The sequence below is a fragment of the Oceanobacter kriegii DSM 6294 genome (assembly GCF_000422845.1).
Taxonomy (GTDB): Bacteria; Pseudomonadota; Gammaproteobacteria; order Pseudomonadales; family Oceanobacteraceae; genus Oceanobacter; species Oceanobacter kriegii.
The window spans coordinates 1-57546 of sequence record NZ_KE383934.1 but is presented as its reverse complement, the minus strand read 5'-3'; the positions used below and the strand labels follow the sequence as shown (position 1 = coordinate 57546).

Sequence of the window (57546 nt, the reverse complement as noted above, 5' to 3'; positions counted from 1 at the left end):
CAGTGGAATGGTCAGATCAACGTCGTTGAGGTTGTTGCCTTTGGCACCCTTCAGCTTCAACTCCTTGCCTTTCGGGTACGGCGTGCGCTTGTCTGGCAGCTCGATGGCGCGAGCACCGGACAGGTATTTACCGGTTTCGGAGTTCGGATCGTTGGCGACTTCTTCCGGCGTACCCTTGGCAATCACCTGACCGCCATGCACACCGGCACCCGGGCCGATATCGATCAGATAATCGGCGCTGCGGATGGCGTCTTCGTCGTGCTCCACCACCAGGACGGTATTGCCGAGATCACGCAGGTGGAACAGGGTTTTCAACAGGCGATCGTTGTCACGCTGGTGCAGACCAATCGACGGCTCATCGAGGATATACATTACCCCGACCAGACCGGCACCGATTTGTGACGCCAGACGAATACGCTGGGCTTCACCACCAGACAATGTGTCGGAACTGCGATTCAGGGTCAGGTATTCCAGCCCCACGTTGACCAAAAAGCTCAGGCGCTCACGAATTTCCTTGAGGATTTTCTCGGCAATTTCGCCCTTGTGACCGCTCAGTTTGAGGTCAGTAAAGTAGTTGTGAGCGTCTTCCACCGCCATACCGGTACAGGCATGAATGGTCTTGTCTTCAATAAAGACGTTGCGGGCTTCCTTGCGCAAACGTGAGCCTTCACAAGCCGGGCATGGCTGCACGCTCAGGTACTTGGACAGCTCGTCGCGTACCGTCTGGGACTCGGTTTCGTGGTATCGACGATCCAGGTTCGGCAGCACACCTTCAAACGCGTGGTTCTTGGAAATCTTGTCACCACGGGAATTGACGTAGCTGAACTCGATTTCTTCGCCTTCGGAACCGTACAGCAACTTGCTGACGGCAAATTCAGACATCTCTTCAAATGGCACGTCGAGCGGAAATTTGTAGTGCTCGGCAACGGCACACAGCATCTGGAAGTAATAGACGCTGCGACGATCCCAGCCACGAATCGCCCCTTCACTGATCGACAGACTGGCATCCACCACCACCCGATCCGGGTCGAAGTACTGCTTCACGCCCAAACCGTCACAGCTGGTGCAGGCACCGGCCGGGTTGTTGAACGAGAACAAACGCGGTTCCAGTTCGGACAGGCTGTAGCCACAATGCGGGCAGGAGAACTGCGACGAGAACAGCATCGGCTCGGCGTCGTCATCGTCCATCCAAGTGGCCAGCGCCAGACCGCCGCTCAGTTCAAGACAGGTTTCCAGCGACTCTGACAAACGCTGTTCAATGCCTTCTTTTACCTTGAAGCGATCGACCACCACTTCAATCGAGTGCTTGCGACGCTTGTCGAGATCCGGCAGGTCATCCAGATCATAAATACGGCCATCAACGCGCACCCGCACATAACCCTGAGCGCGCAGACTGTCGAACACACCCGCGTGCTCGCCCTTACGGTCACGAATCACCGGGGCCAGAATCATGTATTTGGCGCCTTCCGGCAGCTCCATGATGCTGTCGACCATCTGGCTGACGGTCTGGGCTTCCAGCGCGACATCGTGATCCGGGCAACGTGGCGTGCCAACTCGTGCAAACAGCAAACGCAGGTAGTCGTAAATTTCAGTGACGGTGCCCACGGTGGAACGCGGGTTGTGAGAGGTGGACTTCTGCTCGATGGAAATGGCCGGAGACAGACCTTCAATCAGGTCGACATCGGGCTTTTCCATCACGCTCAAAAACTGGCGGGCGTAAGTCGACAGCGATTCCACATAGCGACGCTGTCCCTCGGCGTAGAGCGTATCGAACGCCAATGACGATTTGCCCGATCCACTCAAGCCAGTGATCACCACCAGCTTGTCACGAGGAATGTCCAAATCGACGTTTTTGAGGTTGTGAGTACGGGCACCTCTGACCAGAATCTTGTCCATGCGGCTCAGCTCTACACCTGAATTGAAAATCAAAAGCGACATTGTAAATCATGCAGCCAGCGGATGCAGAGCTAGTCTTCTAACCGGACGATAAAAGACGAGAATTGACGATTCCGCCAGCAGGTTCATCAATTCGATGCGATTCCGAACGCCCAGCTTGCGGTACAAACTGGAAACATGAGTTTTCACCGTGTGTTCGCTCAGTTGCAGGTCATCGGCAATGCGCAGGTTGCTGTTGCCAGCCTGCACCAGCCGGAACACCTCTTGCTCACGACGGGTCAGTTTGCGGTTACCCAACCGCGCCGGACGAGAACGCAGCTGTTGCAACACCCGATACAGCAGACAGTCAGGTAAACAGCACTGCCTTTGCAGCAGTCGGTTAACCCCGTCCAGTAACTGCGCCGGCGTGCAATCGGACTCAAAGCAGCCGAACACCGGCTGCCACAACACCAGCTGATTGAGATCCGCCGGCGCAGCAACATCAAAAAAGCCCACCGCGCCGCGAAATTCCTGCTGCATCAGATGATCGAGCCACTGCTCGTATTGCTCCTCACGACCGTAAGGCAACTGACACAGAACCAACGCTACCGAGTGGTAATCCAGCTGCATCAGGGCGTCAAAATCGTCCAGATGCTGGCATGCCCGACCGGTTTGGGTTTGCAGGTATTGCTGTAACAGCGGCTGTTGCACGCTGGCACTGGAAAAGAGCAGCAGAGAGCCTGAGCTGTGGTTGCCTGTCGCCATAAAAACATCCTTGTTGTTATTGGTCGGGCATCTACCCGCGGCCGCGGGCTTTGTGATTTCTGATTATTAGGTCTGAAGCCAGGGGCCCAGACCATTGAGTGCAGCAACCGGCGTCCTGCTGTTGCTGTCGCTCGTTTGATGGTTCGCATTATTCAGAGCAACTATTTATAGCGGTTTTGGCACCCGGCCGGTAGTTGCCAGAGCGGGGTTGCCAGGACTGAACAGATTGTCAAAAACCTCCAGAGTGGCTGAAATTTCAGGTCGAGTCCTGTTAAACTAGCGCGCTTTTTCGCGGTACCCGTTTCACCAGTCACGTTCAGCGGAAGCCCGGGATGGCTCCCCTATCTGGAATTTACATGATCGCCATACCCAACTCGGTTCAACAGCGCGCCGTTGCCTCGCTCGCTGCTTTATACGCCCTGCGCATGCTGGGCCTGTTTATGGTGCTGCCGGTCCTGATGATCGACGGCCTGACACTGGAAGATGCCACACCGGAATTGCTCGGCCTTGCGATGGGCGTTTACGGCCTGACCCAGGCAGTGCTGCAAATTCCTGCTGGCGCCCTGTCCGACAAAATTGGCCGCAAGCCCGTCATTATTGGTGGTCTGCTGATTTTTGCCCTCGGCAGTCTGATTGCGGCTCAAGCAGACAGCGTCTACGGCCTGATTATTGGCCGTGCCATGCAAGGCGGCGGTGCCATTGCCAGCGCGATCATGGCGCTGGTGACCGACCTGACCAACGAAAATAACCGCATGAAGGCGATGGCCTTTATCGGCGCCAGCATTGGCTTGTCGTTTTCGGTGGCACTGGTGCTGGGGCCATGGCTATCGGCGCTGGGCGGTCTGCATCTGATTTTCACCGCCACCGGTGTTCTGGCGCTGGGTGGTGTATTGGTAACCCTGCTGCTGATTCCGTCGCCGCCCAAGGTGCGTCACCGGGACTCGGTAGCGGTGCTCAGCGAAGTCAAACGCCAACTGGGCAACAAGGTGCTGTGGCCCCTGAACATTGGCGTTTTTGTATTACACGCCTTGATGGTCGCGGTGTTCGTCGCCATTCCGCTGCAATTAACCCAGTTGGGCTTTGCCGCTGAAAACCACAGCCATCTGTATTTGCCGATTTTGATTGCTGCCTTTGTACTAATGGTGCCCTTCATCATCATTGCCGAAAAGCGCCAGCAAATGAAAAATATCGTGCTGCTGGCCGGCGGTTTTATCCTGCTGGCTCTGTTGCTGATGACCCAGGCTCACGCCGTTTGGCACTGGGGCGCATTGCTGCTGCTGTACTTCGTAGGTTTTAACCTGATGGAAGCCAGCCTGCCGTCCTGGCTCAGCAAAGTGGCACCGGCTGGTTCCAAGGGCAGCGCCATGGGCATCTACTCCAGCATGCAGTTCCTGGGGGCCTTTGTGGGCGGCAGTATGGGCGGCTGGTTGATGGCAACCTTTGGTGTGAACTCGGTATTTGCCATCTTCGCGCTGGCTGTGTTGTTATGGGGAATCCTGATGTTTTTCTCCGCCGCACCGCGCCATTTAACCAGTGTGCGACTGGACATTTCCCAACCTCTGAACAGCCAGCAGCAACAAGCCTTGCTGGCCTTGTCCGGGGTTGCAGAGCTGGCAGAAATGCCGGAAGAAAACGCTATTTATCTGAAAGTAACTGCCCGTGACTTCGACAAGTCGCAGGCCAACCAAATTATCGAATCTACAGGAGACACTCATGGGTCGCAGCGTTAACAAAGTGACACTGATTGGTACTCTGGGCCGTGACCCGGAAGTCCGCTACATGCCCAACGGCAATGCCGTTGCCAACCTGACCATGGCGACCGATGAAAGCTACAACGACAAACAGACTGGCCAGAAAGTTGAACAAACCGAATGGCACCGTCTGGTTGTTTACGGAAAGCTTGCCGAAATCGTTCAGCAATACCTGAAGAAAGGCTCCAAAGCCTACTTCGAAGGCAAACTGAAAACCCGCGAATGGGAAAAAGACGGCATCAAGCGCTACACCACTGAAATCGTCTGTAACGACATGATGATGCTGGACGGCCGCAACAGCGGTGATTCCATGGGTGGCGGTATGGGTTCCGGCATGGGCGGCTACCAGCAGCCTGCCGGTGGTGCAGCGGGTATGATGAACCAGCCTCAAGGCGGTATGAACCCGGGCATGGGTGGTCAGGGCTACGGTCAGCCAGCACCGCAAAGCCAGCCACAACAGCCAATGGGCAACCAGGGTGGCTATCAGCAAGCACCGCAGCAAGCCCCACAACAGGCTCCGCAGCAGCCAGCTCAACAGCCTTACCAACAGGCTCCACAAGCGGCTCCACAGCAGCGTCCACAGCAACCAGCCCAACCACAGGGTGGTTATCAGCAAGCGCCACAACAGGCACCTGCCGCTGCACCACAGCCAAGCAACAACTTCGACGATTTCGACGACGACATCCCGTTCTGATTACGGCTGCCGTAACGTCAACATCCCCAGCGGGCCGGTTTTACCGGCCCGTTTTGTATCCAGCCGGAGTTTTTCTGAATGAAACTGCTACTCGCCTCTTCTTCCCGCTACCGTCGCCAGCAGCTGGCACAGCTGGGCATTCCGTTTGAAAGCGCCAGCCCGGATATTGATGAAACCCCTCAAGCCGGGGAATCCATAGACGCCTATGTTGAACGGCTGGCGATAGAAAAAGCCCGCGCCCTGAGCGACAGTCATCCGGACCACTGGATCATCGGCAGCGACCAGTCGTGCAGTGTGAATGGCGAGATCGTTGGCAAGCCCCATGGCTTCGACAAGGCCTTTACCCAGCTGAAAGCCTGCGTTGGTAAATCCGTGCGCTTTTCCACCGGCATTGCGCTGTGGTATCAGGGTCAGGTGTGGTCCCGTTGTGAACACTTCGACGTCGCGTTTCGCCAGCTCGATGATGACGAAATCCGTCGCTATCTGGAACTGGAACAGCCATACGATTGCGCTGGCAGCTTCAAGGTTGAGGGGCTGGGGATTCATTTGTTTGAGGGCCTGCATGGCAATGACATCAACAGCCTGATTGGCTTGCCGTTGATCAGCTTGCTGAACCTGATGCGCGACGCTGGGCTGCAGCCCTTGTCACTGGTGGCGAACAAGCCAGCAACCTAGTGTCTGCTTGCTGGCGACATAACAGCCCTACCAACAACTACAACAAACACCCAACAAAAAACGGCCCGCAGGCCGTTTTTTGTTGCTGCCTTAACTGAAGGCAGCTGAAGAATCGCAGCGACTTATTCGCCATCACGCCCCGGCAGACCCTGGAACATTTTCTCCATTTCGGTATCCAGGCTGTCTACACCAATTTCCTTCGACAGGCTGAACTCCCAAATACCCTTGAACTTCTTGTCGGTCACTTGCTTGGCCACGTCACCGGTATTAACGATGGTTGGACGCAAGAACACCATCAGGTTGCTCTTGGTGTGCTGACTGCTGGTTGAGCGGAACAGCCAGCCAATCAGCGGGATATCACCCAGCAGCGGCACCTTGCTTTCGCTTTCGATCACATCGTCACGGATCAGACCACCCAGCACCACGGTTTCTTCGTTGGCAGTCAGGATCATGGTTTTGATCGAGCGCTTGTTGGTGATCAGGTCAGCACTGCCGTCGACGGTGGTGGACGATACCGACTCGGCCGCCGCTTCCACTTCCAAACGAATGTCCGAACCATCGTGAATATGAGGAATCACTTTCAGGGTCACACCAACGTCTTCACGGGTAATGGTGGTGAACGGGTTGGAGTTACTGGAGGACGCCGTTGAGCCGGTGCGGAACGGCACATTCTGACCAACAATGATCTCGGCTTCCTGGTTATCCATGGTCAGAATGCTTGGGGTCGACAGCAGGTTGGTGTGGCTGTTGCTCTGCAACGCCTGCATGATCACACCAAAGCTGAAGTTGCCGTTCAGCTCGCTGTAGCCACCCAGCGTCAGGCCACTGCCCACAGCGCTGGCGTAGTCGCCGGATGCCACACTGGTGGCAATGGAGCTGATCGATGGACCGGCATCGCTGAAGTTGGTGACGCCCACCGGGTTATCCAGATCGCCGGTTGCCCACTGCACGCCCAGTGCGTCGTCAACACTGCCGGTCACTTCCACAATGGCCGATTCGATCAATACCTGGGCACGACGGACATCCAGCTCGCTGACCAGCTCCTGGATTTCTTTCATCAGGGATGGCTCTGCACGCACCACCAGCGCGTTCAGCTCTTCATCGGCATGAATGCCCACGTCACCCTTGGCTTTGGCCGCACCCTTGTCGTCACTGGTGACTTCGCCCATCAGGTTTTTCAGCAAGTCCGCCAGCTTGGTGGCATCGGCGTATTGCAGACGAATCACACGGGCGCTGCCAGAGAAGTAGGACGGCTGGTCCAGCTGTTCAATCAGTTTGCGAATGCGCTCACGGGCGGTCTTTTCACCCTTGATGATCAGCCGGTTGCTGCGCTCATCGGCAACCACACGGATGCTGCCCGCGGTGTTATTGGCTTCGCCATTGCCCTGACTGACCTTGGACGGGTCGAGGCTTTGCAGCATGGTCACTACGTTACCAACCCAGGCTTCTTTCAATTGCACCACTTCCAGTTCTTCCGAGCCGGAGCGGTCGAGGCGATCAATGATCTGCTCAATCCGGTCGATGTTGGCAGCGTGGTCGGAAATGATCAGCGCGTTGGCGGATTTCACCCCGGCCAAGTGACCGTACTTGGCGACCAGCGGACGCAGAATCGGCACCAGATCCAGCGCTGGGGTGTTTTTGATCATGATGACTTTGGTCAGCAGTTCCTGGCTACCGTCTCCCGCGGTGGTATTCAGATCACGGCCAACCTGCTTCACTTCGTTCTGCTGCACGATCAACACCACGTCGCCCGCTGGCACTGCGGCATAGCCGTGCAGTTGCAGCACCGACAGGAACAGTTCGTAAACGCCTTCCGCATCCATCGGATCGCTCGACAGCACGTTCACCTTGCCCTTGACCCGAGGGTCAATCACAAAGCTCTTGCCGGTGATGTCAGCCACCTGACTGATAAAGGCACCAATGTCGGCTTCCTTCAGATTGATCTGCCAGTTGTCCTGTGCGGTAGCACTCAGGCTCAGGAACAACATGGCAATCATTGCCCAGTGTTTGATAGCACCCATTAACATTAATCCAGTCTGTGGTTGACGTTGAAACGACTATTGCCGCGCTGTACTTCAATGCGTACTTCGTCAGCATTCGGGAGGTCGGCCAGCAAGCTCTGATCGCTGGCAGGATCGCCAAGAGACTGGCTGTTGATCGACAGCACGATATCTCCCGGACGGAGTTTGAATTGCATCAGTGGCGAACCCGGTTTAACCCGGTAGCCGGAACCGGCGCCCTGAGGCTCGAGCCCCATTTTATTCAGCGCCGCCAGCGGGTCATCGGCAATTTCACTGGTGGCTACGCCTACAAATTCGGTGGCGTTACGAACCTTGCGGAACCGTTGGGTCAACGAGCCTTGGGTCAGGCGTTCTGGCAAGTCTTCGGCCCGACTTGGGGCAGGCACACTGCGAACGTCAGAGCCGCGGTTAGGTTCGTCGTCAAATTTGAGGGTTTCGAGTTTGCCGGAGGTATCCAGCATGACCTTGTGCGGATACACCCCCACCAGCCGGGTGCGGCCTTGTACGGTGTCGCCAAGGCGGAAAAAGTCACCGGCGCGGCCGGATACCGCAATGATGGCACTGGAGTTTTCTTCCGGGTTGGCAGCGTTGACACCCAGCAAGGTGAGCTTGAGACGGGTTTCCGGTGCATCCACAGGCTGGGCGATCACCGGCGCTGGCAGCTCGGAGGCTTCGCCAAACAGGTGGTACTGCGCAGTGCCTTCGGCACGGGCCACGGTGCTGCCGTCACCCTTGGTGGGTGCCATCAGGATCAGGGGCTGCGGTGCAACAATGGCCCAGATCAGCTGCGACAGCTGCCAACTGATCAACAGCGTCAGCAACAGCTTGCCACTTATCAGAGTCAATTTTTGCCAGCGTGGCAGTTCTACCGCTTTCATTTCCAATGTACGTCGCTCCGTGTCGGCGGCAAAGGTTATAGAATCTTGTGGGACACTTCAAAAATCACCGTGTCCGCGTCGGCTTTCTGCGGCCACTGCTGACCCAGTGTATCGATAAAGCGACGACGTACCGCTACCCCGGCCCAGCCGTCCGGTTGCAGAAAGCCCTGCGCCAGCGCTTCTGAATCGGTGTTTTCAATATTGACGACTGCTTTGTCGCCTTCCATCGACAAGTTGCCGATGATCATTGGAATCTCTGCACTCACCGGCTTGCCCTGCACCGGGAACTCCGCTGAGCCGCCCTGATAAATAATCCGACCCGACACCTCGGCTACTTGCAGGGTATTGGCGTTCAGTGTGGCAGCGACCTTGCTGGCTTCAATATCGCCATCAAACGACACCCGTTGACGACGCAGCATTGGCGCCAGCAGCAGTGGGTCGAAGTAGCCATCCAACTCACTGATTTGCACTTCACCATTGGCAGAGGCTTGCAGGTTGGCGGTCACGCGCAGCGAATCGCTGTTGACTGTCACATCGGCCACAGCACTGCCGCTCAGCAGAGACAGTGGCTGCAATTGCCATTCACCATTCAATACGCCCAGTTGGCGCTCACGAATCTGGAAACGGCCGTCCCAGACAGTGCCCGATACGGAATTGACCTGCACCGGTAAACGCCCCAGATTCGGCTCCAGAGTTTGCCAAACCAGATTCAGGGGAACAGTCACCGCGAGAAAAACCAGCAAAGACAGCAACCCTAGTAGCAGATACCAACGGGCTGCCCAAACGGCAGAGAGCATGTGTGCAAAATCCATATCGTTCAAAAAACGGCTGTCATTGTACTGACAGGGGCTGGCAGTCTAAAGCCCGGTTATGACATCCGTGTAACAATTCTCATATCATTTCGTCTTTGTTTGGTCAGATTTGACGCTTGCAGCCGTTGTCACCGTATCCGCAGCCGACTTATTGGCGACGGTATCCGCCAATTGCTGCATCAAGCGGTTACTGCCGGATATCAGGGCGTCTTTTTGCCGACGACTGAGCTGCTTGACCCGATATTCCCAACGCAAAGCCGTTGATTTATCAGCCAGTTGATGGTGCCAGACCAATTGCAAAGGTGCTTTGCCTCGCAGCGCCCGAGCGGCCCGCACACCACCGGCCTGATGCTCGGCAAAACGCCGCTCAACGTTCGAGGTGGCGCCGCAATACAACTGATCGAGACAGTTACGGATCAGGTAGACACTCCACGCCTCGGATTCTTTATTGGCACATTTGGACAAGTTTGATTTCACCTGTGCTGATTCGCATATTTCCACGCTGCGACGCCATCTCTGTTAGGCTGGCGAACATTTACCAGCATTTGCTGTCATCGGCTTGCAGTAAAAATAGCAGTGATGTTCACCAGGTTGTTTTGATGATTACCAGTACCCGATTTTTTCGCGAGCCGGTTTCCGGCTTCACCCACATGGCCGGTGCGCTGTTTGCCATTGTGGCGCTGTGCATACTGAGCGCCCAGGCGGCAGTGCACGGCGACATTTGGCAATGGGTCAGCTTTCCGGTGTTTGGCGCCACCATGCTGCTGATGTTTTCGACCAGCGCACTGTACCACCTTGCCCACGGGTCCGACGAGCTGATCACCTGGCTGAAGCGCATCGATCATATGGCGATTTTCCTGATGATCGCCGGTACCTATACGCCCATTTGTCTGGTGCCATTGAACGGCACACTGGGCTGGAGCCTGTTTGCCGGAGTATGGGCCTTTGCCGTCGCGGGCATTGCCCTGAAATTGTTCTGGATTGATGCCCCGCGCTGGCTCTCAACGGTGATTTATCTGGGCATGGGCTGGCTGGTGATTTTTGCCATTGAACCAGCCGCCGAACGTATTCCGACCCACGTGCTGTGGTGGATTGTAGCGGGCGGTCTGTTTTACACCGTAGGTGCCATCATTTATGCATTGAAGTGGCCCGACCCGTGGCCAACCGTGTTTGGCTTCCATGAAATCTGGCATGTGTTTGTGATGGCCGGTGTATTTTGCCATTTCTGGGCGATTGCCTTTGGGCTGGCCGACTTTGATGTCAGCGCCCTGCCATGACAGCAGGATTAAGACAGCAGGGCAAAAACCATTTAAGCCACAGACCAAACCATATTCTGTTACTGTAGCGCCATGAACGAAACCGAATCCCTCAGCATTAACCATCGCCTGTCCATCCCGCTTTCCGAAATCGACCTGCAAGCGATTCGAGCCCAAGGCGCCGGTGGCCAGAACGTCAACAAGGTATCCAGCGCCATTCATTTGCGCTTCGATATCAACGCCTCCAGCTTGCCAATCGCCGTCAAGGAACGCTTGCTGCAAAAGAAAGACAGCCGCCTGACCAAGGACGGCATTCTGATCATCAAGGCGCAGCAATTCCGCACTCAGGAAAAGAACCGCGAGGATGCGCTGGAGCGTCTGGCGGAAGTGGTGCGCGAAGCGACCATTGTCCAGGCGGCTCGGGTAGCCACCCGACCGACACGCTCATCCCAACGCAAACGCATGGACAGCAAGACCCGCCGGGGTCAGGTCAAGTCCATGCGCGGCAAGGTCGATTATTAGGGCGCTCATCTTCACTGGCCGCGCTGCTTTTTGATCAAGGCATAGGCCTGCTGGATTTGCTGGGTCTTTTCCTTTGCAAGCCGAATCATTTCGTCCGGCACGCCTTTGGCTCCCAGCTTGTCCGGGTGATTCTGTGACATCAGTTTACGGTAGGTTTTCTTCAGGGTGTCGTCGTCAACATCGGCGGAAACGCCCAGGGTTTTGTAGGCCTGATCCAGTTGCTGACTGCGGCTCATGCCGCCGTTGCGCGACTGATGCACGGCCGATTCAATCCGTTCCTTCACCCCTTGCATCTGTGCCTGACTGATCCCCAGCCGGTTCGACAGATGTTCAATCAAGGCCCATTCCTGCGCCGACAATTCGCCATCGGCATAGCCAATGGTCATCACCACTTCGAGAAACATCTGCGACATCGGACCACTCATCAGCGGCCGCAGTTTGGCAAGGTCGGCGTCCATTTCTTCGGTCGGTTGTTTGCCTTCCCGGAACCAGTCGATGGCTTGCTGGCGGGCTTCGCCCTTGAGTGCCATACGATCCATCACAAAGGTCGCGGCAGCGATTTCTTCTTCGCTGACACGGCCGTCCGTTTTGGCGATGCGACCCATGCAACGGTACAGGGTCGAAACAAACAGCGTGCGGGTCTGGCTGATTGACGCTCCCGCAGGCAGGGTGAAATTACCGCCCATAAAGCGTTCAACGTTCTGGTCGAACAAGTGACCCACAAAGGCACCCACAATGGCGCCAAAAGGTCCACCGGTCATCAGGCCGAGCATGCTGCCCATGGCCTTACCCATCCATAGCATCAGGCGTTCTCCATTAATTGTTGTTCAAGCTGTTGCAACCGCTGTGGTGTGCCGACGTCGACCCACTGACCGTCCAGTTTGCGTCCTGCTAGACGGCCCTTGGCCATGGCCTCGCGCAACACCGGCGCAAGGGCGCGTTTACCGGGCTCGTAGCCTGCCAGTAACCGCGGGTGAATCAGTGAAACTCCCGCAAACGTGAGACGTTCTTCCAGCTCCTCAGATTGCGAAGCTAGGTCAAATGACTGCGCCGGGCTGCCGGGGTCGATTACCTGCGTGCCTTTTAAAAGGAAATCGCCGTTCGGATTATGGTCCGGGTTATCGACCAGCCACAGTAGCGCATCACAGTCGCTACCCAGCACATTGGCTTGCAGCAAGTCTGCGGCCTGTTGGTAGTTCCAGTTGGTCCACACATCACCATTGATCAGCAAAAATGGTTCTGGCTCTGTCCTCCCGAACGGCTGTGACCGGGACTGCTGCGACCGACATAACAGAGGCAAGGCATTCAAAATGCCACCGGCGGTTTCCAGCGCCTCGGTTTCGGCCGAATACTGAATCCGGCAGCCGAGCGATTCGCCATCGCCCAGTGCCTCTTCAATCATTTGCCCCAGCCAGGCGTGGTTGATCACCAGATTTTCAAATCCGGCAGCCACCAGCTTTTCAATGTGATGCTGAATCAGCGGTTTACCCGCCAGCGGCAGCAGCGGCTTGGGGCAATGGTCCGTTAACGGCGCCATGCGCTGACCGCGACCGGCGGCCAGTATCATGGCTTTGTATGGCAAGGCGGTTGCAGTCATTGGGTTAGCTTGTCCAATGCCGGAATCAGTCGCTGTGCCAGCCAGTCGTGGAAAGGTTGCAGCTCCGGGTAACGAGCAGACACTTCCACCAGGTACTGACAGGTGTTCGGCACATCGGCCAGATAGGTCGGTTTACCATCGCGCAGGTTCAGGCGGGCAAAAATACCGGCGGCCTTGATATGACGCTGCATGCCCATCAGGTCGACATCACGAACAAACTGCGCCCAGTCGCCACGATAACGACCCGCCGGGCGAGCCAGCTCCCAGTAATGAGCCATCAGCTCTTCAACCATGGCCTGGGGCCAGCGTACATAACAGTCGCGCAGCAGTGAGACCAGATCGTACGTCGCCGGGCCAGCCACTGCGTCCTGAAAGTCGATGACCCCAAGTTTGCCCTCTTCCAGCACCATCAGGTTGCGGGAATGGTAATCGCGATGCACCGTCACCACCGGCTGCGCCAACGCTTCCCGTTGCAACAACGCAAAAGTGTCGGTCAGCATTTGCTGTTCGGAATCGCTCAGCGCCAGTTCCAGCTGCTGCTGGCAGAGCCAGTCGCGGAACAACGCCATTTCGGTTTGCAACAGCTCGGCGTCGTACTTTGGCAGCTCGGCACAGGGAACGCCTTGCAAGTGCACCAGCTGCTCAATCGCGCCTCGATACAGCGCCAGAATTGTCGCCTCATTGGCGCTGTCTTCGTGCAACGCGGCCCACAGCAAGGTGTCGCCGAAGTCTTCCAACAGCATAAAACCTTGCTCAATGTCGGAGCCGATGACTCTCGGCACGGTGACATCGTGCGAGCGCCATTCGTTGGCAATGGCGATAAACCGGGGGTTGTCTTCTTTTTCCGGTGGCGCGTCCACCAGAATCCAGCTGCGGCCCATGCCTCTCAAGCGGAAATAACGGCGAAAACTGGCGTCGCCTGACACCATCTCAACACTGGCATCAAGCGCCAGATCTGCTTCGCGACGAATAATGTGCGTCGCCCACTCAACCAATCGATCCAATCGCAGGTCCATGCTGGCCTCAGATGCTTTTCTTTGCGAACTAAAATTGCGCGCATTGTGCGTCCCCCGTATCATCTGCGCGCTGGGAACTTTAGGTATAAACCAAACGGGGACGAATCAGTGATCTTACCCGCATTGGAAGGTTCCGCAACCGGATCGCTCCATCACCCGAACACGCATCAGGGCATTCATGCACAGCAGGCCGACCAGTACATTTTTTTCCTCTTCAACGTCGGCCTCTCGAGATTGGCACGGCGCTGGCGCACAGTCCGTGGCCAACACGACCGATGCCAGCCCAACGGCACTGACTGCCCGTCCGGTTAACCGACTGGCGGCCGCGATTCTGTCGACCGCCCTGGCCGGGCTGTTCAGTCAAACGGCTTATGCCGATTCCGCCAATGATCAGACCGCAGCGGACGCAGCCGAATCCACGCCGTCGACCGACGACATGATCCTCAATACTGAACCGCGGCCGTACCTGAACTGGTACCCACGTTCCGTGTTGAGCGCCGAAGAAGCCGCTTCGCTGCCAGATTTTTGCAGCGGCATGTACAAATCATCTGCCCTCAGCACCTTGCCAGACGGCAAACTGATTGCCGAAGCCGACCAGGCCGAACTGGATAGCCAGGGCAACACCGACCTGTCCGGCCGGGTTGAAATGCGCTACAGCAACAACCGTCTGGCTGCGGATAGCGCCCATTGGGATGCCCGGATGCAAACCGCCCGCTTCGAGGGCGATGTGCAGGTCGAAAACGACGCCGTCAGCATTCATGGCGGCTCGGCCAGTTATCAGCACGAAAGCGACCACGACAGCCAGGGCAACGCAGTCAGCGAACTGGCCCTGCAAGATGCCGAATATTCTCTGCCCGACAGTCACATGCGCGGCACCGCAGGCTCGATGCAAACCCGTTCAGACGGCGTCATCAAGCTCGAAAACGCCACCGTGACCTGGTGTGAACCTGGCCACAACGACTGGAAAATCGCTGCCAGCGAAATCAATCTGGATCAGCAGCGCGGCGTCGGCAGCGCCTGGAATACGCGCCTCGAAGTGATGGACATTCCGGTGTTCTACCTGCCGTATTACCGTTTCCCGATTGATGACCGCCGTGCCACCGGCTTCCTTGATCCGTCGTTCTCGATTGGCGGTGACGCCGGTTTGCAAGAGCTGAAAACGCCGTTCTACCTCAACCTTGCCGAGAACCTCGACGCCACGCTGACCCCACACTACGTTAACCAGCACGGCTGGCTGTGGGAGTCGCAGCTGCGTCACAAAACCCGTTTGCTGGGCGACGGCGAGCTGAACTACGCCTTCCTCAATCAGGACGCCAGCACCGAAGAAGAGCGCTGGCTGATTAACTATCAGCAGTCCGGGGATATTTCCGAACACTGGAGCCATCGCTGGGTGTACAACCACATCAGCGACAACGACTACCTGTCGGATTTCAACTCCGCCGCCGGGATCGACCGCTCTACCCATATGCCGCGTCGTGGCGAGATCAATTACTGGAATCAGGGCGTCGACTTCACCCTGATGGCGGAAGCCTACCAGACCATCTCGGATTCCATTTCGCTGGCCGAGCGCCCCTACAAGCGTTTGCCACAGGCGAGCCTGAGTTACAGTAACGAATTCACCAGCAGCAGTCCGTGGCAGCTGGATGCTCTGCTGCAAGCCAGCAACTTCAGCCGCGACCAGCAAGCCAGCATCAATGGCGAATCCCATACCCTCAGTGGTCTTGATGCCGTCAACGGCAAGCGTCTGGTCGCCGATGCCAGCGTGGGCTACCGCCTTCAAACCAGCTACAGCTACATTGAGCCTGCGGTGACCTACCGCTACCGCGCCTACCAGCTGACCAGCGATGACGACAGTTACAACGTCGACGCCACCGTGCAGCACGGTCAGGCCCGCTACAGCCTCAACAGCGGACTGTTTCTGGAACGGCCAATGAGCTGGTTCGGTACTCACCAGACCCAAACACTGGAGCCACGCCTGTACTGGGTTAAAAGCCCTTACATTCTGGGTCAGGACGAAATCCCGGCGTTTGATACCAAGGTCACCAGCACCAGCTACGACAGCCTGTTTACCGGCGACCGCTTCACCGGTTACGACCGTCTGGCCGACCTCGATCAGGTCAGCCTTGGTTTCACCAGCCGCATCATCGACGAAGAAGGCGATGAGTGGCTGCGTTTCAGCATTGGCCGGGTCAACTTCTCCGGTGACCGCAAGGTTCAGCTGGAAGCCGACGAAGTCAACGACAGCCACGCCACCTCCTCGACCATTGCCGAACTGGAGTGGCGCCCCAATAACCATTGGGGTATCTACAACACGCTGGAGTGGGATTCCTACGCCAACTTTGCCCGTCAAAGTCGATTGGGCATTCGTTATCGGCCGGAAACCAACCGCATGTTGAACTTGTCCGTCAACAAGGTTCAGAGTGAAGACGCCGACAGCGGCAGCATTGATACCGACATTTATCAGGCCGATATCAATGGCTTCTGGGCGTTGAACGACAGCTGGGCATTGACCGGCCGCGTTCTGCGCGACATGAAACACTATGGTACCGACGAGCGACGCCCGGAAAGCAGTATTCTGGAGTCACTGGCCGGTTTCGAATATCAGAACTGCTGCTGGCGCTTCCAGCTGCTGTACAAGGAAACGTCCCCGACCGCGGATGACGACGTCCTCTACAGCACCGACAAGAGCGAAAGCATCATGTTCAGCATTCAGCTCAAGGGACTCAGCACATTGGGTGGCGGCACCGACGCCATGCTGAAGAACGCGATTCAGGGTTACACCAGACGACAGTATCATGACTATTAACAAGATTTTGCTTACTTGCGCCGCCGTACTGGCCAGCGCCCTCAGCCATGCCAAGCCGGTTCTGATCGACCAGGTGGCCGTCATCGTCGAAGACGATGTGATAATGGAAAGCCAACTGGATCAGCGGGTTGAAACCGTCAAGCTGCAAAACCGCAACGCCAACCTGCCGCCGGACAACGTGCTGCGCCAGCAGGTACGTGATCGACTGGTGGAAGAAAGCATCCAGCTGCAAATGGCCCAGCGCATTGGTATTCGCATCAGCGACGCCCAGCTGAACGAAGCACTGCAACGCATTGCCGCCCAGAACAAGATGTCGCTGGAGCAGTTCCGCAATGCCATGGAGGCCGAAGGCGTGCCGTTTGCCTCTGCCCGCGAGCAGATCAAGAACGAAATGATCACCAGCCGCTTGCAGCGCATCCGGGTTGGCGAAACCATTCAGATCACCGACAAGGACGTGGATTACTTCCTGCAATCCGAAGCCGGCAAACTGGCATCAGCTGCCGAATACCGTCTGGGCCACATTCTGGTATCGGTACCAGCCGACGCCAACGCCAGCCAATTGCAGAAAGCCGAGTTGAAAGCCCGTGCGCTGGCTCAGCGCATTCGTGAAGGCGCCCAGTTTTCAGACGTTGCCATCTCCTCCTCCGACGGTCGTAACGCCCTCAAAGGCGGTGACCTGGGCTGGCGTAAAGAAGGCCAACTGCCGGGTATTTTCGCGACGGTTGTGCCAAAGCTGAAAGTTGGCGAAGTCTCCGACCCGATCCGCAGCTCCAGTGGTTACCACCTGGTGGCGGTAACCGACAAGCGTGGTGGCAACAGCCAGCTGATTACCCAGTACAAGGTGCGCCACATTCTGGTTGGCCCGAACGAACTGCGTAACAAGCAGCAAGCCGAAGAACTGATTACCTCTATTTATGAGCGCCTGCAAAACGGCGAAGACTTCGCTGCACTGGCGAAAGAATACAGCGACGACCCGGGCAGCGGTGCCAATGGCGGCGATCTCGGCTGGGCCAGCCCGGGCGACATGGTGCCGGAGTTTGACCGCACCATGCAGCAATCCGAAATCGGCCACATCACAGCACCGTTTGAAACCCAGTTTGGCTGGCACATCCTGCAAGTGGAAAACACCCGCGAAACCGACATCGGTGAGCAGGTACAACGAAACCAGGTGCGCCAACTGCTGTACAGCCGTCGTTTTGAAGAAGAATTACCGATCTGGTTGCGTAAAATCCGTTCCGAGGCGTACGTAGATATCAAGGAGCGTTCATGATCCATCGGCTGGCCATCACGGCGGGCGAACCCGCGGGCATCGGTCCTGATCTGTGCATTCAACTGGCACAGCAGGGCAGCGACCACCAGCTGATCGTGATTGCAGACCCAACCCTGCTGCAACAACGGGCCAGCCTTTTGGGCTTGCCGTTGCAGCTGGTTGAATTCGACCCGCTGCAAGCGCCACAGGCAACCGCGCCAGGACAGCTGTTCTATGCTGACGTCCGGCTGGCCGCCAGCGCCGAGGCCGGTGTTTTGAATGCGGCCAACGGCCAGTACGTACTGGATACCCTGACCCGCGCGGCCCAAGGCTGTCAGGATGGCGATTGGGATACCATCGTCACCGCCCCCGTGCACAAGGGCGTGATCAACGACGCCGGCGTTGCTTTCAGCGGCCACACGGAATATTTCCGCGACTTTGCCGAGATCGAAGAAGTGGTGATGATGCTGGCCACCGAAGACCTGCGCGTGGCACTGGTAACCACCCACTTGCCGTTGAAAGACGTGCCAGCAGCCATTACCCCGGACCGCATCCAGCGTGTGACTCGCATCCTGAACAACGACCTGAAAACCTTCTTTGGCTGCCAGCAGCCTCGTATTCTGGTGGCCGGGCTCAACCCCCACGCCGGTGAAGATGGTCACCTGGGTCGTGAAGAACTGGATGTGATCATTCCAACGCTGGAGCAGTTGCGTGGCGAAGGCATGAACCTGATTGGTCCACTGCCCGCAGACACCCTGTATACGCCAAAGCATTTGCAACACGCCGATGCCACGCTGGCGATGTACCACGATCAGGGCCTGCCCGTGCTGAAATTCCACGGCTTTGGCCGTGCCGCCAACATCACATTGGGTCTACCCTTTATCAGAACCTCAGTGGATCACGGCACCGCCCTGGATCTGGCCGGAACAGGCAAAGCCGATATGGGCAGCCTGCAAACCGCCATCAACGTCGCCGTACAAATGGCCAGCAGCCGTTCTGCCTGAGACAGACACAAACAGCAGAACCTGCGCCTGAACCCAAGAATTCCAAGCCCGTCAGCCCTCACTGGCGGGCCAGCAAGAGCCAAGCTATGAAAGCCAATATGCATGGGCACAAAGCCCGTAAACGTTTCGGTCAGAACTTCCTGCACGATCCGTACATCATCAGCAAGATCGTTGGTGCCATTCACCCACAGCCTACCGACTGCCTGGTGGAAGTGGGCCCCGGCATGGGAGCCCTGACCGAACCGCTGCTAGAAGCCTCCGGCAAGCTCAACGTGGTTGAACTGGACCGCGACCTGATCCCGATTCTGCGGACCAAGTTTTTCAACTACCCGGAATTCAAAATCTACGAAGGCGACGCGCTGAAGTTTGATTTCAGCCAGCTGCTGGAACCAGGCCAGCGTCTGCGTATTGTCGGCAACCTGCCATACAACATCTCAACGCCGCTGATTTTCCACTTCCTCAGCCACCATGCGCAGGTGCAGGACATGCACTTTATGCTGCAAAAAGAAGTGGTTGAGCGTTTGGGTGCGGTACCGGGCAATGGCGACTACGGCCGCCTCAGCATCATGGCGCAGTACTACTGCAAGGTAGAGCCGCTGTTTATTGTTGGCCCTGGCTCGTTCAATCCACCACCGAAGGTGGATTCGGCCATTGTGCGCATGATTCCGTACGAAACCCTGCCGATTCAGGCCAAAAACGTGAAGGTGCTGGAACGCGTGGTGCGCGAAGCCTTTAACATGCGTCGCAAAACCATCCGTAACACCCTCAAGAACCTGATTTCCGCCGATCAGCTGGCCGACCTGGGTATTGATACCAGTCTGCGTCCGGAGGTTCTGACCTTGCAACAATACGTCACCATTGCCGACGCAGTGTACGAACTGCAACAGCAGGAACCCCAAGAACAGCAAGACTAGCAGGAGCCCGAAATGGAACTCGGCGACAACGTCCTGATCACGGCCATGCCGCACTATCTGGACGATCAGTCAGACCCGGAGGATGAACGGTTTGTGTTCTCCTATCTGATCCGGATCTGCAACCAAAGCGATCAGGCGGTGACCTTACGGACCCGCCACTGGTTCATCACCAATGGCAACGGCAACGTGCAGGAAGTCAAAGGCGAAGGCGTGATTGGCGAACAGCCCTGCATTCAGCCGGATGATGAATTTGAATACACCTCCGGCGCGGTGCTCAGCACCCCGGTTGGCAGCATGCGTGGTTACTACGTCATGGAAGCCGATGACGGCACCCTGTTCCACGCCTCGATTCCGGTATTCACGTTGGCCTCCACCAACGCCCTGAACTGATTGGGAGCAGCAAGACTCGATGGCGACCTACGCAATTGGCGACCTTCAAGGCTGTTTCGAGCCGCTGCAGCGGCTGCTGGAACAGATTGAATACAACCCCGACGTTGACCGCATCTGGCTTGCCGGTGATTTGGTCAATCGCGGCCCCGCCAATGTGCAGGTGCTACGTTGGGCCAAAGCCCAGGGCGACCGGGTCGTCGCGGTGCTGGGCAATCACGATCTGCACTTGTTGGCGCGCCATTATGGCAACCCCAAGAAGAGCAAGAGCGACACCATCGACGATGTGCTGAACGCCCCCGACCGCGATGAATTAATGGACTGGCTGCGGCATTGCCCGCTGGTTCATATGGCTGACGACCAACAATGGTTTATGAGCCACGCCGGACTGCCGCCGGTATGGACGCCGCAACAAGCCAAACAGCTGTCGGCGGAAGTTGAACAGGTGTTGCAAGGCGACCAGTGCGCCGACCTGATGGAACAGATGTACGGCAACAAGCCGGACGTTTGGGAAGATGATTTGGTTGGCATCGACCGCTGGCGCTTGATCGTCAATTATTTGACCCGAATGCGCTTTGTTGATGACCAGTGTCGTCTCGACTTCAAAGCCAAAGAAGGTCTGGAAAGTGCACCGGCCGGCTTTGCCCCCTGGTTCACTCGTCCGATGAACCCGGCCACACCGTCGCACACCCGCATTCTCTTTGGTCACTGGGCAGCGCTGGAAGGACACACAGGTGCGCCTCAGATTCATGCCCTAGACACCGGCTGTGTCTGGGGTGGCCGACTGACCGCCCTGCGGCTGGAAGACCAACAACGCTTTTCGGTGGCCGCGTCGCCGACCTGATATTACCTTTACCCGGAGTTTTCCATGAGCAGCTTTACCCGAATCTCTCCCGCTGACGCCAAAGCCATGATCGATGCCGGTGACGTCAACATTGCCGACATCCGCGATGCCATGAGCTACCAGTCCGGCCATATGACCGCCTCCCGCAACGTCGACAACAGCAACCTGCCGGAATTTCTGGCCGCCACCAGCAAAGACCAGCCATTGATCGTTTGCTGCTACCACGGCAACTCCAGCCAGCAAGCAGCGCAGTTCTTTGCCGAACAAGGCTACACACAGGCCTACAGCCTCGATGGCGGCTACGAAATGTGGAAAGTGTCGTTCCCGGAGCTGTGTGCACAAGGTCAGGATTGATCCGGCAAAGCACAACCTGACCTCACTCCAACCCCTCTCTGACCCCACGCTGACAGAGAGGGGTCAGCAACTGTCGGCCAATACTGACAATAATTCAGCGCCATAAAAACGCGCTATTTGGTCATAAAAACCCGCCTCACCCAACTTTGGTCGACTATTCAAATGGTCAACTTTGGCCCTTCCCTCCCACGCTGAAAATTTTACACATCCCAAAGCCCGCATTTTTCTTCTTTGATTTCAAACACTTGGTATCTGGCCAACCGATGCCAGCTCATCAAACACCCGTTATGCCCGTTTATTTTTTAACCAGAAAAAGGCAAAACGGCACGGCCAATGCATATTACAAACAGGTGTCAGAAAAATGTTATTACTGATACACAGGCTAGACTGAACCTTGTAGTGCGGTCACAGCCAAACAAGAAATGACGCGGTGCGTTGCCTGAGACCAAGGCATCAGCGACATCAACAGACACAGATTTGACCACAACCCGAACGAGAGGAACGCCGCAGTACCGACGTCATCCGAACATTGCTATCTACCAAGCCGAAGAGGTGAACCAATGAGTGTATTCAGCCGTTTTCAAGATCGTTACCAGGCCACTCAGCAAGAAGTCATGAGCCTGCAAGACTACCTCGAGCTCTGTAAGAAAGACCCGAGCGTCTATGCCACTGCCGCCGAGCGAATGCTCATGGCAATTGGTGAACCGGAATTGGTAGACACGTCGAAAGACCTGCGTCTGTCCCGCATTTTTTCCAACAAAGTCATTAAACGCTATCCGGCGTTCAACGAGTTCTACGGCATGGAAGAAGCCGTCGAGAGCATCGTTTCCTATTTCCGCCACGCCGCCCAGGGCCTCGAAGAACGCAAGCAGGTGCTGTATCTGCTGGGCCCGGTGGGTGGTGGTAAATCCTCACTGGCCGAACGCCTGAAACAACTGATGCAGGCGGTGCCTTTCTATGCCATCAAGGGCTCTCCCGTATTCGAAAGCCCGTTAGGCCTGTTTGATCCGGTGGAAGACGGTCAGATTCTGGAAGAAGACTTCGGCATTCCGCAGCGCTATCTGGGCCGTGTGATGTCACCCTGGGCAGTCAAACGCCTGCACGAATTTGGCGGTGATATTTCCAAATTCGAAGTAGTAAAACTGTATCCATCCATCCTTGATCAGACCGGTGTCGCCAAAACCGAACCGGGCGATGAGAACAACCAGGACATTTCCTCGCTGGTCGGCAAGGTCGATATCCGCAAACTGGAAGACTTCTCCCAGGACGATCCGGACGCCTACGCCTACTCCGGTGCGCTGTGCCGCGCCAACCAGGGCCTGATGGAGTTCGTCGAAATGTTCAAGGCGCCGATCAAGGTGCTGCACCCACTGCTGACCGCCACCCAGGAAGGTAACTACAACGGTACCGAGGGTATGGGTGCGATTCCTTTTGAAGGTGTGATTCTGGCTCACTCCAACGAATCAGAGTGGCAAGCCTTCAAGAACAACAAGAACAACGAGGCCTTCCTCGACCGGGTATACATCGTCAAGGTGCCTTACTGCCTGCGCGTGAACGAGGAAGTCAAAATCTACGAAAAACTGCTGGAACACAGCTCGCTGTCTGATGCTCCATGCGCGCCAGACACACTGAAAATGCTGGCCAAGTTCACCGTGCTGTCGCGCCTGAAAGAGCCGGAAAACTCTAGCGTGTACTCGAAGATGCGCATCTACAACGGTGAAAACCTCAAGGACACCGATCCAAAAGCCAAATCGATCCAGGAATACCGCGACGCGGCGGGCGTGGACGAAGGCATGGCCGGTATCTCGACCCGTTTTGCCTTCAAGATTCTGTCCAAGGTATTCAACTTCGACAGCACTGAAGTGGCAGCCAACCCCGTACACCTGATGTACGTACTCGAACAGGCGATCGAACAGGAGCAGTACCCGGAAGATACCCACAACCGCTACCTGAACTACCTGAAAGAGTACATGGCTCACGAATACGTCGACTTTATCGGCAAGGAAATCCAGACCGCTTACCTGGAATCCTACTCCGAGTACGGCCAGAACATCTTCGACCGTTACGTGACCTACGCCGACTTCTGGATTCAGGATCAGGAATACCGCGACCCTGAAACCGGCGAAATGCTGGATCGTGCGTCGATCAACGAAGAACTGGAGAAGATCGAGAAATCCGCCGGTATCTCCAATCCGAAGGACTTCCGCAACGAGATCGTCAACTTCGTGCTGCGTGCCCGCGCCAACAACAACGGCAACAACCCGAGCTGGCAGTCTTACGAAAAAATGCGCTCTGTGATCGAGAAGAAAATGTTCTCCAACACAGAAGACCTGCTGCCAGTGATCTCCTTCTCGGCCAAGTCTTCCAACGACGATCAGAAGAAACACGACGACTTCGTGGCTCGGATGACCGAACGTGGCTACACCGAGAAACAGGTTCGCCTGCTGGCCGAATGGTACCTGCGTGTGCGTAAGTCGCAGTAATCGGACTTCAGAGCGGAACACAACCTGCGCCTCTGCTGCGCCGAAGAGGCCGCATTTAGCACAGACCTTCCCGGGCAGGACGCCCGGGCAAGCATGGTTGAGACAGGACGTCGAATCCATGCGGGGTCGTTGTGCGAATGCGGTATCAAGGAAACAGCAGCAGTCAGCGCGAAAGCGGGGGAGCCCGCCGGCAGGGGGACAAGGTTCCCCTTGAGGCAGCGGTTTTCCCGGCAGCCTGAGCAGTCAGGAGAATGAATATATGTCCTATATCATTGATCGACGTTTAAACGGCAAAAACAAAAGCATGGTCAACCGCCAGCGCTTTCTGAAACGCTATCGTGGCCACATCAAGGAAGCGGTATCGGACGCCGTCAACCGTCGTTCCATCACCGACATGGAGCGCGGTGAGCAAATCAGCATCCCTACCCGCAACACCCACGAGCCTATGATCACCCACGGTCAGGGCGGCAAATCCCATCGCGTATTTCCAGGCAACAAGGAATTCAACACCGGCGACCAGCTGGAAAAACCGAAAGGTGGCGGTGGTGGCTCAGGTTCTGGCCAGGCCAGCAATCAGGGCGAAGGCGAAGACGACTTCAGCTTTTTTATTACCAAGGACGAGTTCCTGAATTATCTGTTTGATGATCTGGAACTGCCCAACATGATCAAGAAGTCGCTGTCACAATCGAAAGAATTCAAGACCCGCCGGGCAGGTTTCGTATCAGAAGGTACGCCCAACAACCTGTCGGTGGTGAAATCCTTGCGCAATGCCCACGCCCGCCGCATCGGCATGGGCGCTGGCAAGCGCCGCAAGATCAAGGAATTACAGGCCCAGATTGAAGAACTGATTGCCGCTGGTAAACCCGATGACGACAGCGTCATTGCAGGCCTCAAGGCCGACATCGCCGAGCTTGAGAAGAAACTCAAGATGCTGCCCTTCATCGACGAGCTCGACCTCCGTTATCGCAATCAGGTCAAAGTCCCGATGCCGTCCAGCAAAGCAGTAATGTTCTGCTTGATGGACGTTTCCGGCTCCATGACCCAGGACGTCAAGGATTTGGCCAAACGCTTCTACCTGCTGCTGTACCTGTTCCTTGAGAAGAACTACGAACACATCGAGATCGTCTTTATTCGCCACCACACCAGCGCCAAGGAAGTGGATGAGCAAGAGTTCTTCTACTCCCGTGAAACCGGCGGCACCATTGTCTCCAGCGCTCTGAAGCTGATGGACCAGGTGGTGCAGGAACGCTATCTGGAAGGTGACTGGAACATCTACGCCGCACAGGCTTCCGACGGCGATAACTGGGACGACGATTCCCCGCTGTGCGCCCAGATTCTGTCAGAGAACCTGCTGCCAGCGATTCAGCATTTTGCCTATGTGGAAATCACGCCGCATGAGCATCAGGCCCTGTGGTACGCCTATCAGGGTGTGGCCCAGGCCAACGCCAGCAAGTTTGCTACCGCCCAAATCCGGGGAGCCGGCGACATTTATCCGGTATTCCGCGAACTGTTCGCCAAAGAGCGATACAAGGAGGCTGTATGAGTCTCAATAGCGATATCTACAAAGACGATCCGCGCGCCAAAACCTACCTGTCGACCGACTCCGACTGGAATTTTGAGCTGCTGGAAAAGTACGACAGCGAGATTGCCAAAATCGCCGCCAAGTACCGTCTGGATACCTACCCGAATCAGATTGAAATCATCAGCGCTGAGCAGATGATGGACGCTTATTCGTCGGTGGGAATGCCGATTGGCTACAATCACTGGTCCTACGGCAAACAGTTCCTGTCGACCCAGAAAAACTACCAGCGTGGCCAGATGGGCCTGGCCTACGAGATCGTGATCAACTCCGACCCGTGTATTGCCTACCTGATGGAAGAGAACACCATGCCAATGCAGGCACTGGTGATCGCCCATGCCTGCTACGGCCATAACTCCTTCTTCAAGGGCAACTACCTGTTCAAGACCTGGACCGATGCCAGCTCCATCATCGACTACCTGCTGTTCGCCAAGAACTACGTGCGCAAGTGCGAAGAACGCTACGGTCAGGAAGAAGTCGAGCAGATGCTGGATGCATGTCATGCGCTGCAGAACTACGGCGTCGACCGCTATCGTCGTCCTCGCCCTATATCTGCGGCCGAAGAGCGCCTGCGCCAGCAAGAGCGGGAAGACGTATTACAGCGTCAGGTGAATGACCTGTGGCGTACCCTGCCGTCCCGTCAGGAAGAAACCACCCAGCAGAAGCGGCGGGTGTTCCCGGCTGAGCCACAAGAGAACATCCTCTACTTCATTGAGAAAAATGCCCCGCTGCTGAAGCCGTGGCAGCGCGAAATAATTCGTATCGTGCGCAAGATTTCCCAGTACTTCTATCCGCAACGCCAGACTCAGGTGATGAACGAAGGCTGGGCCACCTTCTGGCACTACACCTTGCTGAACGAGCTGTACGACAACGGCAAGGTGACCGACGGCTTTATGATGGAGATTCTTACCTCGCACACCAGCGTGGTGTACCAGCCCGGTTTTGACTCGCCCTACTACAGTGGCATCAACCCCTATGCGCTGGGCTTCAACATGTTCCAGGACATCAAGCGTATTTGCGAGAACCCGACCGATGAAGACCGCGAGTGGTTCCCGGACTTCGCCGGCAAGGACTGGCTGGATACCCTGCATTTCGCCATGGAGAACTTCAAGGACGAAAGCTTTGTGCAGCAATTCCTGTCGCCACGCATGATGCGCGAATTCCACCTGTTCAGCATTTACGACGACGATGAACGTTCTCACTATGAAGTCGAGGCCATCCACAATGACAACGGCTACCGCAAGGTAAGGGAAATGCTGGCCCGCCAGTACGACCTGTCGATGCGCGAGCCTAACATTCAGGTATGGTCTGTCGATCTGGAAGGCGATCGTTCACTGACCCTGCGTCATACCATGCACGATGGCACACCGCTGTCTCAGGATGTGTTTGAAGTGATGAAGCACCTGCACTTGCTGTGGGGTTTTGATATTCATCTGGACACCGTCAAGGACGGAGAAGTAATTGGCCGCCGCAGCGTGCCTGAAATGAAGGTTGCCGATTAAAAAGACCTACTGGGTAACGCTGCAATTCGCTCAATACACCTGCATTCCCCGTCTTGGGGTTTGCAGGATCACCTGAAAACGACGAGCTTCTCTCAGGTGCTCGTATCTTTCTCCTAACTTTCGCCTAACCTTCCTGGCTTCCCCTTGTTTTCGCTTTCTCAGCAGGGTTCACAGAACGCTTGTGCCAGGGACACTCTGAACAACTCGGTGCCCGCTCTGGATGACAGGGCGAAGCTGAGTCACGAAGCTGATTTGTCGGCCTGACGGGTCAAGTCAAAAATCAGCGACACAGAGTCAGCAATGCCCTGTCATCCCCGTAGGGCGCGGCCTGCAGGCCGCCAGAACGGTGTTGGCGAATTTGGAAAGGGCCAGCCATTACGCTTCATTCGCCGCCTTGTTCTGACAACCTGCAGGACACGCGCACGACTGCATGGATGCAGGAGGTAGGGCGAAGCAGGAAGCCAGAGCCGAGAGCTGTGCAGAGTTATTCAGAGGGTCCCTAGTCAACACTGTCTTACAAACCAACAATCAGACATTGCGACATATCAGCAATTATATTGCTCTATATTTCGACTATATATCAGACGTTATACGCCACCACCAACAAAAAATTATATTTTTGCGTTTAAGTCAGCCATATTTAATAGATTATTTGCCTAATCCAGTAGATTTACAAAATGTAGCCAACTATACTGCCGCCCAAATTTTGAGCACCCCAGAGCAACGACTGAATGAATCGAGTTTTAACCATTACCGCAATTACCGCCCTTTCTTTCTCTTCCATGTCTTATGCCGAAAGCATTTCTGCTGCCAAAGCGGAATTTTATGCTGGCAGCTTGTGCATGCTGTCACAGCGTATGGCTAAGGATTACTTTGCTATTGGTGCGGATATCCGCCCGGAAGTGGCCATGCAGGACCTGGATGAAAGCGTATCGCTGTTTGAAGAGCGCATTAATCTGGTAATGGATTTTGCTCATGAACACGGCATTAACCACAGCGTCGAGCCTTTGGCAAAACTGTGGCAGGAATACCGTATGGACGTGCTGGCCAAGCCGGATAAACTGCATGCCGCTACACTGCTGAAGCACAGCGAAGCCTTGCTGAAAGCCTGCAACAACAGCGTTGCTGCCATCGCCGCCGAGAGTGACTCTCCGTATGCCGAGCTGGTGCGTATTTCTGAAGAAGAAACCACCCTGGCCCAAAAGATTGCCCGCGACTACTACGCCATGTACTGGAACGTTGAGACCGATACAGTACGAGCTGATTTCCAACAGTCCATCCAGCAATTCGACCAGAACCTGACCGTGCTGTTGGGAACCAATCACAACACCCCGGAACTGACTAACCTGCTGGCTCGTGTTGAATCCCAGTGGAAGTTTTCCAATGCCGGATTCAAGCTGGATAAGAACGGACAATACGTTCCGAACGTCATTTCAGTAACGACCGATTCTATTTATAAAAAGATGGAAAATATCGCTTACAAATATGAACTGTTAATGAGCACAAATTAACAGTTGTTCGATAACAATTCTCATATCGATTATAATTAGATTCATTCGTTCGCTCACACCGAAAGGACTCGGTGTTTTACCTTACTGTCTTTCTTAAACCAATTTCCTTAAACCGCTGTTCAGCAATTCCTTTATTGATAAAATACTCTTTAACAATCCTTTTATTGAGTAAGTTGTCCAATGATTGATGTACCACACAACGCCAGCGAATGGCTTTCCTTTGTTGTTTCGTTTTTAGCGGTTGCCGGTGTGTTTGCTGTTTGTGGGTACTGGCTAGGCCGCTGGCTCAAGGGGGATGTGTAACTACCAGGCAATCACCAGATCATCACGCTGAATCGCCAGCCCACCGGCATCGGATGTCATCTCTGCCACAACGAACTGCGGCTGCACATGTTTCACCACCACTTCAGTCGCCATATCCGTCAGCTCGGTGCGTGGTTCAAGATCAAGGTTGTAGAAAGTACCGGTGCGATACACCTGCAGCTTGTCCCCCGGGCGAATGCCCGTTGCCGCACTGGCTTCAATGTGCAAACGGTTACCACGGGACGCCACCACACGGGCCATAAACGGCTGGCAACGAATCACTTCACCAACGTCCTCCACCATGGCCGTCATCAGGTTATCAACGCTTTTGCCGTACGGGGTTTGCCAGAATTTCGGCGTTGCAAAGCCCACACTGGCATTGCGCTTCGGTGTCCAGGCACCGCTGGTTTCGTAGGTTCGTTGAAACAACATGGCACCGCTCAAACCGTCGTGAACGAACACATCCGCGACAAACTGGCGCTGGGTTGCGGTTTTCTCCAACCCCAGTAACGCGGCCCAGCTGCCATTGGGATCAGACGACACCCGGGTGCGACCAGCCTCACCCAGTTCCCGCACGACGCCAGACACCACGTACTGAGCGCCCAGCTGGGTTGCCAGCGCCACCGAGGTGGTGAGCCGTTGCTGGCTGGTTTCAAATGAGGGCGCCCGGCGCGGATCACGGAACAAGCTGATGCGAGTGGCATCCAGTGCCTGCACATTGCGGCCGCGATTCAACTGGTTGATCAGCGCACGGGGCAGATCCTGTTCGATGTTCTGTAACCGCCCCAGCGTCGCCTGAGCTGGTCGGGCCAACCCAAAACCAGCCACTGCAATGGCCTTGCGGTAATTTTGATTGCTGGCAGCACAGAGGGTTTCCGGTTCAACATCGACTTTTAAAACCACTTCATACATGCCGTTGGCTTCGCCTTCGTGCAGCACTTCCACATCGCGAATACGCGCCTGGCTACGCAGGTCGACTTCGTCACGGTCCATCTGACCGCTGGTCATCAGCTGGGTTGAACGGATACTGGCACCCGCCTGCAAGCTGGCCTGACGCAGGGCGTCTTTGAGGGCGTCCTCACGGGCCTGATTGATCGAGCTGCCAATCACTGCCTGACCACTCACTTCAACCGTACGGGCGACCCCATGGGGAGCCACCAGCACCGTCATCAACAACATCCAATTAAACCATTTCATATCCTGCTCCCGACGTGTCTGGCTGCAACAGCGGCCACGCCCCTGTCGTCATTCAACCAACGTCATCATTCGATAAAATAGAAACCGGAATCCGGTACCGCTGATTCGCTGCGAACCCGGGTGTTCTGACGCTCCACAAACTGGCTAAGTTGTGCGCCGCCCAGTGGTACCCGGCAATCGATGTTCTGGCGCTGGTTATCAACCGTTTGCAAACAGTTGCGGAAGCCCTGGTCGATGGTCATTTCCAGCAAGGTTTCTACCGTGCCGTCCGGCATCACATCGGTACTGATCACACGGGCACCGTGCAAATAGGTTTCGACGTACGTGCGCAAGCGGTCGTTCTCAACCACCATGTCTCGCACCGTGGTGCTGCCCTGAATAGCGGTACCGTAAACCCGCTCCGCCATCACCCGGTAGGCATCCATTCGAGCGGCACGAATGGCCATCAAACGTCGCTGGGCTTCAGAACGGGTCTTGCTTTGATCCATGGCGCCATAACCCACAACCCGCAGTACCATCGGAGCTATCGGGTCGACTTGCTGTTTGACCGGAGCAAAATAGTCGTCGGTACTGCTGCCCATACCGGCGCTTCTCATCATGGCTTCGCTGCATCCGCCCAGTGCCGTTGCCGCCAGCATTGCGGTTGCCATTTTCCACATGGCTTTCATAAATTCGGTCTCCGATCAGAACGTCTCTGTCGGGGTTATCGGCCGCTCACCGCGCTCGCTTGAGGCTTTTTACAATCAATAACGAAATGACCGCTCAGCGTCGGTCCAGCTGGTAAGGCACGAATCCAACCGTGAAACCGGGCGCATACTGAGACAAAACCTGACAAAATGTGACGTCTGTCATAAAGTGCTGTCACGCTGACCGTATAAAAAAACAACAATTTGGTTCGGAATGCCGGGTGTTTTAGCTCAGCCTTGCCGCTACTATCTGGACCAAGCCATGAAAAGAAGTCTTCTGACAAACGGACAGCAGTAGCTGAACTACACTGCTGAAGACACGGTTCGACGCCGCCCCCTCACATCGCTGGCACGAACTGGAATTACAACGGAACAAGGACCCCATCATGATTAGACGTTCCCTGCTCGCCACGGCCATCGCCTCCGCCACCATTGCCTCCGCCCAGGCTTCGCCTTTCCTACCAATGGATGCTCGCGGCCTGGCTATGGGTAGCACCGGTGTTGCCAGTGCCAAACGAGCCCACGCACCGGCCTATAACCCGTCCCTGCTGTCTCAGGGTGAACACGATGACGACTTCGCCATCCTGTTCCCGCAAGTCGGCCTCAGCGTGGCCGATGAAGAAGAAATGTATGACACCTTCATCGACATCAACGACGACCTGGTGCCTGAGTTTGAAGACCTGTTTGACGACGCCACCGCCAACAACTTTGAAGACAAGGTTGATAACCTCGGTCAGGCAACCGAAGACCTGCAAGCAGCGCTTGAAGGACTGACTGCCGCCGACGTTAACAACGCCAATGCCAAAATCAGTGAAATTCGCGGCCTTAACAACAATGTCCGCAGTGCCTTGGCCGACGTTCGCAGCGATCTGACCACCGTTGATAACCTCAGCGAACAGCTGACCAGTGAATTGAATTCGGTATCCGGCAATCCTCTGAGCGGTCGCTTGGGTGTTTCTTCCGCGCTGGCATTCCCGGGCAAGGAATTCGCCGCCGCACTGAGCTTCTCTGGCAACGTTACCTTTTCCGGTCGCGCTTTCTTTAGCGCCGATGACAGCGCCTTGTTGAATGGCTATTCCGACGCTGCTGTAGCCTACGCCGACGAAGCCGACCAACTGACCAGCGACATCGACGCCTTTCTTGCCGATGCCGAAGCCGGTAACGTTGATCAGGACGATGCCGACACCATTGCCGCCCAGGCCGAAGACACCAGTAACTTCACCTCCGACACCATCACCCGTGAAGACGGTTCCAGCTACAACCTGATCGAAAACGGCGACCTGTCGGCAGACGCCGAAGACCCGGACATGACCTCCAATGTTGAAGTCATCGCCCTGGCCGTTGCCGACCTGGGTATCTCATTCTCCCGTGAATTCAGCTTCTGGGATAAAAAAGTCGCCATTGGTATCACACCCAAACTGCAACGTGTCGTGACCATGCACTACGCTGCAGAAGCCGATTACGACGGTGATATCGAGCAGGAAGACCTCGAAGACGCCTCCGAAACCTACAACCACGTCAACCTCGACGTCGGTGCTTCGTTCCGCTTTGGCGCGTCCAACAAATGGATGTTTGGCGTGGTTGGTAAGAACCTGATCAGCAAGAGCTTTGAAGTAAAAGACGCTGAGGTCAAAGGCTCTACCCTACCTCGCACACTGGAAGGTGGCGAAGTCACACTTGATCCACAATTCCGCGCAGGTGTTGCCTTCAACGGCGACTGGACCACACTGGCGCTGGACGTTGATCTGGTTGAAAACGACCCGATTGCCTGGGAAAACCCGACCCAGTACGCCGCCATTGGTGCTGAGTTCGACATCTACAACACCCTGCAACTGCGTTTGGGTTACCGCACCAACATGAGCGTGTCGGAAGCAGAAGTCGCCTCCATTGGTCTGGGTTTCTCACCGTTTGGCGTGCACATCGACGTTGCGGCGATGGCCAACCCGAACGATCCGGAAAAAGAAGCCGGTGTTGCGCTGGAAACCGGTTTCTATTTCTAAGGACCCTGATCAGCTCCAACAGCGAGGCCGATTCCCATATGCGGCCAAACCAAACGCCGCGGGTGACATCACCTGCGGCGTTTTTTATTCTGGCTAAACGAAATACCAACGACAGAATTGATATGAAGACGTTTCTGGTAGGCGGCGCCGTCCGTGACCAACTCCTGGGCATTGCCATCAAGGACCGCGACTGGGTTGTGGTTGGTGCAACGCCCGACGAATTGCTGCAACAAGGCTATCAGCAAGTAGGAGCCGATTTTCCGGTGTTCTTGCACCCCAACAGGAAGGAAGAATACGCCCTGGCCCGCACCGAACGAAAATCCGGTCACGGCTATCAGGGGTTTGAATGTCGCTTCAGCCCGGATGTCACGTTGGAAGATGACCTGTTGCGCCGCGACCTCACCATCAACGCCATGGCCCAAGGTAGCGACGGCCAGCTTGTCGACCCCTACAACGGCCAGCAAGACCTGCAAGACCGCCTGTTGCGCCATGTGTCGCCAGCCTTCAGCGAAGACCCTCTGCGAGTACTGAGGGTTGCCCGCTTTGCCGCTCGCTTCGCGGCGCTGGGATTTACCGTTGCCGATGAAACCCTGACGCTGATGCGTACCATGGTGGCCAATGGCGAACTGGAACATCTGGTACCAGAACGGGTGTGGCAGGAAACCCAGCGGGCGCTGCTGGAACAACAGCCGCAGGTGTATTTTCAGGTGCTGCGTGATTGCGGCGCTCTGGCTGTCTGGATGTCAGAAATAGATGCGCTATTCGGCGTGCCGCAGCCCGAAAAACATCACCCGGAAATCGACTGCGGTGTTCATGCTCTGATGTCCCTGCAAGCGGCGGTCACACTCTCTGACGAGGTGGCAGTGCGCTGGGCGGCGCTCACCCATGACCTGGGCAAGGCACTGACGCCAGAACAAGAATGGCCACGTCACATCAAACATGAACAGCGAGGCGTCAAACCCGCCAAGGCTCTGGCCAAGCGGCTCAAGGCACCAAAAGATGCCGCCGAGCTATCCCGCCTCAGCAGCGAATGGCACACCCACGTTCACAGAGCCTTGGAATTGCGGCCCGAGACCATTCTGAAGCTGTTTGACGGCATGGACGTCTGGCGCAGGCCGGAACGGTTTGAGCAGCTGTTGCTGGTCGCCACCGCTGATTCCCGTGGTCGCACCGGCTTTGAAACCGTCGACTACCCACAGGCGGATTTTCTACGTCAGGCGCTCTCGGAAGCCTTGAGCATTAACGCCCGACAAATGATCGAACAGGGAATTGAAGGCGCTGCCATCCGCCCGGCTCTGGCTGAAGCCAGAAGCCGTCATTTGGCCAACTGGAAAAAGGCGCTGGCCAGCTAATAGCCAGCGCTGACAATCAATAGCCGGCAGCTGCCAGCGAAGATGCCGAGCGTTGCAGACTGCCTGCAGGCTCGACCTGAGTGATGGGCTGCTGGGCCACCAAAGGCCAGTAGTCAGCCACCGGGGCGTCGGATTTTGGACAAACCAGCGCTGGGGCAATGTCCAGCAAAGGTTTCAGCACAAAGGCAAAGCGCCAGATATCCGAACGCGGCAATGTCTGACCTGCGTGGTCGCCCAGCAAGTCGTCGTACATCACCACATCAATATCCAACGCCCGGGAAGAATACTTGGCGGCATTCGGCGCCCGGCCAAACTGCATTTCAATCTGCTTCAGCAGCAACACCAGCTCGGTCAACGACATATCGGTACTGGCCCGAACCACCAGATTGATAAAATCCGGTCCTTCAAACCCCAACGCGGGCGACTGATACCAGGGCGATACCTGCTCAATCGTCAGCTCGTCGGACAGCACCTGCAATCCTTTGGCGATATTCAGGTCCGGCTCCATGTTGGAGCCAATACCCAGATAAACAACAGCCAAATCAGTATTCCCCACGTTCAATTTTCAAGCCGACCGCACGGGCCTGTGGCACCACAGCCGGCTTCTCAACACGAATCGACAACCACGGCATACCGAATTCCTTGATCAACTCATCCGCCAGACGTTCAATCAGGGATTCCAGTAACTGGAAGTGCTGCGCCCGCACAAAGTTCTCAACGTACTCGGTCACTGCCGCGTAGTTAAGAGCGAACGCCAGATCGTCTGTCGCCGCTGCCTGGCGAATGTCCCAGGCCATTTCAAGGTCGAACACCAACGGCTGACGAACCTGCTTTTCCCAGTCGAAAACACCGATCACGGCGTCGACTTTCAGGCCTTCGATAAATACCTTGTCCATTGCCACCGCCCTTTATGCGTTGCCAGAGTCAGCCGACGTTGCCAGTGCAGGCAGATCGACCAACGGCCAACGGGGCACCACCGCCACCGCCAGCTCCGAAGTTTGGCCAGCCGCCAGACGACGAGCGCCAGCGTAGGCAATCATGGCACCGTTGTCGGTACAGAATTCCGGTCGCGGGTAGTACACCTCACCCTTCAGGGAGTGAGCCGTTTCACGCAGTTGCTCGCGCAAACGGCGGTTGGCACCGACGCCGCCGGCAATGATCATCCGGTTTATACCGGTTTGCTTCATCGCTCGCTTGCACTTGAGCGCCAGGGTATCGACCACCGCCGACTGAAAACCCGCTGCAATATCGGCCTTGTCCTGCTCGGCCAATACACCATCCACCGCCAGTTCAAGAATCTTGGTGCGGGTAAAGGTCTTCAAACCACTGAAGCTGAAATCCAGTCCTGGCCGATCGGTCATTGGTCGCGGAAATGCAAAGCGCTTGTCGTCGCCCTGCTCGGCCAACTTGCTCAGCGCCGGGCCGCCCGGATACGGCAGCCCCATCATTTTGGCGGCCTTGTCGAAGGCTTCACCGGCGGCATCGTCCAGCGACTCGCCCAGCAAGGTGTATTCACCAATACCATCTACCTGTACCAGCTGGGTATGACCACCCGACACCAGCAGGGCAATAAACGGAAATTCCGGTGGCGTGTCTTCCAGCATTGGCGCCAGCAAATGGCCTTCCATGTGGTGCACACCAATGGCCGGTACGTCCAGCGCCCACGCCAGGGAACGGCCCATGCAAGCGCCTACCAGCAAGGCTCCGACCAGACCAGGGCCCGAGGTATAGGCAATGCCGTCGAGGTCAGCAGTGGTCAGACCAGCGTCTGCCAGCGCCTCACGAATCAGCGGCAGCGCCTTGCGAACGTGGTCGCGGGAGGCCAGTTCAGGAACCACACCACCGTATTCCGCATGCACGGCAATTTGCGAATACAGACGATGCGACAGCAACCCTTTTTCGGTGTCGTACAGCGCGATACCGGTTTCGTCGCACGATGTTTCCAGACCAAGAACCTTCATTTATTACCTGCTGAGCGTTTAAACACGGTAGCAAGGGGGCAAAAACCGCCAAATTCGGCCCATTAAACAGAGCCCAACCCCGCCAAGGCGCCCATGATACGGCTGGCCAAGTCGAATGCCAACCAATGCAGCCAACAGGGCTTTGCAAAATTCAAACAAAGGCTTTAGAATGCCCGCCCTCTAACTGGAGCCCATCGGTCTTATTGTGACAATGATCGGTTCCAAACAAAGAATTCAGCTAATACGTAGGTGATTGGATGCCAGCTGTAAAAGTTAAAGAAAACGAACCATTTGACGTAGCTCTGCGTCGTTTCAAGCGCGCTTGTGAAAAAGCCGGTGTACTGTCTGAAGTACGTCGTCGTGAACACTACGAGAAGCCAACCTGGGTACGTAAGCGTCAAGCTGCTGCTGCCGTTAAGCGTCACCTGAAGAAAGTACAGCGCGAACAGCGCAAGATGACTCGCCTGTACTAATCATTTGTTGGTAAGAATCTGGAGCACACATGAGCACTCTGGTTGAGCAAATCAAAGCATCCGTTAAAGATGCCATGCGCAACAAACAGAAAGAACGTCTTGGCACTTTGCGTTTGATCACTGCCGAATTCAAAAAGGTAGAGGTTGACGAACGTGTTGAGGTTGACGATGCCCGTGCGCTGCTGATTCTCGACAAAATGAACAAGCAACGTCGCGACTCCATTGCTCAGTATACTGAAGCAGGTCGTGACGAGCTGGCAGCCGCTGAGCAAGCCGAAATCGACGTGATCAGCGAATTCCTGCCGCAGGCCCTGAGCGAAGATGAGCTGAACCAGCTCGTTGCTGATGCCATTGCACAGTCCGGTGCTGCTTCAATGCAGGACATGGGCAACGTTATGGGCATCCTCAAACCACAGGTGCAAGGCCGCGCCGATATGGCGCAAGTCAGCCGAATGGTCAAAGATCAGCTCGGTTAAGCAACTGGCTGTACCGCACCGCCAGGGTTTCAGAAACGCCACTGCTTGTCAGTGGCGTTTTTGTTTGTGCAGCAGGTCCAATCGTCAGGCTGGCGAATTGGTCGTGATTGCATAAGATACACACATACTCCGTTTTCCGATCAGGTGCTCCGTTCTGCATGGCAGGTCGTATTCCACAGTCTTTTATTGATGAACTGCTTTCCCGGGTCGACGTTGTCGACGTGGTGGACAGTCGCGTCAAGCTGAAAAAGGCCGGGAAAAACTACTCCGCCTGCTGCCCATTTCACAACGAGAATACGCCCTCCTTCACCGTCAGCCGCGACAAACAGTTTTACTACTGCTTCGGCTGCGGAGCGACCGGCAGTGCGCTCAAGTTCGTGATGGAGTTTGACGGCCTGAGCTTCCCCGATGCGGTCGAGAAACTGGCCGACGCCAGTGGTCTTGAAGTGCCGCGGGAGCAACAAAGCCGTCAGCAGATCGAGCAACAAAAGGAACAGGAGCCGCTTTATACCCGCATGCAGGAATCGGCAGATTTCTTCATGCGCCAGCTGCGCACCAGCGACTCCCGTCAGAAAGCCGTGGACTACCTCAAGGGCCGTGGTCTATCTGGCCGGGCCGCCAAGTTTTTTGGCATTGGCTACGCGCCACCGGGCTGGGACAACCTGCAAAGCGAACTGGCCAGCGACAACGAGCGCAACAAGCAACTGGTGACGGCTGGCATGCTGATCGAAAAGGAAGATGGCCGCACCTACGACCGTTTCCGTGATCGCATTATGTTCCCCATCCGCGATGTTCGCGGCCGGGTGATTGCCTTTGGTGGCCGGGTTCTGGGCGACGAAAAACCCAAGTACCTGAACTCGCCGGAAACCCCCATCTTCCAGAAAAACCGCGAACTCTACGGCCTGTACGAAGCCCGCAAGATTCGCCAGAAGCTGACCCGCATTCTGATTGTGGAAGGCTACATGGACGTGGTGGCACTGGCGGAATACGGCATTCACTATGCCGTCGCCACGCTGGGCACCGCCACCAGTGAACACCACTTGCGGCGGCTGTTCCGCACTGTGCCGGAAATCATTTTCTGCTTCGACGGCGACCAGGCAGGCCGCACCGCCGCGGCACGGGCAATGGAAACCGTATTGCCGGTACTGGAAGACGGACTTCAAGCCCGATTCCTGTTTCTGCCCGACGGCGAAGACCCGGACACCCTGGTGCGCCAGGAGGGCCGCGATGCCTTTGAACAACGACTGAACCAGTCCCGTCACTTGCCCGAGTTTCTGTTCGATCACCTGAAAGAACAGGTCGATTTCGACACCCTCGATGGCAAGGCCCGACTCGATCAGCTGGCCGCGCCGCTGATCAGCCGGATTCCCAAGGGCACCCTGCGTGACCTGATGGTGGCGGAACTGGAGCGCCAGATTGGCGTTCATAGCCGGGCCATGGACAAGCTGGCCGAACAGCCGGAGCCGCCACCTGCGGAACCGGAACACGGCCACAGCCCGGTGATGCCGGACTACCACACCGAGCAGCTACCGGCCGCCCAGTGGTATGCCCAGGACGAGGAAGCCAGCAGCAGCGAAGACACCGACGAACGTCTGGTGCCGATTGTGGAACGGGCGATACTGGCACTGATCAAACATCCGTCACTGGCCAGCGAGATCGCACTGCCGGAGCTGGAAGCCCAAACCGACCGCGAGCGCTTGCTGCTGGAAATCATCCGCAAGCTGCAACACTCGCCGCAATCCAGCAGCGTCGGCTTGCTGATTCAGTGGATAGGCACGCCCTACCACAGCGAATTGACGCAGTTGGCAAACGCCAACCACAGCAACATAAAACCTGTGTTAGCCGAAGTATCCATGGCCCTGAAACGACTGCAAAACCGCAGCTATGAGGCTGAATTCCAGCAACTGAAAGCCATGTTTGAACACTCGGAAACACGCAAGAAAATGAGCGACGACGACATTCGCAAGCTCAAGGAATATCAACGCCAACGGCGGGAATTTACCGCCGCCCGCGGCGATATTTACCTGAATAACCCCAGACAGCGTTAGCGCTACTACAGCCACAAACGCTATCTGAACAAAAATTATCCGGTTGGGCTTGAAAAACAGCAGACCGACCCAACATTAGAAAGACGTGCCAAAAGACGCCAGCAAGTAATCGGAAATCCGACTGTCTCAAATGCCAAAGTGACGCCAAGTGACCGTTATTGATCACAATTCAGGCGCATCCGCTTTGCTTGGGACTGGCCTAAAAGTAGCCAAAATTATATACTTCAGCGCTTTTCTTGCCACGCCTGATACCAACGGAACACAGGGCCCCTATGTCAGCGAATACCCACCAGTCCCGATTAAAAGAGCTCATTGCCAAAGGTAAAGAGCAAGGCTATCTCACCTACGCTCAGGTGAATGACCACCTGCCAGACGACATTGCCAACCCGGATCAGGTTGAAGACATCATTCGTATGATTAACGACATCGGTATTCCGGTGTCGGAAGTTGCTCCCGATGGCGAAGCACTGTTCATGAACGATGCCGCCGACGAAGCCGCTGCTGAAGAAGCCGCTGCTGCGCTGGCCTCGGTAGAAAACGATGTTGGTCGCACCACTGACCCGGTCCGCATGTACATGCGTGAAATGGGTACCGTGGAACTGCTGACCCGTGAAGGCGAAATCGTGATCGCCAAGCGTATCGAAGAAGGTATCCGCGAAGTGATGTCCGCCCTGGCGTACTATCCGGGTGCCGTCGATACCATCATGACCGCCTTCCTCGAAGCCGAACAGGATCCGAACCGCATTGGCGACATCTTCAACGGCTTTATCGACCCGTCCGACGAAGATCCGGAGCCAGGCCCGCAAAGCGGCCCTGAAGCCGAAGCCGCCAAGGCCGAAGAATCCGACAGCGACGATTCTGACGGCGACGATTCCGACGACGATGACGATGACGACGAAGCCGATTCCGGTATGGATCTGGTGGAAGTGACCCGTCGCTTCCAGGAAATGATCGATGCCAACATCGCCGCCAAGGAAGCCATCGAAGAACACGGTCGTGGCAGCCTCGAAGCTGAAAAATGCCTGATCTGGCTGGCCGAAATCTTTGCCCCGATCAAACTGTCGCCGAAATACTTCGACGCACTGGTTAGCAGCGCTCGCGAATCCCTGGACGCCATCCGCGTACAGGAACGTCAGATCATGACCCTGATGACCCGCAAATGCGGCATGGACCGTAAAGAGTTCATCAAGTACTTCCAGGGCAACGAAGGCAACCAGGACTGGATTGAAGGTCTGATTGCTTCCAACAAGCCGTACTCCAAAAAGCTGGAAACCTACAAGCTGGAAATCTTCCGCTCGCAGAAGAAGATCAAAGCTGTAGAAGATCGCACCAACCTCAGCATCGCTGAGATCAAGGAAGTAAACCGTCGCGTTTCCATCGGTGAAGCACGTGCTCGTCGCGCCAAGAAGGAAATGGTTGAGGCCAACCTACGTCTGGTTATCTCCATCGCCAAGAAGTACACCAACCGTGGTCTGCAATTCCTCGATCTGATTCAGGAAGGCAACATCGGTCTGATGAAAGCGGTCGACAAGTTCGAATACCGTCGTGGTTACAAGTTCTCCACCTACGCAACCTGGTGGATTCGTCAGGCGATCACCCGTTCGATTGCTGACCAGGCACGCACCATCCGTATTCCGGTTCACATGATTGAGACCATCAACAAGCTGAACCGTATCTCTCGTCAGATGCTGCAGGAAATGGGTCGCGAACCGACTCCTGAAGAGCTGGCAGAGCGTATGGAAATGCCGGAAGACAAGATCCGTAAGGTGCTGAAGATCGCCAAAGAACCGATCTCCATGGAAACCCCTATCGGTGACGACGAAGATTCACATCTGGGCGACTTCATTGAAGACACCCAGTCCGAGTCGCCAATGGATACCGCCACCAACGACGGTCTGACCGAAGCCACTCGCTCCGTACTGGGCGGCCTGACGGCCCGTGAAGCCAAAGTACTGCGCATGCGTTTTGGTATCGACATGAACACTGACCACACGCTGGAAGAAGTGGGCAAGCAGTTCGACGTTACTCGTGAACGTATTCGTCAGATTGAAGCCAAGGCACTGCGCAAACTGCGTCACCCTAGCCGCTCGGACCACCTGCGTAGCTTCATCGACGAATAAGTCGACAGGCAACGCTCTGAAAAAGCCGCGACTCGTTCGCGGCTTTTTTGTGTCTGCCGTTTTGTATCTGTTGCGCCCAGACAGCGCCGTTATCCAACGCCTGAGAGAGCTGCTGATAGTACGGTTAACAGAACCGCTGACAAAAATGGATCACGAATTTTTCCGTTATCTATCAGAGCAGTAGCGTTGAAACCCCCAACTACGTATAATCGGCGGCGCTTTAAAGACGGAAGGATGCTGTCGCACTTTTTGTCAGCTTCGCACTGCGGCGCAACGCCACAGAATGCGAACCAAGCAAGGGGCCTGTAGCTCAGTTGGTTAGAGCAGTCGACTCATAATCGATTGGTCCACGGTTCAAGTCCGTGCAGGCCCACCATTTTTACCCCGCTTTGACACCACCTTACCGGTTTTGACACCACAAACCGTTACCGCGCACCTTGCCAACCCGGCTCTTCCATTGCCGACATCCGGCACTCCGCAATACAACTCAGAATCCTCGGGTCACGTTCCCGGTTGGCCAAACAGACCATAAAGATACGCTGCTTGATGTCTTCCAGACCTTCCATCGGGATCATGCGAATCTTGTTTTCAAACACCGACTCCACCCGTTTGGGCAGCAAGGCATAACCCACACCGGCACTGACCATGCTGATCAACGAAAAAATATCGCTGACCTGGGTGACCACATTGGGGGTAAAGCCTGCCCGTTCAAACGCCATGTAGCTGTCCCGATAGGTGGCGAAACCCGGTGTCAGGGTGACGAAGGTATCATTCTGCAAGGTCGATAAATTGATGCTGCTGGCATCCGCCAGCGGACTGTCGACAGGCACTGCCAGCATCACCTGATCTTCAAACAACGGCAATGCAGTGTATTCCGGTTCCTGCGGAGCCTGCGTCAACGATACCAGAATGGCGTCCAGTTCCAGCTCTCGCAGTTTGCGAAATAACACCTCGTTGGAGTCCAACGTCAGCTCAATATTGAGATCACCCCGGCGTAATTTCAGCCCGGCGATAAGATGCGGAACCGTGTTCAGGGTCAGAGAGTAAAGCGCGCCCAGTTTGAATTGGCTCGAAAAGAGGCCTGCGGTTTCACGGGTCACCTTCACCGCATCGTCCAGTCCGTGCAGCAATTGCTCTACCCGTTCTTCAAAAATCCGGGCACTGGGAAGCGGTACTAACAGGCGTCCTTCCTGTCGAAACAACGGACATTTCAACGATTCCTCCAGCGAGTGAATGGCCCGATGAACACTGACGCTGCTTAGCTTCAGCTGGTCTGCGGCACCGGCCAGAGTGCCGGTTTTCATAAACGCCAAAAAGATCTCCAGCTTCTTCACCGTCAGGTTGTCGTCGAGCATGTCGTTGTCCTTATTGTTCTGTGACTGCCATCCACAACTATTACTCTGACAGTAATGGTTGGTCAATCAGCTTGATTGATGCCCCCATCACCGCAGGCCTATCGTCGAAGAAAAATAACAACCAGAGGACGTTCCCATGCAGGCCTGTGCTGACAGCCACTCCCAGTGGTCGACCCGAAGAAGTGACACCCAACAACGCAAAGACAGCATCGCCAACCTGGTCGACGGTGTGATCATCGACACCGGGGATATCTGCAAGGCGCTGGAGCGCCTGATCAAACCCGGCGACCGTGTGGTGCTGGAAGGCAACAACCAGAAACAGGCGGATTTTCTGTCGCGTTCACTCGGCAGCCTGAACCCCGACAAGGTAAATAACCTGCACATGCTGATGCCAAGCGTCGGCCGCCCGGAGCACCTGGACCTGTTTGAAAATGGCATTGCCCGCAAACTCGACTTCTCATTCTCAGGTCCGCAAAGCCTGCGTATTGGCCAGCTGATGGAAGATGGCTTGCTGGAAGTCGGCGCGATTCATACCTACATCGAGCTGTACGCCCGTCTGTTTGTTGACCTGACCCCAAGAGTGGCGCTGCTGGCCGGTTTTACCGCCGACCGCGAAGGCAATATCTACACCGGCCCCAGCACCGAAGACACCCCGGCACTGGCCGAGGCCGCCGCTTTCCGCGATGGCATTGTGATATTTCAGGTGAACGAAATTGTCGACGACGTCAGCGACCTGCCTCGTGTTGATATTCCGGCGTCCTGGGTCGATTACGTGGTGCAGGCCGACCAGCCATTTTTCATTGAGCCCCTGTTTACCCGCGACCCACGACTGATTACCGACCTGCATGTGCTGATGGGCATGATGGCGATTCGTGGCATTTACGAGCGCCACAAGGTGCAATCCCTTAACCATGGAATCGGCTTCAATACCGCCGCCATCGAACTGCTGTTACCCACCTACGGAGAACAGCTGGGCCTGAAAGGCAAGATTTGCCGCCATTGGACGCTGAACCCGCACCCCACTCTGATTCCAGCCATTGAAAGCGGCTGGGTCGAAAGTGTGCATTGCTTTGGCACCGAGCTCGGTATGGAAAACTACATTGCCGCTCGGCCGGATATTTTCTTCACCGGTAAAGACGGCTCGCTGCGCTCCAACCGCGCCTTCTGTCAGCTGGCGGGCCAGTACGCCGTCGATATGTTCATTGGCTCGACCTTGCAAGTGGATCAGGATGGCAACTCTTCCACCGTTACCCGTGGTCGACTGGCGGGCTTCGGCGGTGCGCCAAACATGGGCCATGATCCCGGCGGCCGCCGCCACTCGTCTCCAGCCTGGCTGGACATGCGCCCGGACGATGCCTTGCTGACCAAAGGCCGCAAGCTGGTCGTTCAAATGGTCGAAACCTGGCAAGACAGCAGCAAGCCAACCCTGGTTGAAGAACTCGACGCTTTGGCCATGGCCCGCGATTACCAGATGTCACTGGCACCGGTGATGATTTACGCCAGCGACGTCACCCATGTGTTGACCGAAGAAGGCATTGCCTACGTCTACAAAGCCGAGTCTCTGGAGCAGCGCCGCGCCATGATCGCCGCCATTGCTGGTGTTACCCCAATGGGCCTGAAACAGGACCCCGCCGAAACCGCACGACTGCGTGCCGCCGGTCTGGTGGCCTATCCGGAAGACCTTGGCATTCGCCGCAGTGACGCCAGACGCAGCTTGCTGGCAGCGCAAAGCATCAGCGAGCTGGAACAGATGTCCGGCGGCCTGTACCAGCCACCTGCCAAATTCCGGAGCTGGTAATCATGAACACATTGCAACGGAACAATCCGCTCCGCACTTCGACGGCCAAATCCAGCCTCACGCCCGATCAACTGGGCCAGTTGGCCTGCTGGGCACTGCACGAAGAAGCAGCGCTGGCACCCAAACCAGCGCTGGTCGACAGCCGTGGAAACGGCGCTCACAGCGATATGCAGTTGTCGCTGATGCAGGCATCGGCCACCACTTTACAGCCCTGGTTTGCCGCCATGGCGGAGTTACCTGAACGCTATCAGGGGCTGGCTCTGCGAATGCAACTTGGTGCTTTGGGTCGTCAGGCGGAAGCCGACATGCTGCGCACCACCGCCGGCATCAACACTCATCGCGGGGCCATCTGGGCTTTGGGGTTACTGGTGTGCGCTGCTGCTCAAACAGATGCCCAAGCAGGCTCGAAAAACAACACATCCTCGATCACCAACACCTTGCAACACGCTGCAGCCCTGGCCCGCATCACCGACCCGGCTTTGCCGAAGTCTGACGCAAACCCCAGCAAAGGCCTGACCGCTTGCCGCCAATACAAGGTGACCGGAGCCCGCGAAGAAGCCCAGCAAGGCTTTCCACACATCCACCAGCTGGCCTTACCTGAATTGCGCAACAGTCGCGCCAACGGAGAAACCGAAGACGTTGCGCGCCTGAATGCCCTGTTGGCGATCATGTCGTCGCTGACCGACACCTGCGTGCTGTCCCGCGCGGGCATGGAAGGCCTGTTGGAAATGCAGCAAGGAGCCCGCGACATTCTCCAATACGGAGGGTTTGGCAGTCGTGCAGGCAAGGCTCGCTTTGGCCGTTACGAACAACAATTGCTGGCTTTACGGGCGTCCGCTGGCGGTGCTGCGGATTTACTGGCCGCCACGCTGCTGCTCGATCGTCTGTATCCACAGCATACAGATACCCCATCGTCCCGTTTATCCAATGCCCCCGCAGTTTGGGCAACGACAGACCAACAATAACAAGGAGTCGTCATGGAAACCCTGCACATACAACTGCCTGCCACACCACAACCGCTGCAACGCGCACTGGTTGGCCAGGTGGGTTCCGGCGATCTGGAAGTGATGATCGAACCCAATCCAGGCTCGGACACGCTGGACATCCACATCCAGACCTCTGTCAGCGGTGCCGAAGTGCGCTGGCGTCAGCTGCTACAACAGATTGCCAACACCCGCAGCCTGCCCGCCATGCGGATGGATATTCACGACTTTGCCGCCACCCCGGGCGTCGTCCGCCTGCGACTGGAGCAAGCCATCGAACAGGCGTCAGGCCAGCAACACCACTCAGGTCAGCAACACCACTCAGAACAGGAGCAGTGAGATGAGCACTCAAATGCAACCACAAACCACTGCAGCCACCGGCTTTACCGACCTCAGCGCCCGCGACCGGGTTCGCAGCCTGCTGGACCCAGGCACCATGCACGAACTGCTGACACCGTTTGACCGCCTGACCTCCCCGTGGCTGGAAAAACAGGGCGTTGTTCCCCAGTTTGATGACGGCGTGGTGATCGCCCGCGGCAAGATTAACGGCCAAAACACCCTGGTGGCCGCCATTGAAGGCAGCTTTCAGGGTGGCAGCCTTGGCGAAGTTGGCGGTGCCAAAATCGCCGGTGCGCTGGAATTGGCGATTGAGGAAAACCGCAACGGCAATCCCACCAGCGCTGTGCTGGTACTCGAAACCGGCGGCGTACGTCTGCAGGAAGCCAACCTCGGGCTGGCCGCCATCGCCGATATTCAATCCGCCATTGTTGAACTGCGCGCAATGCAGCCCGTGGTGGCGGTAATTACCGGCCCGGTTGGCTGCTTTGGTGGCATGTCGATCAGTGCCGGTCTGTGCAGCTACCTGATCATGACCCGCGAAGGCCGCCTGGGCTTGAATGGCCCACAGGTGATCGAACAGGAAGCCGGTGTGAACGAATACGACTCCCGCGACCGTGGCCTGATCTGGGGCCTGACCGGTGGCGAACAGCGTTTTCAGTGTGGCCTGATTGATCAGCTGGTATCGGGCAGCGTCGGCGATACTCGCAGCGCCGTTGTGCAGTGTCTGGCATCCGGCGTGCCGGCGGTGCATCCCAGCGAAGCCTGGCTGCAACACAAGGACGCCCTGCAAGCCATCGATATGGATCAACCCATGACGCCCTCTTACGCCCGTCAGATTCTGCAACAAGGAGATGACCAATGAGTACTCTCATCAGCCCAAAAGGCCTGCAATGGTTTGCAGCACTGACCAAGCAATGCCAGAGCATCAGCACACCGATTGATTCTGTCCGTATCGCCGACGGCGAACTGGGCGCCCACAGCTGTCGTTTTCTGCTGGTGACCGCCAACCCACAAGCGCACTTTCCACGGGCGCGCCGGGGAGAAGTCGGCCTGCAAGAAGGCATCGCCCTGGCCGAAGCCATTAACGATGTAATTGAGCAAGACGCCCACAGCGACAGCAAACGCACCCTGGTCGCCATTGTCGATACCCCAAGCCAGGCCTATGGTCGCCGCGAAGAAGCCATGGGTATTCATCAGGCATTGGCAGCGTCAGTCAGTGCTTATGCCCGCGCCCGCCAGGCCGGTCATCCGGTCATTGCCCTGCTGGTAGGCAAAGCCATGTCTGGCGCGTTTCTGGCACATGGCTATCAGGCCGACCGTATCCTTACCCTCGCCAATGACGCCGTGATGGTACACGCCATGGGCAAAGCCGCTGCGGCCCGTATCACCATGCGGACCGAAGACGAGCTGGATGTACTGGCTCAATCTGTGCCGCCAATGGCCTACGACCTGAAAAGCTATGCCTCATTAGGGCTGGTCGACACCATGCTGGAGTTAAGCCCGGCGAGCAGTGATTCGGACGTAAACGAAGCACCGGGTGAACTGGATACCAGTTTGGTGGAGCAGGCCTTGCGCACCACACAAGCTGACATCCTCAAGCAGCCTCGCGGTTTGAGCCGTCGTTTACACGGCCAAAACCGTCAGGCCTCGCTGCGGGTGCGCCAGATGCTGGCCGAGCAATGGAACGCCGGAGCATAACCATGAACGTTCACCCTCACGACCTGCTGCGATTCGACGTCTCCGGACTGCGCGCAATCAGCGCGCAGCAACCGCTGCCTGTTTGGCTGTCGTTTGATCGTCCATGCCAACAGGGCTCAGCGGCCAAAAAAACCGCTGTGCAAACGGGTTGGACGGTGGTGCGCCGGGCGCTGCATCGTGAGTGTGAACACACGGGCGCAAGGTTGATTCCGGTGGGGTTACGGGGTGCCAACAAACAGCAACGGTATGCCGCCTGGCTGGAAGCCGGTGCAGTGCTGGAAAGCCGCTCCCCCGAGCAGCTGGCAATCCCCGCACAACAACGCATGGCAACCGGCGATCACCCGGTTTGGCAGGCCCTGCAGGGATTGGCCACCAGCCTGAATAATCTCAGCCACCAAAACAACAGCCATCAAAACAACAGCGTTAGTTGGGGCGTCACCGGCAGTCTGGGGTTCGAGCTAGCGACCGGCATTGAGCAACTGACTGACAGCAGCGATCTCGACCTGTTAATCCGTGCACCACTGCCCTTGTCGCCTGCCCAATTGCAGTCGCTGCACACGCTGTGTTGGCAACAGGCTTGCCGGGTGGATATCCAGATCGAAACTCCGGTTGGAGCATTCGCCCTGAAAGAGTGGCTGTCGGACAGCCATACGCTGCTGCTGAAAACCGCCACAGGGCCCGTGCTGACGTCCAATCCATGGCAGCAAGTCCAACCCCAGAAACAGGCCCAGAAACAGGTACAGCCACAAATAACCGGCACGAAAACCAACACGACAACCAACACAACAACCAGGGGAGCCATCGCATGAGCCGCGTATTCAGCTTCCCCGGCCAGGGTGCCCAGCGAGTTGGCATGTTGCAAACACTGCCTGATAGCAAGCGGGTAAAACACCGCATCGACGAAGCCGAACAGATTCTGGGCTGCCACTTGCACACGCTGGATAACCATGACGCCTTTCAGCACACCCGTAATGTTCAGCTGGCCCTCACCATCAGCGGTGTGATCTGGGCAGAAACCCTGATTGAACAGGGTATTCAGCCAGATTACGTGCAAGGGCTGTCGATCGGCGCCTACCCCGCGGCGGTGATTGCCGGTGTACTGGAATTTACCGACGCCCTGACACTGGTATCCCTGCGCGGCAACCTGATGCAGCAGGCCTACCCCGATGGCTACGGCATGACCGCCTTGCTGAATACCCACCAGCAAACGCTGGAGCACGTACTACAGCAGCAACGGCGAGCTGGCGACGACGTGTATCTGGCCAACCTGAATTCCGACAGTCAGTTTGTGATTGCCGGTGCTCACACCGCCATGGAGCGCACCGTGAGCTTGCTAAAACAGGGTGGCCATTGCAGCAGTCGACGACTGGACGTCACTGTGCCCTCTCATTGCGACTTGTTGACTCCGCAGGCCGAACAACTGCAACAGGCCTTGTCCACCGTCGCCATGAACCGGCCATCGATCCGTTACCTCAGTGCTGCCCGTGCCCGGCTTCTGCCAACCGCAGATGCCATTCGCCACGATCTGGCCTGGAACATGGCCTCGCAGGTGCACTGGCACGACTGCAATAGCCTGTTGGCAGAACGTGGTGTCACCTGCGTGTTTGAAATGCCCCCCGGCGGCACCTTGACCCCATTGAGCCGACGGGCAATGGCACAAGCTCGTTGCCTCGCCGTTAACGACCATTCACTGGAGCATCTGCAGCAATTGGCCTGAGCAAAAAACGAATAACAAACCAGCAGCAAGCGCTATGGACTTTCCACAGCATTGCATTCATACAGGGAGGAGTTGATTCATATTCGGCCCCAACGGGTCCGAGCCAAAAACAAAAAATAACGACGGAAAAATAACAACAGTAAGAAAACAACCAGCAGTACACACAACCAATCAGTCACAACCAGTAATAAATTTAACAATATCTGGAGACGAACCATGATTATTTACGGTGTTGCACTCTTGTCCGTCTGCACCCTGACGGGCATCACCATAGGCCAGGTACTTGGCAAACTGATCGGCATTCCGGCCAATGTCGGCGGTGTCGGTATCGCCATGATCCTGCTGATTCTCGCTGGCAGCTACCTGCAAAAGCGCGGCTACCTCAATCTCAAAACCGAACAGGGCATTGAATTCTGGAGCGCCATCTACATTCCCGTAGTGGTTGCCATGGCAGCCAAGCAAAACGTACTCGGCGCACTGACCGGCGGGCCCATGGCCATTACCGCTGGCGTCAGTGCCGTGGTACTCAGCTTTGCACTGGTACCGGTACTCGACCGCATGGGCGCAGACAAGCAACAAGCCCCTGACGATGCGCCTGCCACAGGCCATAGCACCAACAATAACAACAACCATGCCCAAACCAGCACAGGTCAATGAGGTGAGCTATGTACGAATCCATGCTTGAAGTCAGCGCCAAATACAGCCTGGTGACGGGATTTGCCGTGATCGGTGCCACCATGTGGTTCTCCTACTGGGCCTCTGGCAAATTTACCAATGGCCGCGTTCATGGCTCGGCCATTGCCATCATGCTGGGTCTGTTTATGGCCTACCTGGGTGGTGTGTTCAGCGGTGGTCAGAAAGGCGTTGTCGACCTGCCATTGCTGTCGGGGATCGGCATTCTCGGCGGCACCATGCTGCGGGATTTCGCCATTGTCGCCACCGGTTTCGGGGTCAATATCGAAGAGCTGAAACGGGCCGGCAGTGCCGGCGTCATGGCGCTGGTGATGGGGATTGTCACCTCATTTGTGGCTGGGGTCGGCATTGCCGCCGCGTTTGGTTATACCGACGCCGTCAGCATGACCACCATTGGTGCCGGTGCCATCACCTACATTGTGGGGCCGGTGACGGGGGCTGCCATTGGTGCATCGTCCGAAGTCATGGCGCTGTCGATTGCAGCCGGTCTGGTGAAGTCGATTCTGGTGATGATCGCCACGCCGTTTGTGGCACCTTACATTGGCCTGAACAACTCCCGCACTGCGGTGATCTTTGGTGGCTTGATGGGGACTTCCAGCGGAGTAGCCGCCGGACTGGCCGCCACCGACCCCAAACTGGTGCCGTATGGCTGTCTGACCGCAGCATTCTATACCGCGTTAGGTTGCTTGCTGGGCCCCTCGTTGCTGTACATTGTTATTCGAGGCATCGCTGGTTAAGCGCATCAGCTCCATCGCCGTCAGTCAGCCGCCAGCCCTCAGGTTGGCGAACTGACTGGCGGCGAACTCAACTCATAACTCTACTTACAAGCTCAACTTACACCTCAGCATTAGCTTAAGGACCCTCTGAATAACTCTGCACAGCTCTGCGCGAGTCCTGCAGGTTGTCAGAACAAGGCGGCGAATGCAGCGGAATGGCTGGCCCTTTCCAAATTCGCCAATGCCGTTATGGCGGCCTGCAGGCCGCGCCCAACGGGGAAGACAGGGCATTGCTGACTCTGTGTCGCTGATTTTTGACTTGACCCGTCAGGCCTGCAAATCAGCTTCGTGATTCAGCTTCGCCCTGTCATCCAGAGCAGGCACCGAGTTATTCAGAGGGTCCTTAGCGGTTGATATGTCGTACCTGACGGCAATCCGATCCTGTCATTCCGTTCATCGCTTTGCCCCACTGCCAGCCTTCCGATAGCGTTATTCGGGTAATCAGATCGAGATATACCCATGAAAAAAACAAACATCGGTATTATTTTGATCGTCGACACGGCCGTTGAACGATCGTTAGACACACCTTCGAATGCCACACAGCCACCCTCCGGGCTAGCCGCCCAGCTGGAACAGCTGAAAGCCATCGACGCACCGCTCTATGTGCTGTTCGCCCAATCCCGCTGGCAATCCAATTACCTGCTGGAATCCCTGCAGTGCCATTACGGTATTGCTCCAGACAGCCGTTCAACGGCGGCCTTACTGGCCTACGGTGCACATCAAAACCAGCACTGGCACGGCTGGGCCTTTTGTTTCTTGTCCAGCGGTGTTCAGGCTTCCGCAGTGGCAAGATTGATTCACAGCCAGCAAACCGATGTGCTGGACGCTCCGCTTTTCAGCGCAGCATCGGTATTCGCAGCAGCGCAGGAATTTTACCCCGCCGACGAAGTGGCAACACACATCCCAACAGGTGAAACCAACGAGCGAATGCCCATGCTGTTTCCGCGCCATTGCGGTTACGCCCTGATCACACAGCAGCCTGTGGATGAACTGGCCCATTCAGTCAGCGATGCCAATCGCCCGTATTCAAAACCCCGACAATTGAAGCCTATTTACTCAACAAAAATACCCGACTCAAAAACATCACAGCAGCTGACGGGGTGGCGACACTGACGGCAGCACAAGCGGCGGCTTTTGGCTATGATAGCCGCAGCAATATCGCCGCCGTCAGAGACCCCTATGTCTGAACAATCCCCGCAAACACGCCAGCCCGAAGTCTGGATTGATGCCGATGCCATTCCAGCGGTCGTCCGCGAGGTCATCTGTCGGGCCGCCAATCGCACCGAAACCACCACCTGGTTTGTGTCGAACCACCCACTGCCCTTGCCGAATTCGCCATGGATCAAAAAGCTCTCCGTGGCCTCCGGTTTTGACGTTGCCGATCACACCATTATTGAACGCTGCCAGGCGGGCGATCTGCTGGTGACGCAGGACATTCCTCTGGCTGCAGAGGCATTGGAAAAGGGGCTGGACGCCATCAATCCCCGCGGCGAACCCTACAGCCGGGAAACCATTAAACAGCGTCTGAATATGCGGGACTTTTACGAAACCATGCGCTCAAGCGGCATGCAAAGCGGTGGGCCATCGGCATTTGATCAACGCGACAAGCAGCAGTTTTCCAATTCATTCGATCGCTGGCTAACGCGCAATCGCAAGCCACGTTGAATCAGTTTGGCGAATCGTCGTCCCAGTCCTCGGCCATCCAATCGGATGCCGACGGATCGGACGCGTCTGACCTGAATTTGCCTGTTGCCGGGTCAGAGTCATCCTGGTAACCGCCTTCCTGATCACGATCACCGCCGAACAGGCTCCACATCAGGTCTTTTTCATCTTCGTTCACATGGCTGTCAGCCAATGATTCACGCATAACACAGACCCGATTACGGCCACTTTCCTTGGCCCGATACAACTCGGCGTCCGCGCGCTCAATAAACTCACTGACCTGCAAACCCTCGCCCTGTTCGACCATGGCAATGCCAATGCTGGCCGTCACGGTAAAGGTTTGCTCCTGTTCGTCAAACGACAAACCGGCAATGTTTTCCCGAATTCGTTCCGCAACCGGCCGGGCTGCCATCAACGACGTGGTTGGAAGCACAATCGCAAATTCTTCACCGCCGTAACGGCATTGAATATCCAACTTGCGAGTACTTTCCCGAATCACCCGGGCCGTGGCGACCAGTACCCGGTTACCTGCCTCGTGGCCCCAGGTGTCGTTCACCTGCTTGAAGTGATCCAGATCGACCATCATCAGGCAGGTAGGTAAACCTGAACGCTCGGTGCGCTCGGTTTCGCGATCAATGGCCTCCAACAGGTAGCGCACATTATTCAGCTGCGTCAGAGGGTCCCGGGTCACTTGCTGCCGAAGGGTGATCAATTCCTGCTGAAAACGGCACAGCTGTGCCTCATCGCCACACAGCCAATCGGATTCACGGGCGATCGTGCGATCAGGCGTCGTTGAGGTATTTTCGCTGGATGAATCCCCGCTAACATGGGTCATAACAATGGCAATCCTGTGTTCCACCCAAAAAGTGTAGAACTTCTGGCACATTTTGCTTGTGGCAGTGATATCAGACGCCAGCGACAAAATACGAAGATTCCCACCTCCCGGAGAGGTCGATACACTGCCGGGCCAAGCGGAGAATACGATGACCACCCGACCAGAACTGCACAGCGGCGAACGCCAGCCAGACCGCAATTTCGACGACATTGCCGGACGTTTTCGGCGCACCATTTATGACACCCCCAAAGGTCAGCTGCGTCTGGCTGCCTTGCAGCAGGATTTTCAGGATCTGAAGATTCCACTAGAGGGCAAACGGGTACTCGACCTCGGCGGTGGCCAGGGGCAATTTGCCCTTCAGCTGGCCAAACAAGGTGCTGACATTCAGCTGTGTGACCTGTCTGAAGAAATGATTCGCCATGCCCGTAGTGCCTTTAATGACGCCCAGCAGCCTCTGCACGCGGTGTGTTGCCCATTGCAAGACGCCGGACAACAGTTACAAGGCCCATTTGACCTGGTGATGAACCACGCGGTACTGGAATGGCTGGAAGCCCCATTGCAAGAGCTGCCGACCATTACCCGGCATGTCCGCGACGGCGGTTGGCTGTCATTGATGTTTTACAACCTTCACGGCCACGAATGGCGACAGCTGATGAATGGCCGCACCCACGCCCCACAAGGAGCAACCGACCGCTTACGCAAGGAAGGCAATGCGCCACAGCATCCGCTGGACCCGCAGGCCGTGATGCAGGCGTTGGAACAACAAGGCTTTGAGATTGTGCGCTGGCGCGGCATCCGCTGCATCCACGACCATATGCACCAGAAAATCCGTGAGCGTATTGGCCAACAAAGTGTGCAGGATGCCGATCTGGAATTTGGTCTGAAAGACCCCTATCGACTGTTAGGCCGCTATATTCATGTGATGGCGCGCAAACCTTCATCCGCGGACTCCTCCGATACCCACAGGAGTCAGCCATGAAACTGCTGGTTTCCGCCTGTTTACTGGGAGAACCCGTACGGTATGACGGCAAAGCCAACGACAGCAAGGTTGCCTCGGTTCAGCAAACCATTAACCAGTGGCAACAACGCGGATTAATTGTCCCGGTGTGCCCGGAGCTGATGGGAGGCCTGCCAACGCCACGGCCAGCGGCCGAAATTACCGGAGGCAACGGTGCTGCTGTACTGGCTGGAGCCGCACGCATCATCACCAACGACCAGCAGGACGTCACCGATGCCTTTGTAGAAGGCGCACAACGAGCGCTGGACAGTGCCCGTCAGCACGGAGCGGTTGCTGCCTTGCTGGCAAGCCGCTCTCCGTCTTGTGGCTCGGATAGCACCTATGACGGCAGCTTCAGCGGCACGCTAACGCCGTATCAGGGAGCGACAGCCGCTTTACTAACCGCCAACGGCATTCCCTGCTTTCCACCGGAACGATTCGACGAGCTGAAACAATGGTTCGAGGCAAAGCTGACAGACGCTTGAACAGCCGTTAGTTTTTCGAAAAGCCGGGTGTAACCGCAGCTCGGCACTTTGGCTATAAGGCAGTGGCCTGAAAACAGGACAGGGTTGGAAAATAATAAAGGGGATGGAAACAAGAAAGTAAGGTGACAACAGCGATAAATCAGAAAGCCGTCACTTGTCGGAGATTTTTATATACGTACTGGGATTATTTTCTTTCAGAGGTATAACAAGAGGAATTTGAGTGGCGCGCTCGGGAGGATTACTGCGCCCTGCGGGCCGTCGTCGTTCCTCCGACGTTTTCTCGCTACGCTCGAAGCGAACCCAAGGAGCTTCTCACCTCCGTCGCTTGTCGGAGATTTTTGTATACGTACTGGGATTATTTTCTTTCGGAGGTATAACAAGAGGAATTTGAGTGGCGCGCTCGGGAGGATTCGAACCTCCGACCGCCTGGTTCGTAGCCAGGTACTCTATCCAGCTGAGCTACGAGCGCGCATCAAATTGTTCACGATATGTTCGCATTCAATGAGGTATTGAATGGCGCGCTCGGGAGGATTCGAACCTCCGACCGCCTGGTTCGTAGCCAGGTACTCTATCCAGCTGAGCTACGAGCGCGTATCGTGGGGCGCGTATTTTAGTGATAATTCTTAAAGAGTCAACACTTTTTTTACGCTATCTACCGGGGTAGAAAAAACGTGGCGGAGAGAGAGGGATTCGAACCCTCGATAGGGTATAAACCTATACACCCTTAGCAGGGGTGCGCCTTCAGCCACTCGGCCATCTCTCCTCAACACGGCGCGCATATTACCACGTTTTTTCGTCTTGCCAAGAGAAATTTATAAGAAAAACAAAAATTTAGTAGTTACCGTTCGGATCACCACCGTCTTTCTCTCGTTGGATACGTTGGTAAATTTCCTCGCGATGCACAGCTACTTCTTTTGGTGCGTTAACACCAATACGTACCTGATTGCCTTTGACGCCCAGTACGGTCACTGTCACATCGTCACCGACCATCAATGTCTCGCCTACGCGACGGGTAAGAATAAGCATAGGGTTGCTCCTGAAATCCTGTTTATTAGTTCTAGGGTGCTATGGCGCTGAGCCCGTTCTCTTCATTATTCAGTATTGACCATTGATCCTATCGTGGTCAGAAAAATCACCGAAAATTGAGAACTATTGGTTCTTAGGGGTCCTTCCTGACAGGAAGTTTCCCCCGTTTGTAAAAATCGAAGAGGCTCAGGAAGGAACCTGTGTCTCTTCTTCGGCGTCCAGGCCAAAAGCTGAGTGCAGTGCACGTACAGCCAACTCCAGATACTTCTCAGCGATTACCACAGAGATTTTGATCTCAGACGTGGTGATCGCAAGAATGTTGATGTTCTCGTCCGCCAGCACCTTGAACATTTTGCTGGCAACACCGGCATGGCTACGCATGCCCACGCCCACCATGGATACCTTGCAGATATCGTCGGTGCCAATCACGTGACGGGCTTTCAGTTCTGCTCCGGTGTTTTCCAGAATGGTCTTGGCTTTGGCGTAATCGTTACGATGTACGGTAAAGGTGAAGTCGGTGGTGCCGTCTTCCGATACGTTCTGAACGATCATATCGACTTCAACATTGGCGTCGCTAACAGGGCCAAGAATCTTTGAGGCCACACCCGGTACATCCGGCACGCCCTTGATGGTCAGTTTGGCTTCGTCACGGTTAAAGGCGATGCCTGAGATAACTGGATTTTCCACGGAGCTGTTCTCCTCCATTGTGATCAGTGTGCCGTTGCCTTCCTTGAATGTGGAAAGCACGCGCAGAGGAACCTTGTATTTACCGGCAAATTCTACCGAGCGGATCTGCAATACCTTGGAGCCGAGGCTGGCCATTTCCAGCATTTCCTCGAACGTCACCTTCTCCATCCGCTTGGCAGACGGAACAACGCGCGGGTCGGTGGTGTACACACCATCCACATCGGTATAAATCTGACACTCGTCAGCACCCAGAGCAGCGGCCAACGCAACACCGGTTGTGTCTGAACCGCCACGGCCCAGCGTGGTGATGTTGTTGTCGTCATCAATACCCTGGAAACCGGCCACAATCACCACACCGCCAGCGTCCAGCTGTTCGCGCATGGAAACCGTATCGATGTCTTCGATGCGGGCTTTCATAAAGGAGCTGTCGGTTTTAATGCCTACCTGCCAGCCGGTGTAGGAACGGGCGTTAACGCCGCGCTTTTGCAAGGCCATGGCCAACAAGGCAATGGTGACCTGCTCGCCGGTAGACACCAGCACGTCCATTTCACGCGGCGTCGGGTTATCAGAAATTGCATTGGCCAAACCGATCAAGCGGTTGGTTTCGCCGCTCATCGCCGAGACCGTTACGACCACCTGATGGCCTGCGTCCTGGAAGGATTTCACCTTGTCGGCAACCGCTTCGATACGCTCTACCGTACCGACCGATGTACCGCCGTATTTCTGAACAAAAAGTGCCATGATGTAACAGCCGAAGTTGACTAATTAAAAAGTGTCCAGGGACCCTCTGAAAAACCCGGTGCCTGCTCTGGATGGCTGAGCGACGCTGAATCACGAAGCGGATTTGCAGAGTTATTCAAAGGGGCCTCAGGGACCCTCTGAATAACCCGGTGCCCGCTCTGGATGACAGGGCGACGCTGAATCACGAAGCTGATTTGCAGGCCTGACGGGTCAAGTCAAAAATCAGCGACACAGAGTCAGCAATGCCCTGTCTTCCCCGTTGGGCGCGGCCTGCAGGCCGCCATAACGGTGTTGGCGAATTTGGAAAGGGCCAGCCATTCCGCTGCATTCGCCGCCTTGTTCTGACAACCTGCAGGACTCGCGCAGAGCTGTGCAGAATTATTCAGAGGGTCCCTAGCTAAAAAAGGCGCTAATTAAACAACAATTGTCATTAACAAGAAAGATATCGCAGGTTCATATTTGACTGTTTTTTAGCCAACCCGAACAAACAGAGGGAATTACTGATCGCCCGCTCAGTTTTAAGAACGGTCTGTATTTATCAGCCTCCCAAACAAAAAAAGCAGGCCGAAGCCTGCTTTTATACGGGGAACAAAAGCGAATCAGAGCACGCCTTCGGCCCATTTTTCAAAGGCAGCCAACGCAT

53 protein-coding genes, 4 tRNA genes and 1 other RNA gene (1 of these 58 only partly in view) are annotated in these 57546 nt (G+C 56.1%); 36 read left to right on the top strand and 22 right to left on the bottom strand.

All coding sequences use genetic code 11. From position 1 onward, the window contains the following. Together uvrA and G516_RS0119080 are read right to left on the bottom strand one after the other, a co-directional pair. Positions 1-1896, bottom strand: partial view of an excinuclease ABC subunit UvrA gene (gene uvrA / locus G516_RS0119085; RefSeq protein ID WP_028295004.1) — the 5' portion only. It extends 951 nt beyond the left edge of the window; only the first 1896 of its 2847 coding nucleotides appear in the window; it begins with the start codon at positions 1894-1896; its stop codon lies beyond the left edge, outside the window. A 48-nt stretch (positions 1897-1944) separates the two neighbouring features. Then, the gene (locus tag G516_RS0119080) at positions 1945-2640 is read right to left on the bottom strand and encodes a helix-turn-helix transcriptional regulator (RefSeq protein ID WP_028295003.1); all 696 of its coding nucleotides are present in this window, start codon (positions 2638-2640) and stop codon (positions 1945-1947) included. Positions 2641-2996: 356 nt separating this feature from the next. Between G516_RS0119080 and G516_RS0119075 the strand changes: the two genes are divergently transcribed. The 3 genes from G516_RS0119075 (at position 2997) to G516_RS0119065 (ending at position 5760) form a co-directional block, all read left to right on the top strand. Beyond that, the gene (locus G516_RS0119075) at positions 2997-4370 is read left to right on the top strand and encodes an MFS transporter (RefSeq protein ID WP_028295002.1); all 1374 of its coding nucleotides are present in this window, start codon (positions 2997-2999) and stop codon (positions 4368-4370) included. Then, positions 4354-5085, top strand: coding sequence for a single-stranded DNA-binding protein (locus G516_RS0119070; protein WP_028295001.1), 732 nt, complete (start codon positions 4354-4356; stop codon positions 5083-5085). The genes G516_RS0119075 and G516_RS0119070 overlap by 17 nt, the downstream gene beginning before the upstream one ends. A gap of 78 nt (positions 5086-5163) precedes the next feature. Beyond that, entirely contained in the window at positions 5164-5760 is a 597-nt protein-coding gene (locus tag G516_RS0119065) for a Maf family protein (protein WP_028295000.1), read from the top strand. A 122-nt stretch (positions 5761-5882) separates the two neighbouring features. Here the strand turns inward: G516_RS0119065 and gspD are convergent, their stop codons facing one another. The 4 genes from gspD to G516_RS23360 all read right to left on the bottom strand — a co-directional run bounded on the left by gspD (position 5883) and on the right by G516_RS23360 (position 9936). Next, positions 5883-7781, bottom strand: a complete 1899-nt coding sequence (gene gspD / locus G516_RS0119060) for a type II secretion system secretin GspD (RefSeq protein WP_156879112.1) — start codon at positions 7779-7781, stop codon at positions 5883-5885. A gap of 5 nt (positions 7782-7786) precedes the next feature. Beyond that, complete coding sequence (locus G516_RS0119055) at positions 7787-8659, bottom strand: type II secretion system protein N (protein ID WP_028294998.1); 873 nt, start codon at positions 8657-8659, stop codon at positions 7787-7789. Between the two features lie 35 nt (positions 8660-8694). Then, the gene (gene gspN, locus G516_RS0119050; protein WP_169449559.1) at positions 8695-9456 is read right to left on the bottom strand and encodes a type II secretion system protein N; all 762 of its coding nucleotides are present in this window, start codon (positions 9454-9456) and stop codon (positions 8695-8697) included. 99 nt (positions 9457-9555) lie between these two features. Further along, complete coding sequence (locus tag G516_RS23360; RefSeq protein ID WP_156879110.1) at positions 9556-9936, bottom strand: GIY-YIG nuclease family protein; 381 nt, start codon at positions 9934-9936, stop codon at positions 9556-9558. 134 nt (positions 9937-10070) lie between these two features. Between G516_RS23360 and trhA the strand changes: the two genes are divergently transcribed. Beyond that, positions 10071-10748: a PAQR family membrane homeostasis protein TrhA gene (gene trhA / locus G516_RS0119040; protein WP_028294996.1), complete on the top strand. Its 678-nt coding sequence runs from the start codon at positions 10071-10073 to the stop codon at positions 10746-10748. A gap of 72 nt (positions 10749-10820) precedes the next feature. Beyond that, a complete protein-coding gene (gene arfB, locus G516_RS0119035; protein ID WP_028294995.1) occupies positions 10821-11249 on the top strand; it encodes an alternative ribosome rescue aminoacyl-tRNA hydrolase ArfB in 429 nt (142 codons plus the stop codon). Between the two features lie 11 nt (positions 11250-11260). Here the strand turns inward: arfB and djlA are convergent, their stop codons facing one another. Genes djlA through G516_RS0119020 form a run of 3 tightly spaced genes read right to left on the bottom strand, consistent with a single transcriptional unit; the run spans position 11261 to position 13862 of the window. Then, positions 11261-12052, bottom strand: coding sequence for a co-chaperone DjlA (djlA, locus tag G516_RS0119030; protein WP_036537539.1), 792 nt, complete (start codon positions 12050-12052; stop codon positions 11261-11263). Beyond that, positions 12052-12846, bottom strand: coding sequence for an N-acetylmuramate alpha-1-phosphate uridylyltransferase MurU (gene murU, locus G516_RS0119025; RefSeq protein WP_028294993.1), 795 nt, complete (start codon positions 12844-12846; stop codon positions 12052-12054). Before murU ends, djlA begins: the two co-directional genes overlap by 1 nt. Next, positions 12843-13862: an aminoglycoside phosphotransferase family protein gene (locus G516_RS0119020; protein ID WP_028294992.1), complete on the bottom strand. Its 1020-nt coding sequence runs from the start codon at positions 13860-13862 to the stop codon at positions 12843-12845. The genes murU and G516_RS0119020 overlap by 4 nt, the downstream gene beginning before the upstream one ends. 259 nt (positions 13863-14121) lie before the next feature. Here G516_RS0119020 and G516_RS0119015 point away from each other — a divergent pair, with 259 nt between their 5' ends. The 11 genes from G516_RS0119015 (at position 14122) to G516_RS0118960 (ending at position 28495) form a co-directional block, all read left to right on the top strand. Then, the gene (locus G516_RS0119015; RefSeq protein ID WP_028294991.1) at positions 14122-16668 is read left to right on the top strand and encodes an LPS-assembly protein LptD; all 2547 of its coding nucleotides are present in this window, start codon (positions 14122-14124) and stop codon (positions 16666-16668) included. Next, entirely contained in the window at positions 16658-17938 is a 1281-nt protein-coding gene (locus G516_RS0119010) for a peptidylprolyl isomerase (protein ID WP_036537536.1), read from the top strand. Before G516_RS0119015 ends, G516_RS0119010 begins: the two co-directional genes overlap by 11 nt. Next, positions 17935-18921, top strand: a complete 987-nt coding sequence (gene pdxA / locus G516_RS0119005; protein ID WP_028294989.1) for a 4-hydroxythreonine-4-phosphate dehydrogenase PdxA — start codon at positions 17935-17937, stop codon at positions 18919-18921. Before G516_RS0119010 ends, pdxA begins: the two co-directional genes overlap by 4 nt. An 86-nt stretch (positions 18922-19007) precedes the next feature. Then, positions 19008-19835: a 16S rRNA (adenine(1518)-N(6)/adenine(1519)-N(6))-dimethyltransferase RsmA gene (rsmA, locus tag G516_RS0119000; RefSeq protein ID WP_028294988.1), complete on the top strand. Its 828-nt coding sequence runs from the start codon at positions 19008-19010 to the stop codon at positions 19833-19835. A 12-nt stretch (positions 19836-19847) separates the two neighbouring features. Further along, a complete protein-coding gene (gene apaG / locus G516_RS0118995) occupies positions 19848-20225 on the top strand; it encodes a Co2+/Mg2+ efflux protein ApaG (RefSeq protein WP_028294987.1) in 378 nt (125 codons plus the stop codon). A gap of 19 nt (positions 20226-20244) precedes the next feature. Beyond that, positions 20245-21066, top strand: coding sequence for a symmetrical bis(5'-nucleosyl)-tetraphosphatase (locus G516_RS0118990; protein WP_028294986.1), 822 nt, complete (start codon positions 20245-20247; stop codon positions 21064-21066). Between the two features lie 24 nt (positions 21067-21090). Beyond that, positions 21091-21420 (top strand): thiosulfate sulfurtransferase GlpE, encoded by a 330-nt coding sequence (gene glpE / locus G516_RS0118985; protein ID WP_028294985.1) that lies wholly within the window; start codon positions 21091-21093, stop codon positions 21418-21420. A 560-nt stretch (positions 21421-21980) separates the two neighbouring features. Next, positions 21981-23903 carry a PrkA family serine protein kinase gene (locus G516_RS0118980; protein WP_028294984.1) on the top strand — a complete coding sequence of 641 codons (1923 nt, stop codon included), beginning with the start codon at positions 21981-21983 and terminating at the stop codon, positions 23901-23903. 259 nt (positions 23904-24162) lie between these two features. Continuing rightward, positions 24163-25446 (top strand): YeaH/YhbH family protein, encoded by a 1284-nt coding sequence (locus G516_RS0118975; RefSeq protein WP_028294983.1) that lies wholly within the window; start codon positions 24163-24165, stop codon positions 25444-25446. Then, entirely contained in the window at positions 25443-26984 is a 1542-nt protein-coding gene (locus G516_RS0118970; RefSeq protein WP_051219625.1) for a SpoVR family protein, read from the top strand. Before G516_RS0118975 ends, G516_RS0118970 begins: the two co-directional genes overlap by 4 nt. A gap of 731 nt (positions 26985-27715) precedes the next feature. Continuing rightward, the gene (locus G516_RS0118960) at positions 27716-28495 is read left to right on the top strand and encodes a type IV pili methyl-accepting chemotaxis transducer N-terminal domain-containing protein (RefSeq protein WP_084645237.1); all 780 of its coding nucleotides are present in this window, start codon (positions 27716-27718) and stop codon (positions 28493-28495) included. 303 nt (positions 28496-28798) lie between these two features. Here G516_RS0118960 and G516_RS0118955 read toward each other — a convergent pair whose 3' ends face one another. Both G516_RS0118955 and G516_RS0118950 read right to left on the bottom strand, forming a co-directional pair. Continuing rightward, on the bottom strand, positions 28799-29995 hold the full coding sequence (locus G516_RS0118955) for a flagella assembly protein FlgT (protein WP_084645235.1): 1197 nt from the start codon (positions 29993-29995) through the stop codon (positions 28799-28801). Positions 29996-30060: 65 nt separating this feature from the next. Then, the gene (locus G516_RS0118950) at positions 30061-30663 is read right to left on the bottom strand and encodes an LPP20 family lipoprotein (protein WP_028294979.1); all 603 of its coding nucleotides are present in this window, start codon (positions 30661-30663) and stop codon (positions 30061-30063) included. A 404-nt stretch (positions 30664-31067) separates the two neighbouring features. On the opposite strand from G516_RS0118950, the gene traF reads away from it, so the two are divergent. Both traF and G516_RS0118940 read left to right on the top strand, forming a co-directional pair. Next, the gene (gene traF, locus G516_RS0118945; protein WP_028294978.1) at positions 31068-32681 is read left to right on the top strand and encodes a conjugal transfer protein TraF; all 1614 of its coding nucleotides are present in this window, start codon (positions 31068-31070) and stop codon (positions 32679-32681) included. A 122-nt stretch (positions 32682-32803) separates the two neighbouring features. Then, a complete protein-coding gene (locus G516_RS0118940) occupies positions 32804-34033 on the top strand; it encodes a multifunctional CCA addition/repair protein (protein ID WP_028294977.1) in 1230 nt (409 codons plus the stop codon). Positions 34034-34049: 16 nt separating this feature from the next. Here G516_RS0118940 and folK read toward each other — a convergent pair whose 3' ends face one another. From folK to tsaD, 3 genes are read right to left on the bottom strand one after another with little or no spacing between them, the layout of a single operon-like run. After that, complete coding sequence (gene folK / locus G516_RS23355; RefSeq protein WP_051219624.1) at positions 34050-34574, bottom strand: 2-amino-4-hydroxy-6-hydroxymethyldihydropteridine diphosphokinase; 525 nt, start codon at positions 34572-34574, stop codon at positions 34050-34052. Between the two features lies 1 nt (position 34575). Further along, positions 34576-34929, bottom strand: coding sequence for a dihydroneopterin aldolase (folB, locus tag G516_RS0118930; RefSeq protein ID WP_028294976.1), 354 nt, complete (start codon positions 34927-34929; stop codon positions 34576-34578). Between the two features lie 12 nt (positions 34930-34941). Further along, entirely contained in the window at positions 34942-35994 is a 1053-nt protein-coding gene (gene tsaD / locus G516_RS0118925) for a tRNA (adenosine(37)-N6)-threonylcarbamoyltransferase complex transferase subunit TsaD (protein WP_028294975.1), read from the bottom strand. A gap of 257 nt (positions 35995-36251) precedes the next feature. Between tsaD and rpsU the strand changes: the two genes are divergently transcribed. From rpsU to G516_RS0118900, 5 genes are all read left to right on the top strand, one after another. Further along, positions 36252-36467 (top strand): 30S ribosomal protein S21, encoded by a 216-nt coding sequence (rpsU, locus tag G516_RS0118920; RefSeq protein WP_028294974.1) that lies wholly within the window; start codon positions 36252-36254, stop codon positions 36465-36467. 29 nt (positions 36468-36496) lie between these two features. Continuing rightward, positions 36497-36943 (top strand): GatB/YqeY domain-containing protein, encoded by a 447-nt coding sequence (locus tag G516_RS0118915; protein ID WP_028294973.1) that lies wholly within the window; start codon positions 36497-36499, stop codon positions 36941-36943. Between the two features lie 158 nt (positions 36944-37101). After that, positions 37102-38991: a DNA primase gene (gene dnaG, locus G516_RS0118910; RefSeq protein ID WP_028294972.1), complete on the top strand. Its 1890-nt coding sequence runs from the start codon at positions 37102-37104 to the stop codon at positions 38989-38991. 272 nt (positions 38992-39263) lie between these two features. Then, on the top strand, positions 39264-41111 hold the full coding sequence (rpoD, locus tag G516_RS0118905) for an RNA polymerase sigma factor RpoD (RefSeq protein ID WP_028294971.1): 1848 nt from the start codon (positions 39264-39266) through the stop codon (positions 41109-41111). A gap of 299 nt (positions 41112-41410) precedes the next feature. Next, positions 41411-41487 (top strand) — tRNA-Ile (locus tag G516_RS0118900). 49 nt (positions 41488-41536) lie between these two features. Here G516_RS0118900 and G516_RS0118895 read toward each other — a convergent pair. Beyond that, positions 41537-42466 carry a LysR family transcriptional regulator gene (locus tag G516_RS0118895; protein ID WP_028294970.1) on the bottom strand — a complete coding sequence of 310 codons (930 nt, stop codon included), beginning with the start codon at positions 42464-42466 and terminating at the stop codon, positions 41537-41539. Between the two features lie 136 nt (positions 42467-42602). Here G516_RS0118895 and mdcA point away from each other — a divergent pair, with 136 nt between their 5' ends. From mdcA to G516_RS0118840, 11 genes are all read left to right on the top strand, one after another. Beyond that, positions 42603-44264 (top strand): malonate decarboxylase subunit alpha, encoded by a 1662-nt coding sequence (gene mdcA, locus G516_RS0118890; protein WP_028294969.1) that lies wholly within the window; start codon positions 42603-42605, stop codon positions 44262-44264. 2 nt (positions 44265-44266) lie between these two features. Next, the gene (locus tag G516_RS23350) at positions 44267-45229 is read left to right on the top strand and encodes a triphosphoribosyl-dephospho-CoA synthase (protein ID WP_051219623.1); all 963 of its coding nucleotides are present in this window, start codon (positions 44267-44269) and stop codon (positions 45227-45229) included. Between the two features lie 12 nt (positions 45230-45241). Continuing rightward, positions 45242-45586: a malonate decarboxylase acyl carrier protein gene (gene mdcC, locus G516_RS23345; protein ID WP_051219622.1), complete on the top strand. Its 345-nt coding sequence runs from the start codon at positions 45242-45244 to the stop codon at positions 45584-45586. Between the two features lies 1 nt (position 45587). Next, positions 45588-46448 carry a biotin-independent malonate decarboxylase subunit beta gene (locus G516_RS0118875; protein ID WP_211225149.1) on the top strand — a complete coding sequence of 287 codons (861 nt, stop codon included), beginning with the start codon at positions 45588-45590 and terminating at the stop codon, positions 46446-46448. Next, positions 46445-47284 carry a biotin-independent malonate decarboxylase subunit gamma gene (mdcE, locus tag G516_RS0118870; RefSeq protein ID WP_028294967.1) on the top strand — a complete coding sequence of 280 codons (840 nt, stop codon included), beginning with the start codon at positions 46445-46447 and terminating at the stop codon, positions 47282-47284. The genes G516_RS0118875 and mdcE overlap by 4 nt, the downstream gene beginning before the upstream one ends. A 2-nt stretch (positions 47285-47286) precedes the next feature. Continuing rightward, positions 47287-48093, top strand: a complete 807-nt coding sequence (locus G516_RS24180) for a malonate decarboxylase holo-ACP synthase (protein WP_051219621.1) — start codon at positions 47287-47289, stop codon at positions 48091-48093. Continuing rightward, positions 48090-49001 (top strand): ACP S-malonyltransferase, encoded by a 912-nt coding sequence (locus G516_RS0118860; protein WP_028294966.1) that lies wholly within the window; start codon positions 48090-48092, stop codon positions 48999-49001. The genes G516_RS24180 and G516_RS0118860 overlap by 4 nt, the downstream gene beginning before the upstream one ends. A gap of 216 nt (positions 49002-49217) precedes the next feature. Next, positions 49218-49658 (top strand): malonate transporter subunit MadL, encoded by a 441-nt coding sequence (gene madL, locus G516_RS23335; protein WP_051219620.1) that lies wholly within the window; start codon positions 49218-49220, stop codon positions 49656-49658. Positions 49659-49666: 8 nt separating this feature from the next. Then, positions 49667-50431 carry a malonate transporter subunit MadM gene (gene madM / locus G516_RS0118850; RefSeq protein WP_028294965.1) on the top strand — a complete coding sequence of 255 codons (765 nt, stop codon included), beginning with the start codon at positions 49667-49669 and terminating at the stop codon, positions 50429-50431. A gap of 498 nt (positions 50432-50929) precedes the next feature. Then, complete coding sequence (locus G516_RS0118845; protein WP_028294964.1) at positions 50930-51583, top strand: hypothetical protein; 654 nt, start codon at positions 50930-50932, stop codon at positions 51581-51583. 66 nt (positions 51584-51649) lie between these two features. Then, on the top strand, positions 51650-52135 hold the full coding sequence (locus G516_RS0118840; protein ID WP_051219619.1) for a YaiI/YqxD family protein: 486 nt from the start codon (positions 51650-51652) through the stop codon (positions 52133-52135). A gap of 1 nt (position 52136) precedes the next feature. Here the strand turns inward: G516_RS0118840 and G516_RS23330 are convergent, their stop codons facing one another. Continuing rightward, positions 52137-52967 carry a GGDEF domain-containing protein gene (locus G516_RS23330; protein ID WP_084645231.1) on the bottom strand — a complete coding sequence of 277 codons (831 nt, stop codon included), beginning with the start codon at positions 52965-52967 and terminating at the stop codon, positions 52137-52139. 148 nt (positions 52968-53115) lie between these two features. Here G516_RS23330 and G516_RS0118830 point away from each other — a divergent pair, with 148 nt between their 5' ends. Together G516_RS0118830 and G516_RS0118825 are read left to right on the top strand one after the other, a co-directional pair. Next, positions 53116-53946, top strand: a complete 831-nt coding sequence (locus tag G516_RS0118830; RefSeq protein WP_051219618.1) for a methyltransferase domain-containing protein — start codon at positions 53116-53118, stop codon at positions 53944-53946. Then, positions 53943-54449, top strand: coding sequence for a DUF523 domain-containing protein (locus G516_RS0118825; RefSeq protein ID WP_028294961.1), 507 nt, complete (start codon positions 53943-53945; stop codon positions 54447-54449). The genes G516_RS0118830 and G516_RS0118825 overlap by 4 nt, the downstream gene beginning before the upstream one ends. A gap of 221 nt (positions 54450-54670) precedes the next feature. On the opposite strand, the gene G516_RS24540 is transcribed toward G516_RS0118825, so the two are convergent. From G516_RS24540 to G516_RS0118800, 6 genes are all read right to left on the bottom strand, one after another. Further along, a non-coding RNA gene (locus tag G516_RS24540) (RtT sRNA) lies at positions 54671-54785 on the bottom strand. A 56-nt stretch (positions 54786-54841) separates the two neighbouring features. Further along, positions 54842-54918, bottom strand: a tRNA-Arg gene (locus G516_RS0118820). A gap of 45 nt (positions 54919-54963) precedes the next feature. Further along, positions 54964-55040: transfer RNA gene (locus G516_RS0118815), tRNA-Arg, on the bottom strand. An 81-nt stretch (positions 55041-55121) separates the two neighbouring features. Continuing rightward, a tRNA-Ser gene (locus tag G516_RS0118810) sits at positions 55122-55212 on the bottom strand. 68 nt (positions 55213-55280) lie between these two features. Further along, positions 55281-55475 (bottom strand): carbon storage regulator CsrA, encoded by a 195-nt coding sequence (csrA, locus tag G516_RS0118805; RefSeq protein WP_028294960.1) that lies wholly within the window; start codon positions 55473-55475, stop codon positions 55281-55283. A gap of 186 nt (positions 55476-55661) precedes the next feature. Further along, positions 55662-56903 carry an aspartate kinase gene (locus G516_RS0118800; protein ID WP_028294959.1) on the bottom strand — a complete coding sequence of 414 codons (1242 nt, stop codon included), beginning with the start codon at positions 56901-56903 and terminating at the stop codon, positions 55662-55664. Positions 56904-57546: the final 643 nt, after the last annotated feature.

What these genes read in the sequence shown, in the direction of transcription:
- G516_RS0118960 (WP_084645237.1), top strand. Translation starts at nt 27,716, where the DNA reads ATGAATCGAGTTTTAACCATTACCGCAATTACCGCCCTTTCTTTCTCT.
- G516_RS23350 (WP_051219623.1), top strand. Translation starts at nt 44,267, where the DNA reads ATGAACACATTGCAACGGAACAATCCGCTCCGCACTTCGACGGCCAAA.
- G516_RS0118955 (WP_084645235.1), bottom strand. Translation starts at nt 29,995, where the DNA reads ATGAAATGGTTTAATTGGATGTTGTTGATGACGGTGCTGGTGGCTCCC.
- rpoD (WP_028294971.1), top strand. Translation starts at nt 39,264, where the DNA reads ATGTCAGCGAATACCCACCAGTCCCGATTAAAAGAGCTCATTGCCAAA.
- G516_RS0119070 (WP_028295001.1), top strand. Translation starts at nt 4,354, where the DNA reads ATGGGTCGCAGCGTTAACAAAGTGACACTGATTGGTACTCTGGGCCGT.
- G516_RS0119065 (WP_028295000.1), top strand. Translation starts at nt 5,164, where the DNA reads ATGAAACTGCTACTCGCCTCTTCTTCCCGCTACCGTCGCCAGCAGCTG.
- tsaD (WP_028294975.1), bottom strand. Translation starts at nt 35,994, where the DNA reads ATGAAGGTTCTTGGTCTGGAAACATCGTGCGACGAAACCGGTATCGCG.
- G516_RS0119010 (WP_036537536.1), top strand. Translation starts at nt 16,658, where the DNA reads ATGACTATTAACAAGATTTTGCTTACTTGCGCCGCCGTACTGGCCAGC.
- murU (WP_028294993.1), bottom strand. Translation starts at nt 12,846, where the DNA reads ATGACTGCAACCGCCTTGCCATACAAAGCCATGATACTGGCCGCCGGT.
- G516_RS0118915 (WP_028294973.1), top strand. Translation starts at nt 36,497, where the DNA reads ATGAGCACTCTGGTTGAGCAAATCAAAGCATCCGTTAAAGATGCCATG.
- G516_RS0118970 (WP_051219625.1), top strand. Translation starts at nt 25,443, where the DNA reads ATGAGTCTCAATAGCGATATCTACAAAGACGATCCGCGCGCCAAAACC.
- G516_RS0119075 (WP_028295002.1), top strand. Translation starts at nt 2,997, where the DNA reads ATGATCGCCATACCCAACTCGGTTCAACAGCGCGCCGTTGCCTCGCTC.
- G516_RS0118840 (WP_051219619.1), top strand. Translation starts at nt 51,650, where the DNA reads ATGTCTGAACAATCCCCGCAAACACGCCAGCCCGAAGTCTGGATTGAT.
- G516_RS0118830 (WP_051219618.1), top strand. Translation starts at nt 53,116, where the DNA reads ATGACCACCCGACCAGAACTGCACAGCGGCGAACGCCAGCCAGACCGC.
- G516_RS0118980 (WP_028294984.1), top strand. Translation starts at nt 21,981, where the DNA reads ATGAGTGTATTCAGCCGTTTTCAAGATCGTTACCAGGCCACTCAGCAA.
- G516_RS0119020 (WP_028294992.1), bottom strand. Translation starts at nt 13,862, where the DNA reads ATGGACCTGCGATTGGATCGATTGGTTGAGTGGGCGACGCACATTATT.
- G516_RS0119055 (WP_028294998.1), bottom strand. Translation starts at nt 8,659, where the DNA reads ATGAAAGCGGTAGAACTGCCACGCTGGCAAAAATTGACTCTGATAAGT.
- trhA (WP_028294996.1), top strand. Translation starts at nt 10,071, where the DNA reads ATGATTACCAGTACCCGATTTTTTCGCGAGCCGGTTTCCGGCTTCACC.
- rpsU (WP_028294974.1), top strand. Translation starts at nt 36,252, where the DNA reads ATGCCAGCTGTAAAAGTTAAAGAAAACGAACCATTTGACGTAGCTCTG.
- G516_RS0118895 (WP_028294970.1), bottom strand. Translation starts at nt 42,466, where the DNA reads ATGCTCGACGACAACCTGACGGTGAAGAAGCTGGAGATCTTTTTGGCG.
- rsmA (WP_028294988.1), top strand. Translation starts at nt 19,008, where the DNA reads ATGAAAGCCAATATGCATGGGCACAAAGCCCGTAAACGTTTCGGTCAG.
- G516_RS0118860 (WP_028294966.1), top strand. Translation starts at nt 48,090, where the DNA reads ATGAGCCGCGTATTCAGCTTCCCCGGCCAGGGTGCCCAGCGAGTTGGC.
- arfB (WP_028294995.1), top strand. Translation starts at nt 10,821, where the DNA reads ATGAACGAAACCGAATCCCTCAGCATTAACCATCGCCTGTCCATCCCG.
- mdcA (WP_028294969.1), top strand. Translation starts at nt 42,603, where the DNA reads ATGCAGGCCTGTGCTGACAGCCACTCCCAGTGGTCGACCCGAAGAAGT.
- djlA (WP_036537539.1), bottom strand. Translation starts at nt 12,052, where the DNA reads ATGCTATGGATGGGTAAGGCCATGGGCAGCATGCTCGGCCTGATGACC.
- gspN (WP_169449559.1), bottom strand. Translation starts at nt 9,456, where the DNA reads ATGCTCTCTGCCGTTTGGGCAGCCCGTTGGTATCTGCTACTAGGGTTG.
- apaG (WP_028294987.1), top strand. Translation starts at nt 19,848, where the DNA reads ATGGAACTCGGCGACAACGTCCTGATCACGGCCATGCCGCACTATCTG.
- pdxA (WP_028294989.1), top strand. Translation starts at nt 17,935, where the DNA reads ATGATCCATCGGCTGGCCATCACGGCGGGCGAACCCGCGGGCATCGGT.
- dnaG (WP_028294972.1), top strand. Translation starts at nt 37,102, where the DNA reads ATGGCAGGTCGTATTCCACAGTCTTTTATTGATGAACTGCTTTCCCGG.
- G516_RS0119080 (WP_028295003.1), bottom strand. Translation starts at nt 2,640, where the DNA reads ATGGCGACAGGCAACCACAGCTCAGGCTCTCTGCTGCTCTTTTCCAGT.
- G516_RS24180 (WP_051219621.1), top strand. Translation starts at nt 47,287, where the DNA reads ATGAACGTTCACCCTCACGACCTGCTGCGATTCGACGTCTCCGGACTG.
- G516_RS0118875 (WP_211225149.1), top strand. Translation starts at nt 45,588, where the DNA reads ATGAGCACTCAAATGCAACCACAAACCACTGCAGCCACCGGCTTTACC.
- madL (WP_051219620.1), top strand. Translation starts at nt 49,218, where the DNA reads ATGATTATTTACGGTGTTGCACTCTTGTCCGTCTGCACCCTGACGGGC.
- G516_RS0118990 (WP_028294986.1), top strand. Translation starts at nt 20,245, where the DNA reads ATGGCGACCTACGCAATTGGCGACCTTCAAGGCTGTTTCGAGCCGCTG.
- G516_RS0118825 (WP_028294961.1), top strand. Translation starts at nt 53,943, where the DNA reads ATGAAACTGCTGGTTTCCGCCTGTTTACTGGGAGAACCCGTACGGTAT.
- mdcE (WP_028294967.1), top strand. Translation starts at nt 46,445, where the DNA reads ATGAGTACTCTCATCAGCCCAAAAGGCCTGCAATGGTTTGCAGCACTG.
- mdcC (WP_051219622.1), top strand. Translation starts at nt 45,242, where the DNA reads ATGGAAACCCTGCACATACAACTGCCTGCCACACCACAACCGCTGCAA.
- G516_RS23330 (WP_084645231.1), bottom strand. Translation starts at nt 52,967, where the DNA reads ATGACCCATGTTAGCGGGGATTCATCCAGCGAAAATACCTCAACGACG.
- csrA (WP_028294960.1), bottom strand. Translation starts at nt 55,475, where the DNA reads ATGCTTATTCTTACCCGTCGCGTAGGCGAGACATTGATGGTCGGTGAC.
- traF (WP_028294978.1), top strand. Translation starts at nt 31,068, where the DNA reads ATGATTAGACGTTCCCTGCTCGCCACGGCCATCGCCTCCGCCACCATT.
- folB (WP_028294976.1), bottom strand. Translation starts at nt 34,929, where the DNA reads ATGGACAAGGTATTTATCGAAGGCCTGAAAGTCGACGCCGTGATCGGT.
- G516_RS0118940 (WP_028294977.1), top strand. Translation starts at nt 32,804, where the DNA reads ATGAAGACGTTTCTGGTAGGCGGCGCCGTCCGTGACCAACTCCTGGGC.
- G516_RS0118845 (WP_028294964.1), top strand. Translation starts at nt 50,930, where the DNA reads ATGAAAAAAACAAACATCGGTATTATTTTGATCGTCGACACGGCCGTT.
- G516_RS0118800 (WP_028294959.1), bottom strand. Translation starts at nt 56,903, where the DNA reads ATGGCACTTTTTGTTCAGAAATACGGCGGTACATCGGTCGGTACGGTA.
- G516_RS0118950 (WP_028294979.1), bottom strand. Translation starts at nt 30,663, where the DNA reads ATGAAAGCCATGTGGAAAATGGCAACCGCAATGCTGGCGGCAACGGCA.
- G516_RS0118975 (WP_028294983.1), top strand. Translation starts at nt 24,163, where the DNA reads ATGTCCTATATCATTGATCGACGTTTAAACGGCAAAAACAAAAGCATG.
- madM (WP_028294965.1), top strand. Translation starts at nt 49,667, where the DNA reads ATGTACGAATCCATGCTTGAAGTCAGCGCCAAATACAGCCTGGTGACG.
- glpE (WP_028294985.1), top strand. Translation starts at nt 21,091, where the DNA reads ATGAGCAGCTTTACCCGAATCTCTCCCGCTGACGCCAAAGCCATGATC.
- gspD (WP_156879112.1), bottom strand. Translation starts at nt 7,781, where the DNA reads ATGGGTGCTATCAAACACTGGGCAATGATTGCCATGTTGTTCCTGAGC.